The sequence below is a fragment of the Streptomyces gamaensis genome, from assembly GCF_042656465.1.
Lineage (GTDB): Bacteria > Actinomycetota > Actinomycetes > Streptomycetales > Streptomycetaceae > Streptomyces > Streptomyces gamaensis.
The window spans coordinates 112,148-169,623 of the sequence record NZ_JBHSPB010000008.1 but is presented as its reverse complement, the minus strand read 5'-3'; the positions used below and the strand labels follow the sequence as shown (position 1 = coordinate 169,623).

Below are 57,476 nucleotides of genomic sequence, written 5' to 3'. Positions count from 1 at the left end.
CGCCCTCGGCGGGCAGCTGCGCGCCGTGCTCCCCGCCGCCCTGCGCTCCGCGCTCGGTGTACGCCGCCTCGCGCTCGCGACGGACGCCGTGACCGCCTACGCGGGCGCCCTCGGTCAGCGCCCGGGAGCGGCCGTCGCCGCCGGGACCGGAGTGATCGCCCTCGGCACCGGCCCCGGCACCGGCGGATGGCGTCGCGCGGACGGCTGGGGGCACCTGCTGGGCGACTGCGGCAGTGGCGCGTGGATCGGCCGGGCGGGGCTGGAGGCGGCACTGCGCGCGTACGACGGCCGCGCCGGCGGGTCGGCCGCGCTGCTGGCCCGGCTGGAGGCCGTGTTCGGACCGGCGCCCGACCTGCCGGCGATGCTGTATCCCCGCACGGACCGCCCCGCGGTCCTCGCCTCGTTCGCCCCGGAGGTCGCACGGTGCGCGCCGGACGACCCGGTCGCCGCCGGCATCCTGCGCGAGGCGGCCCGGCACATCGTCTCGGCGGCCGCGGCCGTCTGCCCGCGACAGGAAGCCGTACCGGCCGCGTCCGGCAGGGATCCGGCATCGAACGCCCCGGCGGCCGACGCGCCCGGGACAGCGGAAGTGGCGTTCACCGGCGGCCTGTTCCGCGTGGGCGAGCCCCTGCTCGCCCCGCTGCGCCGGGAATTGCGCGAGCAACTGCCCTGGGCCCGGCTCGTCGCGGCCTCCGGCGAGCCGCTCGACGGGGCACTGCGCGTGGCGGCGGCGCTGGTGACGGACGCTCTATTACTGCCCGTGGACGGGACGCTGCTGAGCGTCGTGCGGTGACCGCCCGGGGTCCCGCCGTGTGGCATCGCGAATAAACCCGGACAGAGGGCGCCGGAGCGCCCCCACCCGAACGTCCGGCCCGTCGAACGACTAACATGCGGCGCCATGAGCTCCCCCAACGGGCCCGCGCCTGGCCTGCCTGTACGAATGCCGCGTCCCCGACAGCCCGGACGACACCGGCGGCCGGAGCCCGCTGCCGCACCGGCGGGCGCGCCCCCGCTGGTCCTCGCCGTGCCCGGGGAGGCCGACCCCGCGACCCGTGCCCTGGCGGAGGAGGTCCTGAGCATCGCCCGCTCCGAGCTGCCCGGGCTGGACGCGTACGTCGGCCGGCTCGACGGCGACGGCGACAGCGAGGAGGGCGGGGACCAGCAGTCGCTGGAGCTCGTCCTCTCCCGGGCGGCCGCACAGCACGACGCCCGTGTGAGCGAAGCCCGCGAGGCCGGGGAGGCCGCCTCGCCGGAGGAGGCCGCGCTCTGGGAGCGCTGGCCGTCGGCCGTCGTCGTGCCGCTGCTGGCCGGCCCCGACAACTCCGTGCTGCGCCGTATACGGCACTCCGTCATGAACAGCGGTTCCGCGGCCGAGCTGAGTGACACGCTCGGCCCGCACCCCCTGCTCGCCGAGGCCCTGCACGTGCGGCTGTCCGAGGCCGGGCTGGCCCGCGCCGACCGGGCCCGGCTGTTCACCGTCGCGACGTACGCGGACGGCATCATCCTGGCGACCGTGGGCGGCGACGACGCCGTCGCGGCCGCGGGCATCACCGGCATGCTGCTCTCCGCCCGGCTGGCCGTGCCGGTGCTGGCCGCCGCGCTCGACGAGGAGGGCGCCATCGCCCGGGCCGCCGACCAGCTGCGGGCCGCCGGTTCGCAGAGCCTGGCGCTCGCGCCGTATCTGATCGGCCCCGAGATCGCCGAGGGGCTGGCGGACGCCGCCGCCAAGGAGGCGGAGTGCGCGGCGGCCCGGCCGCTCGGCGCGTACCCGGCCGTGGGCAAGCTCGTCGTCGCCAAGTACACGGAGGTCCTGGGCATGGCGGCGCAGCCTTCGCCGCAGGGCGCGCCGACGCGCTGACGCACCGTTCTCCCATCGCACCGGTAAGGGGCTCCCGCCATTGCGGGAGCCCCTTACCGAGTTGCGGACCGGGCCGTGTGCCCGGCCGTGCGGCTCCCGTTCAGACGAAGACGACGCAGGACGCCGCGGGTACCGTGATCGCGCCCTCGCGTCGCGGCGTTCCGGTCTCGGCGTCGAGGGAGAACCATGTGACGTCCCCGGAGCGCTCGTTGGCCGCGTAGAGGTGACGGCCCGAAGGATGCAGCGTCAGGTCGCGGGGCCAGTGGCCGCCGCAGTCGACGGTCGTCCGCAGGGTGAGCCGGTCGCCGCTGTCGTCGAGGGCGAGCACCGCGATGCTGTCGTGGCCGCGGTTGGCCGCCCACAGGAACCGGCCGTCCGGGTCGGCCACGGGGGCCGAGGGGAAGTTGGGCACGGTCGTGCCCGGCGGCACCACGGCCGTCTCACCGAGCGGCTCCAGGTTCCCCTCCCCCGCGTGCCAGCGGCACACCGTGACGGTCGACTCCAGTTCGTTGAGGACGTACGCGCGGTCCCCGCGGGGGTGGAAGACGAGGTGCCGGGGGCCGGTCCCGGGGCGCAGCGGGGTCCGCGCGTGCGCCCGGGGCAGTCCGCTGACCGGGTCGAGGGCGTACGTCCACACCGCGTCCGTGCCGAGGTCGACGGCGAGCACCCAGCGCCCGGACGGGTCGGGGACCACGGCGTGCGCGTGCGGTCCTTCCTGGCGGCCCGTGACCGGCCCGCTGCCGCGGTGCGCGAGGACCGCCGTGGGCGCGCACAGGCGTCCGCCCGGGCGGACGGGCAGGGCGCTGACGCTGCCGGAGCCGTAGTTGGCGGTCAGCAGGTGGGAGCCCGCGAAGGCGAGGTGTGTCGGGGCGTCGCCGCGCACGGGGACCGGACCGGCGAGCGGTTCGGGACGGGCGGGGTCGGCCAGGGAGAAGGCGGCGGCCGCGCCCTCGTCGGTCTCGCTGACCGCGTAGAGCACGTCGCCGCCGGGCGAGAGCGCGAGGTAGGAGGGGTTGGCGACGGCGTCGGTCGCGTACACGGGGGTGAGGGCGCCCGTGTCGGGGTCGCTCGCCGCGACGACCAGGCCCGGGCCGCCGGCCTGGGTGAAGGAGCCGACGCAGGCGAACCGCCCCCGCCGCCCGTGCCCGCCCTGCTCTCCGGTGCCGTTCACCGCGTACCCCCTCGTGCCGGAGACCCTTCGGGGCCTCACCGAACCACTGTGCGGCCGACGCTACACGGCGGTGGCGGGGGAACGGACCTCAGGCTTCCGCGAAGATCCCGTGCGTCTTGCCGCGCAGCGGTGCGGCGAGCGAGGAGAGCGCACCCTCCAGGTCGCGCAGGTGGGCCAGGGCGGGCTCGGCACCCGGATGCTGCTCCGGGACGCGGTCGGCGGCCACGGCGACGGAACCGGCCGTGGGCAGCAGGGCGTGCAGCGCGGCCTCCACGCGCCGGCAGGCGGTGGTCAGGCGGGCGTCGTGCGAGGCCTCGGGGTCGGCCGCGACCGCCGCGAGACCGCGTGCCTGCTCGGCGCAGACGTCGAGGAGGGCCAGGACCTGGCGGGCCCGGTCCTTGCGGGCCCGCAGGGGACTGAGCGGGTGCAGCAGGGGCGCGAGGGAGACGCGCACCCGGCCGAGGAGGACTTCGAGCTCGGCGACGTGCGGGGCGGGGTCGGCCGCGGCCTCGCCCGCGAGCCGGCGGGCGGACTCCGCGGCGCAGTGCCGTACGGCCAGCAGGGCGCGCCGGATCCAGGCGTCGGTGGTGCCGTGCGTGGCGACGGGCAGGACGAGGGCCACGGCCAGGCCCGCGGCGAGGGCGCCCACGAGGGTCTGCTCCAGGCGCAGCCCGAGCAGCCCGGGGTGGAGGACGCCGAGGAGTCCGTAGAGCAGACCTGCCATGACGGTCACGAAGAACATCATCCAGCTGTAGGAGGGCGCCGCCGTGTAGAAGATCCCGAAGACGCAGGCGGCCACGAGGGCCGCCGTGGGGACGGGCGCGCCGTCCAGCGGGACGGCGACGAGCAGGCCGACGGCGATGCCGGCCAGCGTGCCGACGACGCGCCGGAAGCCGCGCACGAGGGTCTCGCCGCGGGACGCGGTGTTGACGAAGATCCACCAGGCGGTGCCGACGGCCCAGTACCAGCGGTCGTCGGAGACCACGCGGCCCACGGCGAGCGCGAGGGCGCAGGCGAAGGCGGCCTGGAAGGCCTGCCGGGTGGTGGGGCGGGCGAGTCCGCGGGCCGTGAGCGGGGCGGGGCCGGTGGGCGGCGGGGTGCGGCGCTCGATGCACCACATGCCGAGGCGGACGGTCGAGGAGCCCGCGAGGCCCGTGCCGACGGCGGCGGCCAGGTGCGGCAGCTGCGCGGGCAGGGCGTGCAGGAACTGGGTGGCGAAGAACATCATGAAGCCGAAGATCCCCAGCGCGTTGCCGCGCGGACCCCAGCGGCGGGCGTACACCCCGCAGAAGACGACCGCGATGAACACCGCGTCGCGCAGCAGCGGCGCCCCGTGCAGCCACGTGGCCAGCGCGAGCACCGGCAGGCCGACGGCGGGCAGCAGCGCGGTGGTGACGGCCTGGCGTCGGACGGTGGGGTCGGCGACGGTGAAGAGCGCGAGCAGCGCGGCGAGCCCGGCGACGATGACGGCGGGCAGCGGCAGTCCGGACAGAGCGGTGATCAGGACCGCGAGGCCCACGCCGGCGACGGCGCGCAGCCCGGTGCGCAGCCGCAGCCGTCCCGGATCCGGAACCACGAACATCCTCTTCAGAGCTGCCGCCCCCTACTGTCCCCGAGGCACGCGTGCGCGTGCGGCTGGTCTCCGGCATGACAAAGGCGCTGCGGGGGTTCGGAGACCGGCTTCCTCGCCGTCCGACGCAGCCCGACGCAACGCCGCGGATCGGTGGGGGCCGACACGGACGACGGCACCGGACACACCGAGGACACCAAGGAAAACACCACTCCTCCACTGGCTCAAGAGCCACGCATCCGGCTGGGCCATTGGTACAGTGACGGACCCGGACCGCCGACCACGAGGAGACCGTTGGCCCATGGCCGTGGACGCCCTGGACGCGAAGATCCTGCGGCTGCTGCTGGAGCAGCCGCGCACCTCGGCGCGCGAGTACGCGCGCATCCTGGGCATCGCGCGCGGCACGCTGCAGGCCCGGCTCGACCGGCTGGAGCGCGACGGCGTGATCACCGGCACGGGCCCGCGGCTGTCCCCCGCCGCGCTCGGCCACCCCGTTCTGGCGTTCGTCCACATCGAGGTCAGACAGGGCCAGTTGGAGCCCGTGGCCCAGGCGCTCGCCGACGTCCCCGAGATCATCGAGGCGTTCTCGATGACGGGCGGCGGCGACGTGCTCACGCGGGTGGTCGCGCGGGACGCCGCGCACCTGGAGGACGTGATCCAGGTCCTGGTGCGGCTGCCGGGGGTGGTGCGCACGCGCACGGAGATGGCGCTGCGCGAGCGGGTGCCCTACCGCATGCTGCCGCTGGTGGAGGCCGTGGGCCGGGCGGCCGGGCCGGGCCGCTGACCCCCGTCCCGCCCGCCCCGGAGGCCTGCAGCATGCTGGGCCCATGAGAACGTCCCGAGATCTCCCCTCCCCCGGACCCGGACCGCGGCGGACCGCGGTCGTCTTCGACCTGGACGGCACGCTGGTGGACAGCGAGCCGAACTACTACGAGGCCGGGCGGCGGGTGCTTCTGCGGTACGGCGTGCCCGGCTTCTCCTGGGAGGAGCACGAGCGGTTCATCGGGATCGGCACGCGGGAAACCCTGGAGGTCCTGCGCCGCGAGCACGGTATCGCCGCGCCCGTGGACGAACTGCTCGCCGCGAAGAACCGCGAGTACCTGGCCCTGGCCGGGGCGCACACCGAAGTCTTCCCGCGGATGCGCGCGTTCGTGGACCTGCTGCACGGGTCCGGGGTGCCGATGGCCGTCGCCTCGGGCTCCTCGCGCGCCGCGATCGACGCGGTGCTGGCCGCGACGGGGCTCGGCGGCCGGATCTCGGCGGTCGTCTCGGCCGAGGAGGTCGCGGGCGGCAAACCCGAACCGGACGTCTTCCTGGAGGCGGCCCGCAGACTGGGCGTCGCGCCGGAGCGGTGCGTGGTGGTGGAGGACTCGGCGCCCGGCGTGCAGGCCGCGCGGCGTGCCGGGATGCGGTGCATCGCCGTGCCGTACGTACCGGGCGCCGCCGACGATCCCGCGCTGGCGGGGGCGGACCTTCTCTTCCCCGGCGGGCAGGGCGAGTTCGACGCCCGGCGCGCCTGGCGGTGGCTGGCCGACTCGGACCGCACGCTCCGCCGCACGACCCGGTGACCGCCCCGCCGCGCGTCCGTCACCCGAGGAAGGTGAGCCGCACCGTGCGGTCCGGGTTGTCGCGGTTCGTATCCACCAGGCAGACCGACTGCCAGGTGCCGAGCTCCAGTCGGCCGCCCAGGACCGGGAGCGTGGCGTGCGGGGCCACGAACGCGGGCAGCACATGGTCGCGGCCGTGGCCGGGGCTGCCGTGCCGGTGGCGCCAGCGGTCGTCGGCGGGCAGCAGCTCGTGCAACGCGGCCAGCAGGTCGTCGTCGCTGCCCGCTCCGGTCTCCAGGACGGCGACGCCCGCCGTCGCGTGCGGGACAAAGACATTGAGCAGGCCGTCGCGGCCGCCGGCCACCTCCCGCAGGAATGCCTCGCACTCGTGCGTGAGGTCGTAGACCGTCTCGGTGGAACCGGTGGCGATGTCGAGCACGCGCGTACGGAAGGTGCCGGAGGGGATGCCGGGAGTCTCAGCCATGCCCCCATTTTCGTACGGGCGCGGACGCCTGGCCGCACGCCCCCGGCCGGGAAGCGGGAGCGGGCGCCGGCCGGGCGGGCGGGGAACGGGCGGGAAGAGAACACCACACCTCCTGGTTGGTAGAAACATGAACGATTCCGTGGTGCGTGAGGTCGAGGCCGTCGTCGTGGGTGCCGGACAGGCCGGGCTGTCCAGCGCGTACCACCTGCGCCGGCTGGGCTACCGGCCGGGCGTCGATTTCGTCGTCCTGGACCGCTCGCCGCGCCCGGGAGGCGCCTGGCAGTTCCGCTGGCCGTCACTGACCTACGGCAAGGTGCACGGGATGCACGCGCTGCCGGGCATGGAACTGACCGGGGCCGACGACGCGCGCCCGTCCTCCGAGGTGATCGGCGCCTATTTCGCGGAGTACGAGCGCGCCTTCGATCTGCGCGTTCAGCGCCCGGTGAAGGTCGACGCGGTGCGCGGGGGCGAGCGGGGCAGGCTGCGGGTCGAGACCTCGCGGGGCGGGTGGTCGGCACGGGCGCTGATCAACGCGACGGGCACCTGGGACCGGCCGTTCTGGCCCCGTTATCCCGGTCAGGCCGACTTCCGGGGCCGCCAGTTGCACACGGCGGACTATCCGGGCCCCCGGGAATTCGCGGGGATGCGCGTGGTGGTCGTCGGCGGCGGCACCTCCGGGGTGCAGCACCTGATGGAGCTCGCCGCCGCGGGAGCGCGGACGACCTGGGTGACGCGCAGGCCGCCGGCCTTCCGGGAGGGCCCGTTCGACGAACGGCACGGGCGCGCCGCCGTCGCCCTCGTCGAGGAACGGGTCCGGCAGGGGCTGCCCCCGCAGAGCGTGGTGTCCGTGACCGGGCTGCCGATGACGCAGGCGATGGAACGCGCCCGCGCGGCAGGGGTGTTGCGCCGGCTGCCGGCCTTCGACCGGATCACGCCCACCGGGGTCGCGTGGGCCGACGGCACGTCCGTCGAAGCCGACGTCATCCTCTGGGCCACCGGTTTCCGCCCGGTCGTCGACCACTTGGCCCCGCTCCGGCTGCGCGAGCCCGGCGGCGGGATCCGGATGGAGGGCACCCGGGCGGCCCGCGATCCCCGGGTCCAACTGGTCGGCTACGGACCGTCGGCGAGCACCATCGGCGCCAACCGGGCCGGGCGCAGCGCCGCTCTCGGGGTACAGGCTGTGCTGACCTCCCCTTCCGCGGCGGGAGTCGGGGCCTTCGACAGCGGTGACGGGTGGTCCGGGCCGGTGCGGGCACCCCTCGCGGTGGCCGTGTGAGATGCCGTGAGCCGCACGGCCCGGTTCACCAAGTCTCGTGCGTACAGCCGGTGATGGGCCCGGTGCACGGCTGATGCTTGCGGCGAAGTGCTCTGCTGCGATCTCCATGCCCGGAGCGTAGGCCGCCGACGACGGTGCGCGTCGGGCCCCGTCCACAGGGCCGGTCATATGATCTGACCCATGGGAGAAGCCGAGTTGCAGCCGCCGTTGCACGGGGTCACTGTCATCGCTCTCGAACAGGCCGTGGCGGCCCCGTTCGCCACCCGTCAGCTGGCCGATCTCGGCGCGCGCGTCATCAAGATCGAGCGCCCCGGGGGCGGCGACTTCGCCCGTGACTACGACCGGAGCGTCAAGGGGCTCTCCTCCTATTTCGTCTGGGTCAACCGGGGAAAGGAGAGCGTCGTCCTCGACCTCAAGGAAGAGACCGACCGTTCGCTGGTCGACCGGTTCCTGGCCCGTGCCGACGTGTTCGTCCAGAATCTCGGCCCCGGGGCCGCCGCCCGGCTCGGTCTGGGCAGCGATGTCCTGCGGGCCCGCCACCCCCGTCTGATCACCTGTGACATCACCGGCTACGGCCCGGACGGCCCGTACCGCGACAAGAAGGCGTACGACCTGCTGGTGCAGTGCGAGGCGGGTCTGCTCTCGGTCACCGGCAGCGCCGACTCCCCTGCCCGGCCCGGGATTTCCGTCGCCGACATCGCCGGCGGGATGTACGCGTACACGGGCATCCTGACCGCGCTGTACGAGCGTGAGCGCACCGGTGAGGGCAGCGCAGTGTCCGTCTCGCTCCTCGACGCGCTCGCGGAGTGGATGGGGCACCCGTACTTCGCGCAGGCCCACGGCGGCGAGCCGGTCGCGCGCAGTGGTGCCCGGCATCCCTCCATCTCCCCCTACGGGCACTACCGTTGCGGTGACGGCGCGCAGGTGTTCCTGAGCGTGCAGAGCGACCGGGAGTGGGTGGCACTGTGCGAACGGGTGCTGCGGCGGCCCGCGTTGGTCCGTGATCCCCGGTTCGCGGACAATCCGTCCCGCCGGACGCACGACGACGAACTGACGGCTCTCATGGAGGGGTGCTTCGCGCAGCACTCCGCGGAAGGGGTCACAGCTCTGCTCGACGGGGCGGGTATCGCCAACGCACGGCTGCGTACGATCGCCGAGTTCGCCGACCATCCCCAGCTGCGGGCGCGCGACCGGTGGCGTGATTTCGGTTCGCCCGCCGGGGTGTTGCGTGGTCTTCTCCCGCCGGTCGTGACGGCCGGACGGGAGGCGGCGATGGGAGCGGTGCCGGCGCTGGGGGAGCACACGGCCGCGATCCGGGCAGAGTTCACGGAGACCGGGGAAGGCTAGCGGTCGAGCGGACGTGTGGCGGTCTCGGGCAGTGTCAGGTAGACGCACGCGGACAGCAGGCAGAGTCCGGCGACGTACCAGGGGAAGGTGCCCGGGTGCCCGGACTCCTTGAACCAGGTGCCGAGGTAGGGGGCGGTCCCGCCGAAGAGGGCGACGGTGACCGAGTAGGGGAAGCCGATCCCCGCGGCCCTCACCCGGGCGGGGAAGATCTCGGTGTTGACCGCCGCGGCGACCGAGGTGTAGCCGGTGAGCAGCACCATGCCCGCGCACTGGACGATCAGCAGGGAGACGAAGTCGTCGCCGACGGCGTGCAGGAGGGGCACGGCCAGTGCCGCGAAGCCCACGGCGAAGCCGACCAGCAGGGGCTTGCGGCCGACGCGGTCCGAGAGCAGGCCGCCAAGAGGCTGGAGGGCCGCGAAGAAGGCGAGGGAGACCGTGCCCGCCAGGAGCGCGTCGCCCTTGTCGGTCCCGGAGGTGACCTGGGCGTAGGTCGGCAGGTAGGTGGTCCAGGTGTAGTAGGCGATGGTGCCGCCCGCCGTGATGCCGCAGATCAGCAGGGATTCGCGGGGATGGCGGCGCACCGCCTCGAACAGACCGGGCCTGGCGGCCTGTTGCGGAACGGACGAGCGGGTCTCCTGGGCGCCCCGGCGGATCCACAGCCCGGCGAGGCTGATGGCCGCGCCGATGAGGAAGGCCACGCGCCAGCCCCAGCTGTCCATCTGCCGGCCTGTCAGGGTGTGGACGAGGAGGACGGCGACGCCGGAGGCGAAGAGCTGGCCGATGGTGGTGGACACGTACTGGAAGCTGGAGAAGAGCCCGCGCCGGCCGGGACCGGCGGACTCCACCAGGAAGGTCGTGGAGGCGGCGAACTCGCCACCGACCGAGAGCCCTTGGACGAGACGGGCGACGACGAGGACGACGGGTGCGAGAAGTCCGGCGGAGGCGTAGGTGGGGGTCAGCGCGACGAGCAGGCTGCCGCCTCCCATGAGCAGGATGGTGGCGGTGAGCGCGGTGCGCCGTCCGTACCGGTCGGCGACCGCCCCCATCAGCAGACCGCCGACGGGCCGCATGAAGAACCCGACGGCGAAGACGGCGAATGTGGACAGCAGCGGGACGAGGGAATTGCCGGAGCCCTTGGGGAAGACCTGGTCGGCGAAGTACACCGCGAGGTAGGAGTAGGCGTACCAGTCGTACCACTCGGCGGCGTTGCCGACGGAGGCGGCGGCGATCTGGCGTACGGCGGAGCGGGGGGCCGGGGCGCGGCCCGGCCCCGTCGGCCGCTCACCGTCGACGGGCAGGGGCTCGGATTGCGTCATGATCCTGTGGATCCCCCCGGCAGCCGTCTCGCACACACGTTCCGCACTCGTTTTCCGCCACGAGCGCGCTCAGACGTGGACGGCGGACCGGGCATCGCGGCGCACCAGGGCGGCGTACTGTCCGTCGTCCGCGAGGAGTTGCTCGTGAGTGCCCTGTTCGGCGATACGGCCGGCGTCGAGGACGACGATCTGGTCGGCGTGCCGGACGGTGGAGAGGCGGTGGGCGATGGTGATCGTGGTGCGGCCTTCGGCGAGGGCGTCGATGGCCTGCTGGACGGCGTGTTCGGTGCGGGTGTCGAGGGCGCTGGTGGCCTCGTCCAGGATGAGCACGGGCGGGTCCCGCAGGATGGTCCGGGCGATGGCGAGCCGTTGTCTCTCGCCGCCGGAGAAGCGGTGTCCGCGCTCGCCGACGACGGTGTCGTAGCCGTCGGGCAGAGCCGCGATGCGGTCGTGGATCTGTGCCGCTCGCGCCGCCTGTTCCAACTCCTCGTCGCTCGCCCCGGGTTTGGCGAAGCGGAGGTTGTCGGCGACGGAGGCGTGGAAGAGGTAGGTCTCCTGGGAGACGACTCCGACGGCGTGCGCGAGGGTGGCGAAGTCGAGGTCGCGGACGTCGGTCCCGTCGATCAGGACACGGCCGGCGGTGACGTCGTAGAGCCGGGGGACGAGATGGCCGAGAGTGCTCTTGCCGGAGCCCGTCGGGCCGACGACGGCCAGGCTGCTCCCTGCGGGCACGGTCAGGTCGATGCCGCTGAGCGTGGGGCGGTCGGCGGCCTGGCCCTGCGGGTCGTAGTGGAAGGTGACCTGCTCGAAGCGGACTTCGCCGCGCACCTTCTCCAGCCGCACCGGGCGCTCGGGTTCCGTGATGTCGGCGGGCAGGTCGAGGTATTCGAAGATGCGCTGGAACAGGGCGACGGAGGTCTGCATCTGCACGCCGGTCGCGAGCAGGCTGACGGCGGGCCGGAACAGCCCTTGTTGCAGGGAGACGAAGGCCACGAGGGTGCCGAGGGAGATGCCGGGGCCGCCGTGCAGCGCGATGCCGGCGGCCCAGTAGATGACGGCGGGCATGGCGGCCATGACGACGCCGATGGTGGCCATGCGCCAGCGGCCGGCCATGTCGGCGCGGACCTCCAGCCCCACGAGCTGCTCGGACTCCTGGGCGAACGCCCGGGTCAGGGAGCCGGCCCGGCCCATGGTGCGGCCGAGGAGGATGCCGCTGACGGACAGCGACTCGGTGACCATGGCGGCCATCGTGGCCATCTGCTGCTGCCGCTGGGAGGTGATCTTCTTGCGCTCGCGGCCGACGCGGCGGCTGACCGCCACGAAGGCCGGCAGCAGAAGCAGCGAGAGAACGGTGAGCCGCCAGTCGAGGGCGAGCATCGCGACGACCGCGGCGACGACGCTGGTGATGTTGGAGACCAGGGAGGTGGCGGTGGAGGTCACGGTGGCCTGCATACCGCCGATGTCGTTGGCGATCCGGGACTGCACCTCACCGGTGCGGGTCCGGGTGAAGAAGGCGAGCGGCATGGCCTGGAGCCGCGCGTAGACGGCCGTGCGCAGATCGTGCATGACGCGCTGGCCCACGGTGGTGGACAGGAAGGTCTGCAGGACGCCGAAGACACCGTTGATCACGGCGGCGGCCAGCATGCCGAGCGCCAGGAGGCTCAGCAGGCCGGTGCGTCCCTGGGGCAGGGCGACATCGAGGACCTCGCGCAGCAGGAAGGGCGAGATGACCGAGACGAGCGACGAGGCGGCCACGAGCAGCCCGACGAGGGCGAGTCGGCCGCGATAGGGGCGGAAGAGCCGGAGGATGCGCCGCACTTGAGCGGGATGCTCCGCATCCGGGGCCGGGGGTGATTCGGGTTCGTCGTGGCGCATGGGCGGCTCCTGGGATCTGCGAAGGACACGGGCCCGCGCGGCGGCCGCCGCGCGGTGCTCGCGGAACAGGCGGGCCCGGAGTCGGCGTGCGCGCATGCGGCGACGCAGCGACACGCTGTCGGCCGAACCCATACCGAGCATAGCTCACTGTTACCTATGCTCACAATGGACGGTGTCCGGTATTCTGGGATCATGACCGCCCCCGACACCTCCGGACAGCTGGCCGAACAGCTGCTGCGCCTGACCCGCCGCCTCCACCGCGCCCAGAAGCTCTATCTGGACCCGGTCGGCATCACACCGGCCCAGGCCCGGCTGCTGCGCGCGGTGGCGCACTCCGAGGCCCCGCCACGGATGGCGGACCTCGCCCAGCGCCTGGAGGTGGTGCCGCGCGCGGTGACCACGCTGGTCGACGCCCTGGAGGCGAACGGCGTGGTGCGCCGGGTCCCGGACCCCGCCAACCGCCGTGTCATCCGGATCGAGTTGACCGACCGGGGCCGCACGACGCTGCGGGCCCTGCGGGACGCGCGGCGGGCCTCGGTCGAGGACGTCCTGGCGCCGCTGAGCGCCGAGCAGCGCGAAGTCCTCGGCGGACTGCTCGCCGAGCTGCTGCGGGCGTCCGACGGTCGCTGCTGACCCGGCCGACGGGGGCGGTCCGGGAGCCGCGTACGGGCCCCGGGCCGTCCCCGGTACGGCCGGCTCCGCCCGGCGGGCTCAGCAGCGCCGCCGGTCCTCGGTGAGCTCGCCCTGCGCCGTGGCCAGGGTCCGGTCGTAGCAACTGTCCGGGCCGTCAAGGCGGTACCGCTCGCGCGAGACCCCCGTCGCGTGCCGTTGCTCGCGCGGCACGTTCTGGTTGTAGGCGGCGTCACCGGTGTAGGTGTCGTCCAGGCGGGACCGGACCGGTGCGCTGCCGGCCCGCAGCGTGAGGGTGTCCGCGCGGTCCCCCATGGTCATCACGGTGCGCAGGCGGTCGCCCGTGCCGACGGTGGTTGCGCCGTCCATGGTGTACGCGCGGCGGAGGTGGGTCACGGTGGCCGGACCGCGACCGGTCACCGTGACCGTCTCGTCGTCGTTCCAGCGGGCCCGGAGCGCGTCCGTGGTCTCTCCCTCGGTCCAGCGGTGCACCGAGTGGGCGGCCAGTTCCCTGGTGACGGTCGTGCTCACGCGGCCGTGGGAGGTGTTCAGAGAGCCGGAGACCGTGAGGGAGTGTCCGCCTTCGGCGCGCAGCCGGTGTTCCGGACCCGGCTCGTGCGTGGTGGTGTTCGTCGGCTTCCCTTCCCGGTGGCCGGTCAGCGCGCCGGTGACCTGTCCGGCTTGCGCGTCCTGCCAGACCAGGAAGTTGACCGGGGTGCTCCAGCCTGTCTGCCCCTCGGGAACCCCGGCCACGGTGACGGTGACGCGGTGCGCCCGGCCGTCGTTCAGTATTCCGGCGAAGGGGGTGAGGTCGTACTCCACGGGCCGCACGTCGAAGGCGCGCGGGCCGGGGACGACGTACCACAGGAACGGATTCGACCAGCCGCCGGTCCACACGGTCGGGAAGGGCGCGGCGATGCCGGCGAGCCTGCCGTCCACGGCGATCCGCACCTCGCGGTACGGGCCGTCCTTGGCCTTGCAGGAGTACGGCGCCGCGTCCGGCACGGTGAGGTACCAGAACTCCTCGCAGCCGCCGCCCGAACCGGTCGCGTACACCTCGGCCACGATGCGCTCGGTGTTGCGCGGAGTGGTCAACTGCCCCTCGTACGCCGTTCCCTCACTGCGCGCACCGTCGAGGGTGAGGACCTTGTCCGGGGTGGAAGCGGGTTGTACGGGCCCCTCGGCCGCGTAGAACGTCAGCGTGGCCCTGACCTTGATGACGCCCGTGTAGGTGCTGTCGACGAAGTTCCCGATGAGCATCTCGACGGGTTGCCGCTCGCGCAGAGTCGCCGCGTAGCGGGTGACGTCCTTCTCCACGGCCCAGGTGATGCCCTTGGGCGAGGGTTCCGGCGTCGAGGTGCGCAGGAACTCGACGCCGCCGATGTGCAGATATCCCAGTCGGTCGAACTGCCGGCCCGCGACGGCCCCGTCGAGTCTGAGGACGACCTTGTTCCAGCGGTCGCCGCAGCGTCGGGGTGGTGCGTAACTGCCCTTGTAGGGGGTGTAGTCGCGGAATTCGGTGTCGGCGACGGTCACGGTGCACGAGGTGGTGTGCGGGGTGGCGACCGGCGGGGCGGCGGTGACCGGGTCGTGCCATTGGGTACCGAATTCCGCCGGCGGATCCGCCGCGGCGGCCGTGGGCACCGTCAGCGCGAGTCCCAGAGCCGTGGCGCACAGTGCGAGCAACAGTCGTCTCATGAGCCAGGAGTGAAGCGCTTCGCACAACCGTGCGCCAGAGCGGCTTCGCGTCGATCCGCCGCGCCGCGCGGAAAAACCGGTTGAACCGCACACGCCCGCGCGGCGAACCTTGCACAGCTCCCGCCCTCTCGCTCCGACGCTGGGAAGTCATGCAGATTCGCGATCTTCCATATACCGATCCCGGCCGTCCCGACGCCCGGTCCGGTCCACGGCTGCTGTTCTGGATCGGCCGGAACCAACTGGCCGGGCAGCTGCGGGCCATGGTGTGGGGCACGGTGCACATGGTGGCCGTGGCCCTGCTGCCGACGGCCCTGGGCATCGCCGTGCAGGCGGTGGTCGACCGGTCCGGTGCCCGTCTGGCGCTCGCGGGCGGGCTGATGGTGCTGCTCGGGGTTCTCATCGCGCTCGGCGACACGCTGCTGCACCGCGCGGCCATCACCAACTGGATCACCGCGGCGGCACGGCTGCAGCAGCTCCTGGCGCGCAGGACCGCCGAGTTGGGCTCGACACTGACCCGGCGGGTCGCGGCCGGAGAGGTCGTCGCGGTCTCGACGGCCGATGTCGAGAAGATCGGCTGGTTCGTCGAGGGGTTCTCCCGCTTCGCCTCGGCCGCCGTCGCCACACTCGCGGTGTGCGTGGCCCTGGTGGTCTACCAGCCGGCCCTGGGGGCCGTGGTGGCGCTCGGCGTGCCCCTGCTCGTCCTGGCCGTGCTGCCGTTGCTGCCGCACGCGACCAAGCGGGCCGACGAGCAGCGCGAGAAGGCGGGCCGGGCCACGGAGCTGGCCTCGGACACCGTGGCCGGGCTGCGCGTGCTGCGCGGCATCGGCGGCGAGGAGCTGTTCCTGTCGCGTTACCGCCGTGCTTCACAGGAGGTGCGCAGAGCCGCCGTGCACAGCGCGCGGATGTGGGCCCTGATCGCGGCGGTGCAAGTGCTGTTGCCGGGGCTGCTGTTGATCGCCGTGGTCTGGTACGGCGTGCGTCTGGTCCAGGAGGGCCGGATCGAGGTCGGTGAACTGGTCACGGTCTACGGCATGGTGAGCTTCCTGCTGTTCCCGCTGAGGGTGTTCGAGGAGATCGCCATGTCGTACGCCTTCTCCCGGCCTTCCGCCGAGCGTGCGGCCCGTGTCCTCGCGCTGGAGCGCGCGACGCCCGCGGCCGGCGGTCCGCGGGAGGCGGCGGGGCTGTCGGGCGATCTGTACGACCCGGCGAGCGGACTCCTCGCCCCTGCCGGGCAGTTGACCGCCGTCGTGTGCGGAGACCCGGACGCGGCGGGACGGCTGGCCGAGCGGCTCGGAGGGCACGCCGCCGCACCGGACGGCGCGCCGTCGGTGCTGCTCGGCGGGGTGGCGCTGGACGAGGTGCCGCTGGAGGCGGCCCGTACGGCGGTGCTCGTCCAGGACAAGGACCCGGTGCTGCTGTCGGGGACGCTGACGGAGCTTCTGGACGTGCCCGCCTCGGGCCTGGTGGACGTCGCGGCGGCACTGGCGGCGGCGCAGTGCGGCGACGTGCTGGACGCGCTCGCGCGGAGCATGCCGGACGGCCCGGGCGACCCCATGCGGGCGCGGATCACCGAACGCGGCCGCTCGCTGTCGGGCGGGCAGCGGCAGCGGCTGGCGCTCGCCAGGTCGCTGGTGACCGACCCCGAGGTGCTGGTGCTCGACGAGCCGACCTCGGCGGTCGACTCGCACACCGAGGCGCGGATCGCCCAGGGGCTCAAGGGGCTGCGGGAGGGCCGGACCACCGTGGTGTTCTCCTCCAGCCCGCTGCTGCTCGACCGCGCCGACCGCGTGGTGTTCGTGCAGCAGGACAAGGTCGCCGCCACAGGAGCACACCGCCTGCTGCTGCGGCAGGAAGCGGAGTACCGCGCGGTCGTGACCCGGGAGGCCGGCACGGAAGCGGCAGCCGTCGACACACACGGGCGTCCCCATGACGTGGGCGACAGGGAGCAGTTGGAGGGTTCGGCATGATCGGAGTGGCGCCACCGGCGTACGACCCGGCGGCACCCGAGTCGGCGACGACCCTGCCGGTCGCCGCTCCGGCCACCGTGCGGCGTTACGTACGCCGGTTGCTGCGCAGACATCGCGCGGCCTTCCTGCTCCTGGTGACGCTCAACGCGGTCGCCGTGGCCGCGTCCATGGTGGGCCCGACGCTGCTGGGCGGGCTGGTGGAGGATCTGTCCTCGGGCGTGCGGGAGCTGCATCCGGCGCGTACGGTCGCGCTGTTCGCGGTGGCCCTGGCCGTGCAGACAGTGTTCGTGCGCATGGTGCGGCTGCGCGGTGCGGTCCTCGGCGAGGAGATGCTCGCGGATCTGCGCGAGGACTTCCTCGTGCGCTCGGTGGCACTGCCGCCCGGGGTACTGGAGCGGGCGGGGACCGGGGATCTGCTCTCCCGGATCACCACGGACATCGACCGGCTGGCGGAGGCGATGCGCGAGGCCGTGCCGCAGCTGGCGATCGGCGTCGTGTGGGCGGGGCTGCTGCTGGGGGCGCTGACGGTGACCGCGCCGCCGCTGGCCCTGTGCGTGCTCATCGCGCTGCCCGTCCTGATCGCCGGCTGCCGCTGGTACTTCCGGCGAGCACCGGCCGCCTACCGGTCCGAGGCCGCCGGGTACGCGGCCGTCGCCGCCTCGCTCACGGAGACCGTCGACGCGGGACGGACGATCGAGGCGCACCGGCTCGGCCGGCACCGCGTCGAGCTCTCCGACCGGCGGATCCGGCAATGGACCCGATGGGAGCGCTACACGCTGTGGCTCCGCTCCGTGCTCTTCCCCGTGATCAACGCGACGCACGCGCTCGTCTTCGGCTCCGTGCTGACCCTCGGCGGTGTCTTCGTGCTGCAAGGGTGGATCTCGGTGGGACAGCTGACCACAGGCGCGCTCTTCGCGCAGATGCTCATCGACCCCGTGGACCTCATCCTGCGCTGGTACGACGAGCTCCAGATCGCCCAGGTGTCGCTGGCCCGTCTGGTGGGGGTCCGGGAGATCGAGCCCGAGGGCGCGGACGGCGGCACGGAGCCGAAGGGCCGGCACGTACGGGCGGACGAGGTGCGCTTCGGCTATCACGCGGGCAGCGACGTCCTGCACGGCGTCTGTCTGGATGTGCCGCCGGGGACCCGGGTCGCGCTGGTCGGCCCCTCGGGGGCGGGCAAGTCGACCCTGGGCCGGCTGCTGGCCGGTATCTACGCGCCGCGTTCGGGGGCGGTGACGCTGGGCGGTGCCGAGCTGGCGCGGATGCCCACCGAGCGGGTGCGCCGGCACGTGGCGCTGGTCAACCAGGAGCATCACGTCTTCGTCGGTTCGCTGCGCGACAATCTGCTGCTGGCCCGGACGTCGGCCGCAGACGGTGACCTGTGGGCGGCGCTGGGCGCGGTGGGTGCCGACGGCTGGGCGCGTGCGCTGGAGAGCGGTCTGGACACGGAGGTGGGATCCGGCGGGTTCGCGCTGACGCCCGCCCAGGCCCAGCAGGTGGCGCTCGCGCGGCTGGTGCTCGCGGACCCGCACACGCTGGTCCTCGACGAGGCGACGTCGCTGCTGGACCCGCGCGCCGCCCGCGATCTGGAACGGTCGCTGGCCCAGGTCCTCCGGGGGCGGACCGTCGTGGCGATCGCGCACCGGCTGCACACCGCCCACGACGCGGATCTCATCGCCGTGGCGGAGAACGGCAGGATCAGCGAGCTGGGCAGCCACCAGGAACTGGTCGCGGCGGACGGAGCGTACGCGGCGCTGTGGCGCTCCTGGCACCAGTGACCGCGCGCCGGTGCCCCTGCCGGGAAGCGTTCACGAGGCGCCGCCCCGCCGCGGCGGGGCGGCCGGCGCCCGAGGGTCAGATCAGTTCCAGGGCGCCGAGCCCGCTGATGCCGCCCAGGACGGCGAAGGCCGGCATGAGCACCTTCACCTCGATGCGGCTGCCCGCCTTGAACCGCATCGCCTTCGGCGGCCCCACCGGGTACCAGCGCTTGCGGGCGATGGGTATGGGCCACAGGATCGGGCAGCCGGAGACGGTGAGCGCGTCACCGATGTCGTGGACGAGGGCCCCGAGGACGATGGGCAGCCCCAGCCACAGATACTCCTGGCCCGGTTCGGTGAACAGCCAGCCCGCGCCGTTGCCCGGCTCGTCGAGGACGCCGGCCAGTATCCAGGCGCTGGTCGCGCCGAGCAGCCAGACCAGGACGTCGCTCGATGTGCGGGCCGCGCGCCACAGGAGTCCTTCGACGGCGAGGACCATGTGCACGAAGAGGATGCCGAGCACCGCCCAGCGTCCACCGGTGACCGCGAGCCCCGAGGCGCCCGCGCCGATCAGCAGGGCCCACAGCGCGGTGTGGGTCAGGGTGCGGTGCCCGCCGTTGCGGCGCGGATCGCCGTGTCCCCGGGTGGCTTTGTAGACGCTGTGCGAGAGCGCGTCGATGATGCCGCACAGGACGCGCGAGACGGGACCGAAGGCGCGCGATATCGTCGCCGACTTGTGGTCGAGGTCGGGGGCGAGCGCGGCCCCGGCGCAGATCAGGGCACCGACGACGAGCACCGGCCAGGGCATCGGGCGGTCGGCGGCGGCCGCCGCGGCCCCCAGTCCCAGCCAGGCGGCCGCCCCCGAGAGCGAGTGCGCCGGTCCCATCATGGTCGTTCCACCTCTTGTGCCGGTCGGCGTCCCGCTTTTCTGACGCCGGGTCGGCGACTCAGCGTAGCGCCCGGATGATCACTGTTCGACCGGCCGGGTCCCGGGCAGTGTCCGGGGCCAGGCAGTATGGAGGGGTGACCCTTATCGATCAGATGCCGAGCCATGCCGACCCCGATGCCCTCTTCGAGGCTTTCTCGACCTGGGTGCAGGAGCGGGGGATCTCGCTGTACCCCGCGCAGGAGGAGGCACTGATCGAGGTGGTCTCCGGCGCGAATGTGATCTTGTCGACACCGACCGGCTCCGGCAAGAGCCTGGTGGCCGCCGGGGCGCACTTCACCGCGCTCGCCAACGACCAGGTGACCTTCTACACCGCGCCCATCAAGGCGCTGGTGTCGGAGAAGTTCTTCGAGCTGTGCAAGATCTTCGGCACCGAGAACGTGGGCATGCTGACCGGTGACGCCTCCGTCAACGCCGATGCCCCGGTGATCTGCTGCACGGCCGAGGTGCTCGCCTCGATCGCGCTGCGGGACGGCAAGGACGCCGACATCGGGCAGGTCGTCATGGACGAGTTCCACTTCTACGCGGAGCCCGACCGGGGCTGGGCCTGGCAGATCCCGCTGCTGGAACTGCCGCAGGCGCAGTTCGTTCTGATGTCGGCAACTCTGGGCGATGTATCGCGGTTCGAGGAGGATCTGACCCGGCGCACGGGGCGGCCGACGGCCGTGGTCCGCTCGGCGACCCGGCCGGTGCCGCTGTCCTACGAGTACCGCACGACGCCGCTGACCGAGACGCTGACCGAGCTGCTGCAGACGCGTCAGGCGCCCGTGTACATCGTGCACTTCACCCAGGCGGCGGCGGTGGAGCGGGCGCAGGCGCTGATGAGCATCAACATGTGCTCGCGCGAGGAGAAGGACCGGATCGCGGAGCTGATCGGCAATTTCCGCTTCACCACGAAGTTCGGCCGGAACCTGTCGCGTTACGTGCGGCACGGCATCGGTGTGCACCACGCCGGGATGCTGCCCAAGTACCGGCGCCTGGTGGAACGGCTCGCGCAGGCCGGCCTGTTGAAGGTCATCTGCGGCACGGACACCCTGGGCGTCGGCGTCAACGTGCCGATCCGCACCGTGCTGTTCACGGCGCTGACCAAGTACGACGGGCAGCGGGTGCGTACGCTGCGGGCCCGGGAGTTCCACCAGATCGCGGGCCGGGCGGGCCGGGCCGGTTTCGACACGGCCGGCTTCGTCGTCGCGCAGGCGCCGGATCACGTCGTCGAGAACGAGAAGGCGCTGGCGAAGGCGGGCGACGACCCGAAGAAACGCCGCAAGGTGGTCCGGAAGAAGGCCCCGGAGGGCTTCGTCAACTGGACGGAGAACACCTTCCAGAAGCTCATCGCTTCCGAGCCGGAGCCGCTGACCTCCCGCTTCCAGGTCACGCACACGATGCTGCTGTCCGTCATCGCCCGGCCCGGCAACGCCTTCGAGGCGATGCGCAGGCTGCTGGAGGACAACCACGAGCCCCGCAGGGCGCAGCTGCGGCACATCCGCCGTGCCATCGCGATCTACCGTTCGCTGCTGGACGGCGGGGTCGTCGAGCGGCTCGCGGAGCCCGACGCCGAGGGCAGGATCGTCCGGCTGACGGTGGACCTGCAGTCGGACTTCGCCCTCAACCAGCCGCTGTCCACCTTCGCGCTGGCCTCCTTCGAGCTCCTCGACCCCGAGTCGCCCTCCTACGCCCTGGACATGGTCTCCGTCGTGGAGTCGACGCTGGACGACCCGCGGCCGATCCTGGCCGCGCAGCAGAACAAGGCGCGCGGCGAGGCGGTGGCCGCGATGAAGGCGGAGGGCGTCGAGTACGAGGAGCGCATGGAGCGGCTCATGGACGTCAGCCACCCCAAGCCGCTGGAGGAGCTGCTGTCCCACGCCTACGGCGTCTACCGCAAGAGCCACCCCTGGGTCGGCGACCATCCGCTGTCGCCGAAGTCGGTGATCCGGGACATGTACGAACGGGCCATGAGCTTCACGGAGTTCGTCTCGTTCTACGACCTCGCGCGGACCGAGGGCATCGTGCTGCGCTACCTGGCGAGCGCGTACAAGGCGCTCGACCACACGGTCCCCGACGATCTGAAGTCCGACGACCTGGAGGACCTGATCGCCTGGCTCGGCGAGATGGTGCGGCAGGTCGACTCCAGCCTGCTGGACGAGTGGGAGCAGCTGGCCAATCCCGAGCAGGAGACGGCCGAGGAGGCGCAGGACCGCGCCGACCAGGTCAAGCCCGTCACGGCCAACGCCCGCGCGTTCCGGGTGCTGGTGCGCAACGCGATGTTCCGCCGGGTCGAGCTGGCCGCGCTCGACAAGGTCGGCGAGCTCGGCGAGATGGACGCCGGCTCCGGCTGGGACGAGGACCGCTGGGCCACTGCCATGGACGCCTACTGGGACGACTACGAGGAGCTGGGCACCGGCCCGGACGCGCGCGGGCCGAGGCTGCTGCGGATCGAGGAGCGGCCGCAGGAGGGGCTGTGGCGGGTCCGGCAGACCTTCGCCGACCCGAACGGCGACCACGACTGGGGCATCTCCGCCGAGGTGGACCTGACGGCCTCCGACGAGGAGGGGCGCGCGGTGGTGCGGGTCACGGACGTCGGTCCGCTGTAACCTCCGAGGCCCCGCCCGCACGTCACGCCCCCGCAGCGAAGGAGTACCGATGGCCTCTCCCACGGACCGTCTGGTGGGTCTGCTCGATCTGGAGCAGATCGATCTCAACATCTTCCGGGGCCGCAGCCCGGACGAGTCGCTGCAGCGTGTCTTCGGCGGCCAGGTCGCCGGGCAGGCCCTGGTCGCCGCCGGGCGGACCACCGACGGCGACCGCCCGGTGCACTCGCTGCACGCGTACTTCCTGCGCCCGGGGAGACCGGGGGTGCCCATCGTGTACCAGGTGGAGCGGGTGCGGGACGGGCGGTCCTTCACCACGCGGCGCGTGGTGGCCGTCCAGCAGGGCCGTACGATCTTCAATCTCACCGCCTCCTTCCACGAGGCCGAGCCGGGTTTCGAGCATCAGGTGGACATGCCGCGGGTGCCGGCCCCGGAGGAACTGCCGAGGCTCGCGGACGAGATCCGCGCGCACCTGGGCGAACTGCCCAGTGCGCTGCGGCACATGGAGCGGCGCCTGGCGTTCGACATCCGTTATGTCGAGCGGTTGCGCTGGGATCCGCGGGAGCTCGTGGGGGCGCAGCCGCGCAGCGCGGTGTGGATGCGCGCGGTGGGGCCGCTCGGGGACGACCCGCTCGTGCACACCTGTGCGCTCACCTACGCCTCGGACATGACGCTGCTCGACGCGGTGCGCATCCCGGTCGAGCCCCTGTGGGGTCCGCGCGGGTTCGACATGGCGTCCCTCGACCACGCGATGTGGTTCCACCGGCCCTTCCGTGCCGACGAGTGGTTCCTGTACCAGCAGGAGTCGCCGATCGCGACCGGTGCGCGGGGTCTGGCCCGGGGTCAGATCTTCGACCGGGAGGGCCGGCTGCTGGTGTCCGTGATGCAGGAGGGGCTGTTCCGGAAGACGGGCTGAGCGGCGCTCGTCCCCCGGTGTCCCCGGGGCGGCTCAGCCCCGGCGCCGCACCCTCCCCCACAGTGCGCGCAGCCCCCACTTGGCCGCCCCGGCCGAAGTCCCCTGGCTCTTCGGGGAGTCCGGTGCGTGCGGCGGCGTCGGTACGGGCGGTGTCGCACGGGTGGTGTGCGGGCCCGGCAGCTCCGGACCGGCGAATCCCGGCAGCCGGGGTGCGGGGCGGTTCGCGCGCGCTCGCACCACCGCGTCGATCAGCAGGCTCCGGTACCGGGCGATCTCGTCGGGGTCCGAGGCCAGGACCACCGTGTCGATCACCTCGCGGACCGCGGGTGTGACCGGCCGGGCCTGGCTGAACTCCGGGCGCAGCGCGGTCACATACGCCCGTTCGCAGCGGTCGGGCACGGCGTCGGCGAGGGGTTCGGGGCCGAGCACCGAGGCGATGACCGCCGCCCGCTCCCACGGGTCGTCGGCCAGGGCCGTCAGCCGCTCGGTCCGCCGGTTCCGCCACCGCAGGGCCCGGTGGTCCTCACGGGCCTGGGCGGCCGCGCGCAGCGCGGGCGGGGTGCGTCCGGTGAGCAGGGCGGGCTGCGCGTCGGCGAACTCCGCGAGCTCGGAGGCCAGGTAGTGCCAGACCACGGCGCGGTACCGGTTGACGTAGAACCTGACCGGCGCGAAGCACCCGGCCTTGGCGAGGCGGGTGAACCGGGCCGGGCCGATGCCCAGGAGCTCGGCGCCCTCGGCCGTGCCCACGACCCACACCCGGGAGCGCAGCGCCTCCGGGAAACCCGTGCTGCCGCGGTGCCGCTCGATCTCCTCCGCCGCGACCCTGCGCCGCCCGCCGGAGCGGGACGGGAGGGTGCGTACGTGGCCGAGCTGGACGGCGAGTTCGAACTCGCGGGGCTTGAGCCCGAGTTCGCGCGCCGCCCTGCTGAACGGCACTCCGGGTGCCGCCGCGCCCCACGTCCGGCATGACTGAACCGCCATGATGTCCTCCCCCGTTGCTTGTCCATCACTGTCAGTGACGACTGTAGCGGTGAGGAGGGGCAGCCCGTCAGCCCTGTGGATAACTCTCCGCGGCCGCGATTCCGCCCTGGTCAGTGGTGCCTTCCGGGCTCCTCGCCCGCGTTCCGCCGCTGTCGTGCGGCGGCGTCCGGCTGTTGCCCGACGTGGTCGGCCCGGCCGACGCGGTTCACCACGAGCGCCATCTCGTAGCCGACCTGGCCGATGTCGGCGTCCTGGCCGCCGAGCACGCACAGGCAGCTGCCGTCGCCCGCCGCCGTCACGAACAGCACACCTCGGTCGAATTCGACCATGGTCTGCCGCACCTGGCCCGCCCGGAACTGCCGGCCGGTGCCCCTGGCGAGGCTGTGCAGGCCGGAGGCGACCGCCGCGAGGTGCTCGGCGTCCTCCCGCGACAGACCGGTGCTCGCGCCCGTCACCAGTCCGTCGTCGGAGAGCATCAGCGCGTGCCGTATGTGCTCGACGCGCTCGGTCAGGTCGTCCAGCATCCAGTCGAGTTCCTTGCCGCGCGCCATGTCCCGCCTCCCCGTTCCGCCGTTCCCCGTGACTGCCGTGCAAGCCTTGCTCACGTGCGCGCCGTCGGCAACCCGCCCGATCCGGCCCGCCCGTGTCGTGGACCGGTCGGCACCGGACCGGGACACGACACGGAAGATGTGCCGGGACACCGGGAATCGACGCCCGGCGCGGGAGCGTACGCTCCACTGACGCGGACCCGCCGCCGCCACGGGCCCGCGCCCGAAGGACGCACCATCGAAGGAGCTGCCAGGTGAGCAACGACCCCTCCCGGGTGAAGGACTTCTTCACGGCAAGGGCCGACGGCTGGGACGCCCGGTTCCCCGACGACGGGCCCGCGTACGAGGCCGCCGTCGCCGATCTGGGCCTGCGCCGGGGCGATGCGGTCCTGGACGCCGGCTGCGGGACCGGGCGGGCGCTGCCCGCGCTGCGGGGGGCGGTGGGCGGGAGCGGGGTCGTGCTGGGCGTCGACCTCACGCCCGCGATGCTGCGGGCCGCCGTGCGGGCCGGCCGCGACGCGCACGGCCTGCTGCTCCTGTCGGACGTGACCCGGCTGCCCCTGCGCGACCGTTCGCTCGACGCGGTCTTCGCCGCAGGGCTCATCTCGCATCTCGCGGACACGGTCGGCGGGTTCCGTGAGCTGGCCCGTGTGGTGCGGCCGGGGGGACGGCTCGCGCTCTTCCACCCGGTCGGGCGGGCGGCGCTGGCCGCCCGGCACGGCCGGGCGGTGACGCCCGACGACGAGCGCGCCGAGGAGAACCTGCGGCCCCTGCTGGCCCGTTCGGGCTGGCGCCTGGTCTCCTACACCGACGAGGACAAGCGGTTCCTCGCGCTCGCGGTGCGCGAGGAACCCCTCGGGCGCCGGGGGCCGGGACGGCCCTGAACCGCCCCACTGCTCCCGGTGGGACCGTGCGCCGAAACCCGCACGTCGGGTGACTTGTCCGAGCACGTCACCCCACTGCTCGCCCGCCGTTCGTCGGAGGTTCAACTCCACAGTGGGCGGGCACACTTGAACGACCGCAGGACGTACCGTTCACGGGGGCAGGTGATCCGCGTGTTCGACAGGTTCCGCAGGCACAAGGAGGAAGTCCGCAGGCCCTCGACCCCGCCCTCCCAGGGGCGGCAGCACAATCTCTTCGAAGCGGCCGCCACATATGTCGCGGCGTGCGCCGAGGGCGACGACGACGCGACAGCGGAGGCGGCCCACTGGGTGTCGCCCGAGGCCCTGTGTTTCGGTGTGAACGAGCTCGCGTGCCGTGCCGTCATCGCACTGGCGCGTGAGCACGACGAGACCCCGCAGCACGTCGCACGGTCCCTGCTCGGACTGCCCGCCGCCTGAGCCCCGGCGGCCGCACCGGCCCACGAGCGGCGATCGCCCGGCATACGCGGACACGGCCCTGCCGTGCTCGGCCACTGTTCCCCGACTTGTCACTTCCAAGGCATGTACATGTCATACACGCCGCCCTACGCTGCCAGCACACCCGCAGGCGCCGCTCACCCCACCGGCCCGCGCCCCGCCCCTCGTCCCGTACGGAGGACCCCGTGCCCGCCGACGCCAGCCGCCCCACAGGCCCCCGTCGACCGCGCCGCCGAACCGGTGCCCTCATCACGGCCTTCGGACTCACCGCGATATCGCTCGGCCTGTGGGCCGGCGACTCCTCCGCCGCCGTGGCGGCCGTACCCGCACCGGACCACGTCGTGGTCGTCGTCTTCGAGAACCGCGCCTACGACCAGGTCATCGGCGACTCCTCGGCGCCGTACATCAACTCCCTGGTGGCGGGCGGCGGCAACCTGACCGCCTCGTACGCCGAGACACACCCCAGCCAGCCGAACTACTACGCCCTGTTCTCCGGGGACACCCAGGGCGTCACCGACGACAGCTGTGTCACCCCCGGCTCCTTCCAGGCATCCAACCTCGCCTCCGAGCTCACCGACTCCGGCAAGAGCTGGGCGAGTTACAACGAGTCCCTCCCCGCGGAGGGCTCCACCGTCTGCCGCAGCGGCGACTACGCCCAGAAGCACAACCCCTGGTTCGGCTTCGCCAACGTCCCGGCCGGCACCGCGCACACCTTCGACGCCTTCCCCACCGACTACAGCACGCTGCCGACGGTTTCCTTCGTCATCCCGAACCTGTGCAGCGACATGCACGACTGCTCGGTGAGCACCGGCGACACCTGGCTCAAGGACCACCTCAAGGGCTACGCCGACTGGTCCAGGACCCACAACAGCCTGCTCCTGATCACCTTCGACGAGGACAACCGGCTCAGCGGGAACCGGATCCCGACCGTGCTGTACGGACAGCCCGTCAAACCCGGCTCCACCTCCGACACCACCTACAACCACTACGACGTCCTGCGCACGGTCGAGGACATGTACGGGACCGCGCACGCGGGCAACGCCGCGAACGGCAAGGACATTTCCGGTGTCTGGGCCGGCTGACCGTGTACCTCGCGGACGGCCGCACCGCGGACGGCTCTCCTGACTCCTCCGACGCCGCCGGCCGGGTTCCCCTCCCCGGCCGGCGGGCCGCCGTCCCCTCGGCCGTCCTCGCCCTGGGGACGGTGAGTCTGATCACCGACGTCTCCTCGGAGATGGTCAGCGCGGTCCTCCCGCTCTACCTCGTCGCCGAACTCGGCCTCTCTCCCCTGGGGTTCGGCCTGCTGGACGGCCTCTACAACGGGGTCAGCACTCTCGTACGGCTCGTGGGCGGCAGGCTCTCCGACCGCGGCGGCAGCCACAAGGCGGTGGCCGCGGTCGGGTACGGCCTCTCCGCCGCCTGCAAGCCGCTGCTGCTCCTGGTGCACAGCGTGCCGCTGATCGGCGCGGTCCTCGCGGCCGACCGCACCGGCAAGGGACTGCGCACCGCGCCACGGGACGCCATGATCTCACTGAACAGCGAACCCGCCGCCAGGGGACGGGCGTTCGGGGTGCACCGCGCCATGGACACGGCCGGTGCGCTGCTCGGCCCGCTCGCCGCGTTCGCGCTGCTGCGGGTGGCCGCCGGCGGCTACGACGCCGTGTTCACCGTCAGCGGCTGCGCGGCCGCCGCGGGCGTGCTCGTGCTGCTGCTGTTCGTCCCGGGGACGAGCCGAGCGCCTGCCGCGCGGGCGGACTCCCGCAGCGTGCCCCTGCGCGCGGTGGCGGGTCTGCCCGCAGTGCGCCGTCTGACAGGGTGCGCGGTCCTCCTGGGGCTGACCACGGTCAGCGACTCGTTCCTCTACCTCACACTGCAGCGCCGTCTGGAACTGCCGGAGTCCTGGTTCCCGCTGTTGCCGCTCGGCACTGCCTCGGTGTTCCTGCTGCTGGCCGTGCCGCTCGGCGCCGTCGCGGACCGCGTCGGCCGCGGACGGCTCTTCCTGTGCGGACATCTCGCGCTGCTCGCCGCCTACGGCACGCTCGTCGCCCCGCTCGGCGGGGAGACGGCCGTCACCTGTGCCGTACTGGCGCTGCACGGCGCCTTCTACGCGGCCACCGACGGTGTGCTGGCCGCCGCGACCGCCGACGCCGTGCCGGAGGCGCTGCGCGGCAGCGGTCTCGCGACGGTCCAGACCGGTCAGGCGGGTGCCCGCTTCGTCTGCTCGATCGCGTTCGGCGCGGCCTGGACCGCGTGGGGCGACCGTACGGCGCTGGCCGCCGCCGCGGCCGGTCTCGCCGTGTCGGCCGCGATCGGAGCCGTGCTGCTGCGACCGTGCCCCGCGTTCGCCGACGCCCCAGCGGAGAGCCCCCGTTGAGCCGCCGGAGCCGCATACTGATCCTGCTGGCAGCCGTCGTCCTGCTGGCCGGAGTCGCCGTCGGGGCCACGCTGCACGCCGTCGGCCGGGCGGCCGAGAAGGACCGTACGCAGCCGGGCGGCCCCCAAGTACGCTCCGGCGAGGTCTCCTTGACCGCCCCGGGGCGTGCCGTCTTCCGCAACATGTCCTGGGGGCCGCACCGCGACGAGATCTCCTCGGTCCCGGCGGACCGCCTCAGCGGCCCCCGTACGTCCTCCGGTGTGCGCTGTCTGCGTTTCCATACCGCAGGGGGCACCGGGATCTGTCTGCGGGCCGTGCACGGCCCGTTCCGCGACAGCTACCGCGCCGTGGTGCTCGACGCGCGGCTGCGCGAGACACGCGCCGACGACCTGGCCGGGATACCCTCACGGGCCCGGGTCTCCCCCAGCGGCCGCAGCGCCGCCTGGACGGTGTTCGTCAGCGGTGACTCGTACGCGGGGTCGTCGTTCTCCACCCGCACCTCGCTGCTCGACGTCCGGACCGGCCGCCTGGACCGCAATCTGGAGGAGGACTACACGTTCGTGCTGGACGGCTCCCCGTACCGGGCGGCGGACCTCAATGTCTGGGGGGTCACCTTCGCCGACGACACCCGCTTCTACGCCACCGTCGCGACCGGCGGCCGGACCTATCTGGTACGCGGTGACCGCGAGACCCGGACACTGCGGGCCGTGCACGGCAACGTGGAGTGTCCCTCCTTGTCACCGGACGGAACGCGTATCGCGTACAAGAAGCGCGTCGAGGGAGCGTCTCCCGACGCGCCCTGGCTGCTGTACGTGCTCGACCTGCGCACGTCGCGCGAGACCCCCACGGCCGAGCGGCGGAGCATCGACGACCAGGCCGTCTGGCGGGACGGCCACTCCCTGGTCTACGCGCTGCCGGGCAACCACGGCTCCGACCTGTGGACCGTGCCGGCGGACGGATCGGGCCGCCCTGTCAGGACGCTGGCCGCGGCGCTCGCCCCCGCGTTCACCGGCGGCCCCGAGGGCTAGGCCCGGCCTAGCGCCCCAGCTCCTTGCGGCCGACCCTGCGCAGACGCTTGCGCTGCGAGGGGTCGAGCAGCAGATAGGCACCGACCGGTACGCCGACCATCACCAGCACCGCCGCCCAGAAGGGCAGCAGCCACAGCAGGATCACTCCGACCGCCACACCGCCGACGGCGACCTTGGCCCTGGTGCTCATCTTCTCCGCCTCCTTCGCGGCGTCCGCCGCTTCATCGGGGGAAACGTCCCCCGGCCCGTGCCGGTTCCCTCGTCCGCCTCCGGCGCCGTGCGCGGCATGCCGTGGATCACAGGTCCAGTCTCTCCCCCGGGCCCACGGTTCGTGTACCCTCGGCGACCCCGACGCCACTAGTCAAATTTGAGGAATGCCGAGCGCTGTGACTCCGCTCCCTGCCGCAAGCCCTTCCGGGATCTCCCTTCTGGCCCGCTGTTCCGCACTCTTCCTCCCCGGCGACCCGCCCCGCACCGGACGCGTGGCGTTCTGGCGGCCCGACGGCGAGCCTCCCGCCGCCCCGGGCCCCGTCGAGGACCTCACCCTCGCCGTCCCGGACGGCGCGGACGTGGCGCTCACGACCGTGCGGGCCGCCGTGCTGCCCGTACGCGAGGCGCTGCCCGCGCTCACCCGCGCCCGTGCCGCACGGTCCGACGAGGCCGCCTCCTTCTGGGGCGCCGCCGCGGTGCTCGCGCTGCAACTGGCCGCCCGGGGCCGCCTGTTGCCGGGGCTGAGCGCGACCGACCACGACGCCTGGCGCGTCGGCCCCCTCTCCCCCGACGACGTGCTGCGCGTACGCGAGCTGGCCGAGGCGATGCCGCCGGCCGCGCACGCCGTACCGCTCGCGAACGGAGACCCGCTGCTGCTGCCCGAACCGGAGCGGCTGCTGCGCGCGTTCCTGGATGCCGTGGCCGACGGTCTGCCGCGCTCCCCCGCCGCGGCGCTCGCCGCGGGCGGGCCCGCCTTCGCTGCCGACGCACCGCAGCGGCTGCCCGAGCAGCGCGCCTGGGCCGCGGGGGTGGCCGCCGGGCGGGACGCGGGCGTACGGCTGTCGCTGCGCGTCGAGACCCTGTGGCTGCCGGGGACGACAGAGAGCGACAGCCCCGTACCGCCGCGCTTTCGTGCCGTGCTCCAGCTGCACAGTCTCGGCGATCCGGCGCTCGTCGCGGACGCCGCGGAGGTATGGTCCGGCACCACGCCCGCGGCGCGTGCCCTGGGCGGCTCCGGGGCCCGGATGAACGCGTTGCTCGCGCTGCGCCGCGCCGCGCACGCCTGGCCGGCGCTCTCCCCGCTGCTGTCCTCGGCGCTCCCCGACGCCCTCGATCTGGCCGACGAGGAAGTCGGCGAGCTGCTCGGTTCCGCGTCAACGGCGTTGCGGGCCACCGGAGTCGAGGTGCACTGGCCCAAGGACCTCGTCCGCGAGCTCACCGCGCGGGCCGTCGTCGGCCCGCCGGAGGGACACCGGGAACCCGCCGCCGCCTCGGGACTGCCTTCCCTGCTGTCGGCGGACGCGCTGCTCGCCTTCAGGTGGCGGTTCGCCGTGGGCGGGCAGGAGTTGACCAGGGAGGAGCTGGACCGGCTCGCGGAGGCGGCACGCCCGGTGGTGCGGCTGCGCGGCCAGTGGATGCTCGTCGACCCGGAGGCACTGCGCCGGGCACGCGGCCGGCGCGACCGCGAGGTCACCCCCGTCGAGGCACTCGGCGCCGCCCTGACCGGCCGCGCGCACACCGGCCAGGAGGGCGAGGAGAGCGTCGAGGTCCGCGTCACCGGCCGGCTGGCGGCCCTGCGGGACCGCCTTACGGACCCCACCGCCCACGAGCCCGTCGGGCAGCCCGCCGCGCTCGCCGCCACCTTGCGCGACTACCAGCTGCGCGGCCTGGACCGGCTCGCGACGACGACCTCACTGGGGCTCGGCGGTTGCCTCGCCGACGACATGGGCCTCGGCAAGACCATCACCCTCATCGCCCTCCATCTGCACCGCCAGGAGCTGCCCGGCGCGGCAGGGCCCACCCTGGTCGTCTGCCCGACCTCGCTGATGGGCAACTGGCAGCGGGAGATCGCGCGTTTCGCCCCCGGGACCCGCGTCCGCCGCTTCCACGGCCCGGCGCGCGATCTCGACGGGGTCGAGGACGGGGAGTTCGTCCTGACCACGTACGGCACCATGCGGCTGGACGCGCCGCGACTGGCCGGAATCGGCTGGGGCATGGTCGTCGCCGACGAGGCGCAGCACGTGAAGAACCCGTCCTCCGGGACCGCGCGGGCGCTGCGCACGATCGGCGCGAAGGCACGTGTCGCGCTCACCGGTACTCCGGTGGAGAACAAGCTCTCCGAACTGTGGGCGATTCTCGACTGGACCACCCCCGGTCTCCTGGGGTCGTCGAGTGCCTTCCACAGGCGCTACGCGCAGGCGGTCGAGGGCGGCACCGATCCGGCGGCCGCCGAGCGGCTCGCGGCGCTCGTCCGCCCGTTCCTGCTGCGCCGCCGCAAGTCCGATCCGGGCATCGCGCCCGAACTGCCGCCGAAGACCGAGACGGACCACGCGGTCGCGCTCACGGCGGAACAGGCGGCGCTGTACGAGGCGGTGGTGCGCGAGCTGCTGGCCGAGGTCGCGGAAGCGGACGGTTTCGAGCGACGGGGCCTGATCGTGAAGCTCCTCACTGGTCTGAAGCAGATCTGCAACCATCCCGCGCAGTTCCTCGACGAGAGCGCCGGTTCCGCCCGGATCGAGGGCCGCTCGGGAAAGGTGGAACTGCTCGACGAGCTCCTGGCGACGATCCTGGCCGAGGAAGCGGGCGTCCTGGTCTTCACGCAGTACGTGCGCATGGGCAGGCTGCTGCAACGGCATCTGCAACAGCGCGGCATACCCGTGCAGTTCCTGCACGGCGGCACGTCGGTGCGGCAGCGCGAGGAGATGGTCCGGCGTTTCCAGGACGGCGAAGTGCCCGTCTTCCTGCTGTCGTTGAAGGCGGCGGGGACGGGGCTGAACCTCACCCGTGCCGAGCACGTCGTCCACTTCGACCGCTGGTGGAACCCGGCCGTGGAGGCCCAGGCCACCGACCGCGCCCACCGCATCGGCCAGACCCGGCCCGTGCAGGTGCACCGGCTGATCGCGGAGGGCACGGTGGAGGACCGCATCGCGGAGATGCTCGCGCGCAAGCAGGCGCTCGCCGACGCCGTCCTCGGCTCCGCGCAGGACGCCGTGACCGAACTGACCGATGCCGAGCTGGCGGAGCTCGTCGCCCTGAGGGAGGCCGGACGGTGACGGACCTGACGACGCGTGGACACGATGGGGCGGAGCGCACCTTCGAAGCCTGTCCCCCGGCGCCCGGGCGGGGCTTCGCGCGGACGTGGTGGGGCCGGGCCTGGCTCAAGGCACTGGAGGACACCGCGCTCGACGGCGCGCAGGTGCGCGCCGGGCGCAGGCACGCACGCGCCGGTGCCGTGGGCGCGGTCACCGTGCGCCCGGGCCGGATCACCGCGCTGGTACGGGACCGTGACGGCACACCGCACCGTTCCGATGTAGTGCTGCAGGAGCTTCCGGCAGGCGACTGGGAGCAGTTGCTGGAGCTGATGGCCGGCCGTTCCGGCCACATCGCGGCGCTGCTCGACCGCGAGCTGCCGCCGCACCTGGCCGAGGACGCGCTGGCGGCGGGTGTGGAACTGCTCCCCGGGATCGGCGACTTGGAGCCGCGGTGCGACTGCGGGGCGTGGGACCACTGTCCGCACACGGCGGCGCTGTGCCACCAGGTCGCCCGGCTGCTCGACCAGGATCCCTTCGTCCTGCTGCTGATGCGCGGGCGCGGCGAGGGCGAGCTGCTGGAGGAACTGCGCTCCCGCAGCGCCGCCCACGCCCCGGCGTCCCCTGGCGCCGGGGCACTCGGCGGTCTGCCGGCCCGGGAGGTGTTCGCCGCACAGGGCGCGCCGCGGGCGCTGCCGGAGCCGCCGCCCCCGGTGGAGAAGCCCGGCCGTCCTGCTGAGTTCACGGGTGAGACGGAACCGGCGCCGGGCCTCGACGTCGAGGCCCTGTGGTTCCTCGCCTCGGCCGCGGCCCGCCAGGCCCAGCGGTTGCTGGCCGAGGCGCTGACGCCCGGTCACGAGCGCTCGGTGCCGGATCCCGCACTCACGGTGCGGCAGGACGCGGTGCGGCTCGCCGCGAGTGGTCCCTGCGGGCGGGTCGCGGCCCGGCTCGCTGCCGCGGAGGACGACAGCCGCACCAACACGGAAGGCGACGAATGAATCGAAGGAGGAAGCAGTCAACACGGGTCGTTTTCGAAGAGGTGCAACCATTTTTGCCTTTCAGTGTCCGGATGTGATGGTCTAGACCTCTCTTCACCTCACTTCGTCTTCTGGTCACGGAAAGGGCCCTCAGGGATGGCTTTCGCGCTGTTGCGTCGTTTCAAGCGCTCTCCTGGTGAGGAGAGCGCGCCGATGCCGTACGGCGCGGGAGCACTCGACTGTCTCGTTCTCGACCCGGTGCAACTTCCCTTCCACAAGGCGGACGTGTCGGTGCGTGACGAGAACGGGGCCGAGGTGGTCCGCGGACAGACCGATCCGCACGGCCGGTTCGCGGCGACGGTGACGCCCGGGAGGTACACCGCCGCCGTGACCGCCGAGGGCTACCAGCCGGTCCACCGCGCCGTCGAGTGCGCGCAGGGTGTACGGACCTCGCTCGGCCCGGTCGGCATGGAGCCCGCGCCCGGCCCCTCCCTGCCGAAGCCGGGCACGTGGCGCATCGACCCGGACCACACGGCGGTGCGTTTCATCGCCCGGCACATCGGACTCGCCGAGGTGCACGGGCGGTTCAACCGCTTCGAGGGCACCCTGTGGATCGCCGACAGCCCGGAGCACTCGCGCATCGACGTGGTCATCGACACCTCCAGCATCGACACCGGCGTCCGGCAGCGCGACGAGCACCTGCGGTCCCCGGAGTTCCTGGACGTCGCCACGTACCCGTACATGCAGTTCACCAGTGAGCGCTTCGTGCACCGCGGCGGCTCGCGCTGGTCGGTCCAGGGCGTGCTCAACCTGCACGGCGTCAGCCGCACCGTCTCCTTGGACACCCGCTATCTGGGGGTGGGGACCGGCATCATGGGCGAGACCCGCACGGCCTGCTCGGCCTCGACCGAGCTGCACCGCGAGGACTTCACGCTGGACTGGAAGTCCATGCTCCAGCGCGGCATCGCCATGATCGGCGCGACGATCCGGATCGAACTCGACATCCAGGCCGTCCCGGCGGACTGAGCACGCCCGCCGTCCGCGGCCCGGCGACGGGTCACGGCAGCAGTTCCGTCGGGAACCCGGGCGGCAGCCCCGTGGGCAGGCCGGTCGGAAAGCCCGAGGGCAGCCCCGTGGGTGGCCCGGCCGTGGTCCGGGGCGAGGGCGAAGCAGCGCCCGGCGAGGCCCCGTTGCCGCCCGTGGCGGCCCCGCCGTGACCCTTGCCCCGGACCAGCAGCACCGCCACGACCGCCAGCGCGACGACAGCCGTCAGCACGCACACCACCAGCAGCGCCCGTCGGCCGCCGCCCCCGCCGCCCCCGGGAGGCTCCCCGGGCGACCAGGGCGGTCCGGGAGGCCCGAAGCCACCGGGCGGCGGAGCCGGTGGCGGCCCGTACGGGCCCGGGGGACCGAAGGGTCCTGGTCCGGCAGGTCCGGGCGGACCGGGAGGAGACGCCATACGGTCCAGCGTCCCCTTCCGCCCGCCGCTGCCGCCGTGCGGTGACGGTACTGCCACACCTTCCGCGCCGGACCGCGACATTCCCCCGGCACACACCGCCGGCACCGGGCCCGCCCGCGATGCCGCACGGGCGAAATCGCCGCACGGCGGCCGCGTGGCGCCGACGGCCGGACGAGCCGCCGACCCTACGCTTTGCCGGTGTCCGCCCAGATCGCCCCGGCGCGCTCAGCCCGCCGCGCGGAGAAACGCCTCAAGCCCGTCCAGGTCATCGGTGTTGAGGAAGTCGACACCGGCAGCGTGCAGTTCCCGCCAGACCGCCTCCCGGGCGGGGCCCGGCCGGTCCGGTGTCGCCCAGAACCGTACGCGCTGCCCGGCGGCGTGGGCGGTGCTGAGGATCCGCGCCAGCGCGGCCCGTTCCCGGGCGGGCATCGGCCCGACGCCCTGCCAGGTGAAGTGCTGGTTCCAGTCGTCGCTGACGAGCGGCGCGAAGGACGCGGGGAGCCCGTGGCCCAGATCGCCGAGCCGGCCGTCGTAGAAGGCGCGGCGCACGCGCTCGCGTTCCATCGGGGCCCGGGCGCCCCGGTCGCCGGAGACGACGGCGGTCACAGCCCCCCGGTACACCCGCCCGTCCACGCAGTGGCTGAGCATCGGCCGGTAGCGCTCCAGGTGCCGGGAGAGCTCGCGATAGGTGGCGGCCCCCGGGGTCTTGATGTCGATGAGCAGTTGCAGCGGGGCGTCGTAGCCGGGGTACACCCGGCCGTGGCCGGCTCTGACCCGGCGCAGCAGCGGTTCGAGATACAGCGATTCGAGGGTGCGCCGGGGGTCGAGGCCCGAGGCGTCGTGCGCGACGAGGAGCCGGTGGCCGACGAGCCAGATGTCGGCCTCGACACTGTCGAAGCCGTGCGCGAGCGCGTCCGCGAGCGGGTGCCGGTGCTCGTAGTCGTTGTGCGCGTGGGCGCCGCGCAGCGGGGGCCTGCCGTGGCGGCCGTCCGGGTGCCGGTCCGTCGTCGCCGACTGTGCCCGGGCCGGTGCCGCGGCAGTTGCGGTGACGACGCCGGCGAACGCGGCTCCGAGGGTGGTCACGACCGCGCGGCGCGAACGAGGGGTCATGCGTCCTCCTGTGTCGGTGGGCGCCGGTGCGCGGCGCGGCATCCGGCGGGCGGGCTGACGCCTGCGAGTATCCGGGCCCGGCGGGCCAATGGGCAGGCATGCGCGAGGTGTTGTCCGGTGCGACGTGTGCGCGTCGCCTGCCGTTCTTTCGGGGCATGGTGAACGCTCCTGCACCGTGCCAGAGTTGACGAGGGCTCCGGGGAGACTGTGATGGGACACGTACGACGCGCAGAAAGCGCAGGACGCGCAGGACGGACAAGACCGGGCGGGCGGGTCCGCGTGGTGCTGGCGGTGCTCGCGGCATGGGCGTCGCTCGTAGGCGGGGGTACGGCGTGGGCGCACGCGGGGCCGCGGCCGGCGCTGCTGTGGGGGGCGGTCGAGCCCGTCGCGTCCGGCGTCTCCTACCGGGAGTTCTCGCTGACGGCCTCGCACGGTCCGGTGCGCGGCCATCTGCTGACGGCCGATCTGCGCAGTCCCCGGGTGTCCTTGGACCTGCTGTACCCGGGGTCGGTCGCGGCGCGGTCGACCGTGTCCAGGATGGCCGAGGCCCGGGGCGCGGTGGGCGGGGTCAACGGGGACTTCTTCGACATCTCCGAGGCGCAGCACCCGGGCGTGGAGGCCACCGGCGCGCCGGTCGGGCCGTCCGTCGCGAGCGGCCGGGGGATCGGCGCGGCGGTGCCCGACGGCCAGCGTTTCGGCCCGCCGATGCCCAGGGGCGGCTCGACCCGCGACGTGATCGGGGTCGGTACGGACCGCACGGGCCGTCTGGACCGGCTGACGCTGCGGGGTACGGTGACCGCCAAGGGCCGCAGGCTGCCGTTGCGCGGCTTCAACCAGTACGCGCTTCCCGTCGGCGGCATCGGCGCGTACACCCCGGACTGGGGGGCGGCCTCGCGACGGCGGGCGACGTGCGGTACGGACACGCGGCGGTCCGCCCCGTGCAGTGACGAGACCTACGAACTGACCGTGCAGCACGGCAAAGTGGCGTCCGAGTCACGCGCTCCCGGGCGGGGCAGGATCGCGGCGGGCACAGTGGTGCTGGTGGGCCGGGAGTCCGGGGCGCGGGAGCTGCGCAGGCTGCGGGTCGGCGACCGGGTGCGCGTGGAGCGGAAGTTGACCGGGGACGGGGAAGGGGCGCTGCGTTTCGCGATCGGCGGCTTCCCGGTGCTGCGCGACGGGCGGCCGGTGGCGGGCCTGGACGGCAGGACGCCGGCGGTGCGGACGTCGGTGGGCATGGCGGAGCAGGGGCGGCTCTTCCACCTGCTCGCCCTGGACGGCGGCCCCGAGTACCGCTCGGGGCTCACGGTCGCCGAACTGGCCGACGTCATGCGGGACATCGGCGCCGACGACGCGGTGAACCTCGACGGCGGGGGCTCCTCGACGCTGGTCACCCGCGAGCGCGGCGGACACGCGAGCGTGCGCAACCATCCGTCGGGGGGCGCGGAACGGCCCGTTGCCAACGGCGTCGGGGTATTTGTGCAAACGTAGCACGGTCGGTCGATCCACCCATTCGAGTGAGTGCACGGGGCGAATGCCCGCTGCTAGCGTCGTGACGGGAAGCGGAAATTCCGGCAGGTCCCGCTGCGGGCCGTTCGCGATGGATGGGTGGGCATTCGCATATGACGACATCCGTGGAGACCGACACCAACCCCCCGGAAGATTCCGGCCGGTTGAGTCTGAGCACCGCCGCGGCGCGCAATCTCGCGACGACGACGAAGTCCGTGCCGCAAATGCAGGGCATCACCTCGCGGTGGCTGCTGCGGATGCTGCCGTGGGTGAATGTGCCGGGTGGTTCGTACCGGGTGAACCGGCGGCTCATGCACACGCTGGGGGACGGCAGGGTGGAGTTCGTCTCCACCGGGGCGGAGGTGCGGGTCATCCCGGCGGAGCTCGGTGAGCTGCCCCTGCTGCGCGGTTTCGCCGACTCCTCGGTGCTGGAGGCCCTCGCGGGCCGTTTCGCGCAGCACGAGTACCAGCCGGGGGATGTGCTGGTGGAGGCGGGGCAGCCGGCCGACCGGGTGGTGCTCATCGCCCACGGCAAGCTGGAGCAGGTGCGTGAGGGCGAGTACGGCGACCTCGCGGTCGTCGGAGTCCTCGCCGACGGCGGGTATTTCGGGGACGATGCGCTGGCCTCGCCCGAGGAGGTGGCCTGGGACGCGACGGTCCGGGCCCTGACCCCCTGCACGGTGCTGTCGCTCCCCCGCCAGGACTTCCTGCGGGCCGTGGACGGCTCGCCGCAACTGCGCGCCCACATCGAGGCGTTCCGGGACCGGTCCCTGCGGCCCACCAACGAGCACGGGGAGTCGTCCATCGACATCGCGTCCGGCCATACGGGAGAGCCGGCGCTGCCCGGGGTCTTCGCCGACTACGAGCTCTCGCCCCGTGAGTTCGAGCTGAGCGTCGCGCAGACCGTGCTGCGGGTGCACACGCGCGTGGCCGATCTCTACAACGAGCCGATGAACCAGGTCGAGCAGCAACTGCGGCTGACTGTCGAGGCCTTGCGCGAGCGCCAGGAGCACGAGATGGTCAACAACCGCGAGTTCGGCCTGCTGCACAATGCCGACCTCGGCCAGCGCATCCACACCCGCAGCGGCCCGCCCACCCCGGACGACCTCGACGAGCTGCTGGCGACGGTGTGGAAGGACCCGGCGTTCCTCCTCGCCCACCCGAGGACGATCGCGGCGGTGGGCCGGGAGTTCAACCGCCAGGGCGTCTACCCGGACAGCGTGCAGATCGGTGAGCATCATGTCCCCGCCTGGCGGGGCATTCCGCTCTTCCCGTGCAACAAGATCCCGGTCAGCGACCGGGGCACCAGCTCCATTCTGCTGATGCGCACGGGAGAGGATTCCCAGGGTGTGATCGGTCTGCACCGCACCGGAATTCCCGATGAATTCCAGCCGAGCCTCTCCGTGCGTTTCATGGGCATCAGCGAACAGGCCGTCATCTCCTATCTGGTGAGCGCCTACTATTCCGCCGCCGTTCTCGTTCCCGACGCGCTGGGCATCCTGGAGAACGTGGAAATCGGCCACTGACCGACGCAGGACCGTACAACAGAACGGGTGAGGACCAATCATGACCACGTCGGTGGAGTCCGAGAACACGACGGAGCCGGACGGGCAGCAGCTGAGCCTGAGCACGGCGGCTGCCCGGCAGCTCGCCACGACCACCAAGTCCGTCCCGCAGATGCAGGGGATCTCCTCCCGCTGGCTGCTGCGGGTCCTGCCCTGGGTCCAGGTGTCCGCGGGCACCTACCGGGTCAACCGGCGGCTGACCTACACGCTCGGCGACGGCCGGGTGGAGTTCATCTCGACCGGCACGGAGGTGCGGGTCATCCCCCCAGAGCTCGGTGAGCTGCCGATGCTGCGCGACTTCGGGGACAGCGCGGTGCTGGAGGCGCTGGCCGCGGCCTTCGAGCAGCGGCAGTACGCGCCGGGCGAGGCCCTGGTCGAGGCGGGCGGCCCCGCGGACGAGATCTTCCTTGTCGCCCACGGCAAGCTCAACAAGATCGGTCGCGGCAAGTACGGGGACGAGACCGTGCTGAAGGTCCTCGCCGACGGGGACTATTTCGGCGAGCGGGTGCCGCTGGAGCCGGATGCCACCTGGGAGTTCACGGTACGGGCGGTGTCGCGCTGCACGGTCCTCGCGCTGCCGCTGCAAACCTTCCAGGAGATCGCGGGACGCTCCGAGGCGCTGCGCGGCCACCTTGAGGACTTCGCGTCCCGCCCGGAGCGCGCGCAGAACAAGAAGGGCGAGGCCGATATCGCGGTGGCCTCCGGGCACTCGGGCGAGCCGGTCATCCCCGGTACGTTCGTCGACTACGAGCTCGCCCCGCGCGAGTACGAACTGAGCGTGGCCCAGACGGTGCTGCGCGTGCACACGCGCGTGGCCGACCTCTACAACGATCCGATGAGTCAGCTGGAGCAGCAGCTGCGGCTGACCGTGGAGGCGCTGCGCGAGCGCCAGGAGCACGAGATCGTCAACAACCCCGAGTTCGGTCTGCTGCACAACGCCGACCTCGGCCAGCGCATCCACACCCGCGGCGGCCCGCCCACTCCGGACGACCTCGACGAGCTGCTGTCACGCCGGCGCAAGACCCAGTATCTGCTGGCGCATCCACGGACGATCGCCGCCTTCGGCCGCGAGTGCAACAGCCGGGGGCTGTATCCGAAGAACATCGAGGTGCTGGGGTCGGCGGTGCGGTCCTGGCGCGGTGTGCCGCTGCTGCCGTGCAACAAGATCCCGATCAGTGCGTCGGGGACGACGTCGGTCCTCGCGATGCGTACCGGGGAGGAGAACCAGGGGGTCATCGGCCTGCATCAGACGGGGATCCCGGACGAGTACCAGCCGAGCCTGAACGTACGGTTCATGGGCATCAGCGAGCAGGCGGTCTCGTCGTATCTGGTGAGTGCCTACTTCTCGGCGGCGATCCTGGTGCCGGACGCCTGCGGGGTCCTGGAGGACGTGGAGCTCGGCCGCGGCTAGCGCGGCCGTGGCCCTGACCCCGTGGCACGGGCGGGGTCAGGGCCGTACGCCGCTGACGATGCGGGCGGCGCCGGAGAGCCCGTTGTGGATGCTGGGCGCGACGCTGGTGCTCGCGAGGAGGAAGCCCAGCAGGACGCAGACCAGCGCGTGCGACAGGCGCAGCGCCCCACTGCGCATGAAGACCACCGCCATGATCACAAGCATCAGGACCACGGAGATCGAAACGGCCACGGTGAACCTCCTCGGCGGAGCGGATGTGCGCCAGTGTGGTCCATGATCCGTCGCGGCCCGGTGCGACGCTGTCCGCCATTCGGGTAGGGCTTCACCGGTTCGGGGCCCCGGGGGCGGGAACGCGTCGGGAGGTGGCGAGGGCCGGTGCCGCCTGCGGCCGCGCTTCGGCGGGCACGGGCGCGGCGGCGACCCTAGGCTGACGGAATGAGCCGTACAGCCCCGGACAGCAAGCCTCGCGCGGCCGGGCCCGCCGCGGCCGGGGAGGCGGGAGCACCGGCCGGCCGGCGCGGTGCGCTCGTGCTGGCCCGGCAGGCGGTGCTGCACAGGGTGCCGGGCGCGTTCGCGGGCTTCTTCGCTCTGCTCGGTGTCTTCTGCGCGCTCACCTCGCTGATCCCGGCGCTGCGGCGGGCGGCGCGTCCGGTGGCCGCCGCGCTGGAGGCCGTCACCATTCCCACGGCCCCCAACCTCGCCTACGCGGTCTTCCTGATGCTGCTGTCCATGGCGATGGCCGCGCGCAAACGGGTCGCGCTGTGGTTCGTCCTCGGATATCTGACGCTGCTGCTGCTCGCGGACGTGCTGCTGCTGGCGGTGGGGTACTGGGACACGGTGCCGTCGCTGGTGATGTGCGCGGCCGCGATGGCGCTGCTGGTGACGGCCCGGCGGGAGTTCTGGGCGGCGTCGCGGCGCGGGGCGTTCCTGCGGGCGCTGCTGGTGCTCGTGGCCGGGCTGGCCCTGGGCACGCTGGTCGGCTGGGGGCTGGTGTCGCTGTTCCCGGGCTCGCTGGAGCGCGGCGGCGGCAACCGGCTGCTGTTCGTCGCGAACAAGGTGTGCGGCGGTCTGGTGAGCGGCCGGCACTTCACCGGCCATCCGCCGCACTGGCTGTACTTCCTCCTCGGCCTCTTCGGCGCGCTGGCGCTGCTCAACGCGGCCATGACGCTGTTCCGTTCGCAGCGGCTGGAGGCGGCGCTGCACGACGACGAGGAGCCGCGTATCCGCGCGCTGCTCGGCCGCTACGGCGGGCAGGACTCGCTCGGTTACTTCGCGACCCGCCGTGACAAGGCGGTGGTCTTCTCCCCCAGCGGCAGGGCGGCGGTGACCTACCGGGTCGAGTTCGGGGTGTGTCTGGCCTCCGCGGATCCCCTGGGCGACCCGGAGACGTGGACACCGGCGATCGACGCGTGGCTGGAGCTCGCGGGCCGCTACGGCTGGCAGCCGGCGGTGATGGGCGCGAGCGAGGCGGGGGCGAAGGCGTACGCGCGCTCGGGGCTGGGCGCGCTGCAGCTGGGCGACGAGGCGATCCTGCAGGTGGCGAACTTCGATCTGGACGGCCGGGAGATGCGGGTGACCCGGCAGGCGGTGCACCGGGTGGAGCGTACGGGCGCGACGACGCGGATCCGGCGCCACGCGGCGGTCTCCGACGAGGAGATGCAGGAGGTGATCCGGCGCGCGGACGCCTGGCGGGACACCGAGACCGAGCGCGGCTTCTCGATGGCGCTGGGGCGGCTGGGGGATCCGGCGGACGGCGAGTGCCTGCTGGTGGAGGCGTTCGACGCCGGCGGGAAGATGATCGCGCTGCTGTCGTTCGTGCCGTGGGGGCGTGACGGGGTCTCGCTGGATGTGATGCGGCGGGACCGTGAGGCGCCCAACGGTGTCATGGAGTTCATGGTGGCCCGACTGTGCGCGCAGGCCGGGCAGTTCGGGATCAAGCGGATCTCGCTGAACTTCGCGGTGTTCCGCTCGGCCTTCGAGGAGGGCGCGCGCATCGGGGCGGGGCCGGTGCTGCGGCTGTGGCGGAAACTGCTGCTGTTCTTCTCCCGGTGGTGGCAGCTGGAGGCGCTGTACCGCTCGAACGTGAAGTACAACCCCGAGTGGCACCCGCGCTTCCTGTGCTACGCGGACGCCGGCGCGCTCGCCCGGATCGGGCTGGCCTCGGGCATCGCGGAGGGCTTCGTCGCGGTGCCGAGCCTGGGGAAGATGTGGGGCCGCGGGCGGGCGCGGGCCGCGACCCGCCCGGCGTCCACGGCGGGGCTGCCCTCACTGTCGGAGCTGGGGTTCGCCCCGTCCGAGGAGACGTCCGCGGCCGAGGACGAGCTCGCGGGCCTGCCCGAGCAGGTGCGGGTGCGGCGGCGGAAGCTGGAGCGGCTGCGGGAGGCGGGCGTGGATCCGTACCCGGTGGACGCGTACCGTACGCACTCGCTCGACGGGATCCGCTCCGCTCTCGCGGGTCTCGCGCCCGGCAGGCGCACCGGCGAGCGGGTGACCGTCGCGGGCCGGGTGCTGCTGGTGCGCAACCACGGCGGGGTCGCCTTCGCGGTGCTGCGGGACTGGTCGGGCGATCTGCAGCTGACGCTCACCCGGCGGGACGCGGGGCCGGAGACCCTGCGCCGTTTCGCCGCCCAGGTCGACCTCGGTGACCACATCGAGGCCGAGGGCGAAACGGGCATCACCGACCGGGGCGAACCGACCGTCTTCGCCGAGCGGTTCCGGATGATCGCCAAGTGTCTGCGGCCGCTGCCCGACAAGCGGCACGGTCTGGCCGACCCGGAGGCGCGGGTGCGGATGCGCTACGTGGACCTCGCGGTCTCGCCGGAGGCCCGCAGGACGCTGCGGGCCCGCAGCGCCGTGGTGCAGGCGCTGCGCCGGGGGCTGCTGGAGCGGGGTTTTCTGGAGGTGGAGACGCCGATGCTCCAGCAGGTGCACGGCGGCGCGAACGCCCGCCCGTTCACCACCCACATCAACGCCTACGACCTGGACCTGTACTTGCGGATCGCGCCGGAGCTGTATCTGAAGCGGCTGTGCGTGGGCGGGCTGGAGAAGGTCTTCGAACTGGGCCGGACGTTCCGCAACGAGGGCGTCTCCTACAAGCACAACCCCGAGTTCACGATGCTGGAGGCGTACCAGGCGTTCGCGGACTACGACGTGATGCTGGACCTGACGCGCGAGCTGATCCAGGGCGCGGCCGTGGCCGCGCACGGCTCGGCGGTCGCGCTGCGCCCGGACGCGGCGGGACGGCTCGTGGAGCACGACATCTCGGGCCTCTGGCCGGTGAAGACGGTGTACGGGGCGATCTCGGAGGTGCTCGGCGAGGAGATCGGCGCGGACACGCCCGCCTCGGAGCTGCTGCGGCACTGCGCCGCCGCGAAGGTGCCGCACAAACCGGACTGCGGGCGCGGCGATCTCGTGCTGGAGATGTACGAGCGGCTGGTGGAGGAGCGGACCGAACTCCCGGTCTTCTACAAGGACTTCCCCACCGACGTCTCGCCGCTGACCCGGCCCCACCGAGCCGATCCGCGGCTGGCGGAGCGCTGGGACCTGGTGGCGTTCGGCACGGAGCTGGGGACGGCGTACTCGGAGCTGATCGACCCGGTCGAGCAGCGCCGCCGGCTCACCGAGCAGTCGCTGCTGGCGGCGGGCGGCGATCCGGAGGCGATGGAGCTGGACGAGGACTTCCTGCGGGCCCTGGAGTACGCGATGCCGCCGACGGGAGGGCTGGGGGTGGGGGTGGACCGGCTGGTGATGTTCCTGACGGGGCTGTCGATCCGGGAGACGCTGCCGTTCCCGCTGGTCCGCAGACTCTGAAAGAATTCCTTTGGCTTAGAAATAGAAACAATTATTTGCCTTATAGATCGCGCCTTGTTAGCTTGGCTGCACCATCCCGGTAAAGGTGATTCATCCCTTCTGTACCGGGTTCCGAGCGAGCTGGTGGGGTGTGTGATGACGGCGGCACCGCGTACGGCGACCGCGACTCCGTGGGTTGCGATGGCCGCGACCGCACTGCTGTGGGGGTCGGCGTTCACCGCGATCCAGGTCGCGCTGCCCGACTTCTCCCCGGCCTCGATCGCCCTGCTGCGCATCACGATCACCGTGGTGCTGCTCGTACCGTTCCTGTTGCTCGGCCGGATAGGCCGGCTGCGGCGGCAGGACGCCGTGCGCATGGCGGCCTTCGGGCTCACCGGAATGACCGGCTATCAACTCCTGCTGTGCGCGGGCGAGCAGAGCGTGGACGCGGGGACCGCCGCCATGCTCATCGCCGCCTCGCCGGTGTTCACCACCGCTCTGGGGATGCTGTTCCTGGGCGAACGTCCGGGAAAGCGCGGGCTGTCGGGGCTGGGGGTCGCTCTGGGCGGCGCGCTGATGGTCGCGTTCACCGCGGGCGGCGGCAGCGGTTCGCTCGCGGGCGCGCTCATGGTGCTGGCCGCGGCGGCGACGCAGGCGACGTCCTTCGCGCTGCAGAAGCCTCTGCTCAAGACGTACTCCGGAGCGGAATGCGTCTTCTACGGCTCGCTGTTCGGCCTCGTGCCGCTGCTGCCGCTCTCTCCGCAGGCGCTGGGACAGCTGGCGGCCGCCGAGGGGCACCGCACTGTGGCGGTGGTCTGGCTGGGGCTGGGCTGCACCGCGCTGGCCTTCTGGACCTGGTCGCGCACGCTGCGGGTGACGACGGCCTCGACCGCTTCGCTCGTGCTGTACGCCGTGCCCGTCGCCGCACTCGCGGTGGACGCCGTGCTGCTGGGCAATCTGCCCGCGCCCGCCGCCGTGTTCGGGGGGCTGCTGGTCCTGTCCGGGGTGGCCGTCGCCACTGTGCGCAGGCCCGCTCCGGTACGTACGCCGGAGCCGCCCCGCACCGGCGGACGGGAACTGGTCGGCGCCGCCGACCGGGCCCGCTGACCGTCAGGCAACCGCCGTCGCCGTCAGCTCCCGCCAGCGCACCGTGCGGTCGCACCAGCGCTCCAGCAGGACGCGGTCGTGGGAGACGGCCAGCAGACCCGCGCCGGTCTCGGCGCGGTAGCGCTCGACCACGGCGACGAGCGCGGCCGTCGTGGACGCGTCCAGCATCGCGGTCATCTCGTCGCAGATCAGCCAGCGCGGCCGCAGGGCCAGGGCCCGGGCCAGGCAGGCGCGTTGCAGCTGGCCGTCGCTGACCTCGTGCGGGCGGCGGCGCAGCAGTTCCTCCGACAGCCCCACGCGGTCGGCCAGTTCGGCCACCCGCTCCGGGGCGCTGTCCTTGCGGCCGGTGGCCCGCAGGGGTTCCGCGACGAGATCGGCAAGGCTCAGCCGCGGGTCGGCGGAGAGCCTCGGCTGCTGGAAGACCACGCCGAACGCGGTGCGCAGGGCGCGTGGCGCGCGGTGCCGCCAGCCCGTGACCGTTTCGCCGTCCACGACGACGTGCCCGCCTTCGGGGCGGTGCAGCAGTGCGGCGACGCGCGCGAGCGTGGACTTGCCGCAGCCGCTGGGGCCGAGCAGTCCGACGGCCTCACCGGGCGCGACCGTGAGCGTCACGTCGCGGACGACGGGGGCACGCCGGTCGTACCCGGCGGTGATCCGGTTCAGTTCAAGCACGCGGTTCCTCCTGCGGATGGTGACAGGCCACGCCGTCGGTGAGGGCCGGAACGCTGCCGCAGGCGCCGCGCGCGTGCGGGCAGCGGGGGGCGAAGGCGCATCCGGGGGGCAGGGCGCCGAGTTCGGGCGGCATGCCGGGGATCGGGGTGAAGGCACGCGCGGGCAGGGCGTCGAGCAGGCCGCGGGCGTAGGGGTGGCGGGGGCCGGGCCCGCCGAAGAAGGCCCCGGCGTCGGCGAGTTCGACGATACGGCCCGCGTACATCACGGCGACGCGGTCCGCGACGCGTTCGGCGGCCGCGAGGTCGTGCGTGATCATCAGCAGGGCGCGGCCCTGGTCGGCGTGGCGGCGCAGTTCGTCGACGGTCTTCTCGACGAGGTCGCGGTCGAGGCCGGTGGTGGGTTCGTCGGCGAGCAGCAGCGGGGCGTCGCCGACGAGGGCGAGCGCGGTGGCGGCACGCTGGGCGAGGCCGCCGGAGAGCTGGTGCGGGTGACGGTCGAGGTGGTCGGCGGGGAACGCGGCGCGCTCGGCGGCCGCCTCGGCGGCGGGCCGCAGCCCGGCCCCGCGGACCCCGGTCAGTTGGCGCACGGTCTCCTCCAGTTGGGAGCGGACGGTGCGGACGGGCGTCAGGTGCGCGGAGGGGCTCTGCGGGACGAGGCCGACGCGGCGGCCGCGGACGGTGCGGGCGAGGGTGCGTTCGTCGGCGGTGAGCAGGTCGAGGTCGCCGAGGAGCGCCGTTCCGGCGGTCTGCGCGTTGCCGGGCAGCAGTCCGAGGAGCGCGGAGGCGAGGACGGACTTGCCGCAGCCGCTCTCGCCGATGAGCGCCAGGCACTCCCCCGGCCACAGGGTGAACGAGGCGTCGGTGACGGCGGCGACGTGACCGCCGTCGCGCATGCGGAACCGTACGGACAGGCCGCGGACGTCCAGCACGGGTGTGGGGGTTCCCGCTGCCCGGGCGGTTTCGGGGGCTTGGGGGCGTCCGGTCACAGCGTGAGCTCCGATCGGCGGCGGGGGTTCAGCCGGTCGCGCCAGACACCGGCGAGGCCCGCGACGGCCAGGGTGGGGACGATGATGAACAGGCCGGGGAAGAGCGTCGGCCACCAGTCCCCGGCGAGGAGCGAACCGCGCGCGGACTGCACCATGGTGCCGAGGCTGGCCCGGTGGGAGGGCAGTCCCAGGCCGAGGAAGGACAGCGCGGACTCGTGCCAGACGGCGTGCGGGACCATGAGCACGGCCGCGAGCCCGGCCTGGGGAAGGACTCCGGGCAGCAGGTGCCGTACGGTGATCCGCCGGCGGGTCGAGCCTCCTGAGACGGCCGCGTCGATGTACGGGCGGGAGCGCAGGGAGAGCACCTCGGCGCGCACGATGCGCGCGGTCGACAGCCAGTGGGTGACGGCGACCGAGGCGATCACCGGCCAGATCCCGGGCCGGAACATGGCGACGACGAAGATGCCGAGCAGCAGGTGCGGCACGGAGGAGAACAGGTCCACCACGCGCATCACGAGGCGGTCGGCCCGGCCGCCGAGGGCACCCGCCAGCGCGCCGACGGCCGTGCCGACGACGGTCGCGACGAGGGCCGCGACGACGCCGACGAGCAGGGAGACGCGCAGCCCGTACACGCAGCGCAGCAGCAGGTCGCGGCCGACCTCGTCGGTGCCGAACGGGTGGGACCAGGACGGCGGCCGCAGCTTGGCCGCGAGGTCGACGGCCTGCTCGTCGAGGGGGACGAGGAGGGGCACGGTGAGCACGGCCAGGACGACGGCGGTCAGGACGGCGGCGCAGGTGTACAGGCGCAGGCCGCGTCGTGCGCCGGCCCGGTCCGTGCCGGGGGTGCGCCAGGCGGGTTCGGTCATCGCGGCTGGAGTTCCTTCGCTTCGGCCGTGGGGCTACATCCCGTCATGGGCCACCCTCGGGTCGGCGAGTCCGTAGAGCAGGTCGGAGATCAGGTTGCCGAGCAGCACGGCGGCGGTGGCGAGCACGGTCAGTGCCGCGAGCAGCGGGAAGTCGACGGAGGTGGCGGCCTCGACGGTCGCGGAGGCGATGCCGGGCCAGCTGAAGACGGTTTCCACCAGCAGCGCGCCGGTGATCAGTTCGGGGACGCGGGAGCCGATGAGGGTCAGGACGGGCAGCAGCCCGCAGCGCAGGGCGTGGCCGAGGAGCACGGTGCGCTCGCGCAGTCCGCGGGCGCGGGCGCCGCGTACGGGGTCCTCCTCCAGCGCGTCGCCGACGCCCTGGCGCACGTACAGCACGAACCAGGGCAGCTGGGAGACGGCGAGGACCGCGGCGGGCAGGATCAGGTGCGAGGTGACGGCCGCGGCGGTGACGGTGTCGCTGCCGGTGCCGGTGAGTCCGCCGGCGGGCAGTGCGCCCGCCTTGAGGGCGAACAGCCAGATCGCGAGGAGGCCGAGCCAGAACGGCGGGGCCGCCTCCAGGGTGTAGGCGAGCGAGGTGACGGTCCGGTCGAGCGGGCCGCCGCGGCGGCGGGCGGCCAGGACGCCGAGCGCGGTGCCCGCGGCGACGGCCAGGGCGAAGGCGACCGAGCACAGCAGCAGCGACCAGCCGATGCGTTCGCCGATGACCTCGGCGACGGGCTGGCGCATCACGGCCGAGTCGCCGAGGTCCCCGGTGACGGCGGCGCTCAGCCACTCCCACCAGCGGGACACGAACGGCCGGTCGGCGCCCAGGTTGTCGCGGAGCTGGTCGAGGACGCCCTGGCGGGCGCCGAGTCCGGCCGTGCCCGCGTACGCCTTGGCGGGGTCGAAGGGCGAGGCCGCGGCGATCGCGAAGACCAGGAAGGTCACGGCGGCCAGTACGGGGACGGCGGCCAGCAGCCGCCGTCCCGCCAGGCGTGCCATCGGCCCCCAGGGGATGCCGGTGCTCACTTCGCGGGCTGCCAGTCCTCGACGTTCCACCACGGTCCGGCGCCCAGGCCGTGGTCGTGGGGCTCGATCTGGGTGGTGAGGTCCTGCCGGCCGTTCTTCATGACGTAGAGGTGGTCGACGTGGGTGAGGAAGGTGTAGCCGGGGTCGTCGGCGAGGGCCTGCTGGACCTTGTCGTAGGCGGCCTTGCGGGCGGTCCGCTCGCCGCTGCGGCGGCCTTCCTCCAGGGCGGCGTCGACGGCGGGGTTCTTGTAGTTCGCCATGTTGTTGAAGCCGTCGAGGGCGAGCGAGGAGTGCAGCAGGTTGTACAGGTCGAAGTCCGGGTCGGCGGGGTTGCCGCCGCCGGCGAGGACGGCGTCGTCCTTCATGCGCGGCTCGATGACCTCCCAGGTGCCGCTCTGCACCTCGGCCTTGATGCCGGCCTTCTTGATGTCGGAGGCGAAGGCGAGGGCGTGCTCCTGGCGCAGCTTGTCGCCGGCGGGGAACCAGAGGGTGAAGGTGGCGCTGACTCCGTCCTTGACGCGGATGCCGTCGTCACCGGGCTTCCAGCCCGCCTCGTCGAGGATCCTGTTGGCGGCGGCGAGGTCGTACGGGCGCTCGGTGCCCTTGGCGAACCACTCGCTGTCGGTGGGGACCGGCCCATAGCCGGCCTTGCCCGCGCCCTCCAGCAGCTTGTCGACCATGGCCTTGCGGTCGACGGCCAGATCGAGGGCGCGGCGCACGGCCCGGTCGCCGGTGACCTTGTTCGCGCTCGGCAGGGTCACGCCCCGGAAGTCGGTGGTGCGGGCGGTGAGCGTCACCTTGGACGCGTCGCCCTTGAAGCCCTTGGCCAGGTTCGGCGGGAGGATGGCGCCGTCGAGGTCGCCGGAGCGCAGCCGGGTGGCGCGCACGTCGTCGTCCTTGACGATGGCCATGGTGAGCTTCTTGATCTTCGGCTCGCCGCCCCAGTAGCCGGGGTTGGCCTTGAAGGTGAGCTTCTCGCCCTTGCTCCAGCCGGTCAGGACGTAGGGGCCGGTGCCGATGGGGGCGGTGTTGAAGGAGCCGGTGTTGACGTCCTGTCCCTTGGCGGCGTGCTCGGGGACGACCGGCAGGACGGTGCGCTCGGCGAAGGGCGCGTAGGGGTACTTGAGGGAGAAGACGACGGTGTCGTCGCCCTCGGCGGTGACGCGGTCGATGGCGTCGAGTTCGCCCTTGGCGGCGTTGTTGGTCTTCTCGTCGAGGATGGTGCGGTAGGTGAAGACGACGTCGGCGGAGGTGAAGGGCTTGCCGTCGCTGAACTTCACGCCCTGGCGCAGCTTGTAGGTGTACGTGCGCCCGTCGTCGGAGACCGTGGGCAGGGCGGCGGCGAGCGCGGGCCGCAGCGCCATCGAGGCGTCGCGGCGCAACAGCCCGTCGAAGATCTTGGAGTTGCCGTCCTTGCCGTAGCCGAGGAGGGGGCTGAGGGTCTCGGGCTCGTTGGCGAGCCCGACGACGAGGGAGTCGCCGGCTCCCCCGGCGCTTCCGCCGCCGGGGGCGCCGCACGCCGTCGCGCCCAGCGCCAGGGCGCCTGCCATGGCCGTGGCGGCCGCTCCTCGTATGGACCTGGCCGACATGCCGGCACACCTCTTACTCATGATCAACCGTTCTTGCGAATCCCTCGCAATTAAACAGGAGGTCAAGGAGTGGCCATGAGCGGGGGTGGGGACGGGCCCGGGGGCCGACGGCGAGGCGGGGGTGCCGTGGAGCCGCAGGCGACCAGGTGCGAGGCGTATGGCGCACCCGGCGGGCGGGCCGCCGTCGAGGAGGGCGACGAGTTCCTCGGCGGCCCGCCTGCCGAAAAGCGGCTGTGTCACGGACGAGCACGGTGAGGCCGGGGCTGGGCCACAGAGTTGTGAGCGCTGACCGGTGCATACTCCTCGTCGCCGTCGAAGGTGGCGTCGTACCCCTTGAGCAAGAACTGCGCGAGGGGCAGCGGTGCGGGCAGTAGGGAGTTCTTGCACTCGGCGTAGCCGTTGGTGTCGACGGTGGCTTCGCAGAAGTAGGACCTGTCTCCGGTGACGGTGAACTTCGAGCCAGCGACCCAACCACCATCACGTCACGTGGCCCAACTGCTGTAGTACTAGCGAGGAACTACGGGCGTCCACATCCGGGAGGAATCGCTTCTCTCGATTGCTCTGACCCGCACGGGCACACGGGCGTACGGGGCTGCGCTGTCTTCCTCAGCCAGGGCGTTTCTGACTCTCGATGTACTCCTTGACGATCGCCGGTAGCGCGCCGCCACAGGATCCGGGGAAGTGGGACGGGGGCCAGAAGTGTTCGCCCCACAGGTACCGGCTGATGTGGTCGGGGAACCCCTGGCGCAAGCGCCGGGCGAAGACCCCTTTGAGGCTGCCGACAAGCCGAGACAGCGCAACAGCGGGCGGGTAGTGCACGAGTGGGTGGACGTAGCCGGTCTCGCTGTTGAACTCCCGTAGTTCTGCGCCGAAGTCCTCGCACACCTTGGGTGCGACCTCTTCGCGGCGGGTGAAGATGGCGTCGGCGAAGACCTTCCGCCGGTATTGCGGGACGGAGACCACGTGCGCGTGGAGGGTGCGGACGACGCTACGGCCCCTGCGTACAGCGGGAGTTGATTCCCATCGCGGTGACATGAATCGATGGTACGGTGATCGCTGTGAAGCTGGTCGTTCAGGTCAAACTCACACCGGATGCCGTGCAGTTGCCGGCGCTCGAGTCGACCCTGCGTGCTGCCAACGAGGCCGCGAACCGCGTGTCCGCCGTAGCCTTTGGACGCTTCGGGCTGCGGGGGTCGGTGCGTGACCTGCGGAAGCTGTGTTACGGCGAGTTGAAGGCCTGCGGGTTCGGCGCCCAGGCCGCGCAGCACATCATCAAGCGCGTGGTGGATGCGTACGCGACGCTGCGGGCCAACATACGCAACGGATGCCTCGGTCCCGAGGGGGCGAAGCGCCGCCGGAAAGCCGAGTCGAAGCCGGTCGTGTTCCGCCGGGACGCGGCGCACACGTATGACGATCGCTGCTTGTCGTGGAACTACGACGCTCGGACCGTGAGTATTTGGACCATGGACGGCCGTCTGAAGAACGTCCGCTTCGCATGCTCCCCCACGGCTCTGAAACAGCTCACCGGTCACCGCAAGGGCGAATCCGACCTGGTGTTCCGGGACGGGAAGTGGTTCCTGGTCGCCACGGTCGACATTCCCGAGCCGGAGGTGTTCGAGCCGAAGGGCTTCATCGGCATGGACCGGGGCATCAACAACCTCGCAACCACCTCCGACGGCGATAACCACTCCGGGCGTCGTCTTGACCGGTACCGGCGCTGGCAGGCCCGCAAGAAGGCCGAACTCCAGGCCAGGCAGACCCGTTCCGCCAAACAGTTGCTGAAGAAGCGTGCGCGCCGGGAAGCCCGGCACGCCACGCACATCAACCACAAGATCGCCAAGACTGTCGTTGCTGTCGCCGCACGCACCGAGCGCGGTGTCGCCCTGGAAGAACTGGGTGGCATCCGCGAGCGGGTCACGGTTTCCCGCGACCAGCGAGCACGCCAGTCCACGTGGCCGTTCCACCAGCTCGGCGCGTTCATCGCCTACAAGGCCAAGCGCACTGGGGTCCCCGTGATCAAGGTGGACCCGGCCTACACCTCGCAGCGCTGCCCGCGCTGCGGCCACACCGAGCGCGCCAACCGGCCCGCCCGGGATCACTTTCACTGTCGTCGGTGCGGCCTCGCTGGGCCGGCCGACCACGTCGCCGGGGTCAATATCGCGCAGCGAGGGGCCACGGCGTGGGTATTCGTCAACATGCCCGACCCGGCCCCCGCATAGCGGGAACCGGTGGATGTGACCCGTGACCGTCCTGTCGTAGGGGCAGTCGGGAGCATAAGCGGAGCCTTATCGAACCGAGTCAACAAGCTCGCGTTCACAGCCAAGCAGTTGACCAGAATCCCCGGCTGGTCGCGGCCGGGACCGTCATCGCGGTCGCCCCGCTCCTGGTGATGTTCGCCTGCCTGCAGCGGTACTTCTTCCGCGGGGTCGGCGAGGGCGCCGTCAAGGGCTGACCGCCTCCGAGGGAGAAGGAGGGCACGACTGTGCGCTTCGGTGTCAACTACACGCCCACGCACGGCTGGTTCCACCACTGGCTCGACTTCGGCCTCGACGACGTCCGCGCCGATCTGGACTCGATCGCCGCTCTCGGCCTGGACCACATCCGTGTCTTCCCGCTGTGGCCCGTCTTCCAGCCCAACCGCACGCTGATCCGGCCGCGCGCCGTGGCCCAGCTCGTGAGCCTCGTGGACGCGGCTCACGAGCGCGGCCTCGACGTCGCCGTGGACGGGCTCCAGGGCCATCTGTCCAGCTTCGACTTCCTTCCCTCCTGGATCACGACCTGGCACCGGCGCAACATGTTCACCGACCCCGAGGTCGTCGAGGCGCAGGGCGCCTACCTGACGGCGCTCGCGGGGGCGCTCGCCGGGCGGCCGGGGTTCCTGGGCATGACCGTCGGCAACGAGGTCAACCAGTTCGCGGGCGATCCGCACCCCGACCCCGACCGGATCACGGTGGAGCAGGCGGAGCGCTGGCTGCGCCGGATGCTCGCGGCCTGCGAGCGGGGCGCGCCGGGCGCGCTGCACGCGCACGCTTCCTACGACCGTGCCTTCCACGACGGCGCGCACCCTTTCACGCCTGCGCACTCGGCGCGGCTGGGGGCTGTGACGGCTGTGCACTCCTGGGTGTTCAACGGCACCGCTCGGCGTCACGGCCCCGCCGGTACCGCCACCGAGGCGCACGCCGCGTATCTGGTGGAGCTGTCCAAGGCGTGGGCGCGGGATCCGCACCGGCCCGTGTGGCTCCAGGAGGTGGGGGCCCCGGCCCCGTCCGTGCCGGCGGAGCACGCGCCCGCGTTCACACGGGCGACGCTCGGGTACGTGCTGGACTGCCCGGATCTGTGGGGCGTGACGTGGTGGTGCTCGCACGACGTGGACCGGGCGCTCGCCGACTTTCCCGAACTGGAATACAGCCTGGGGCTGTTGACCCATGACCGCGAGGTGAAGCCGGTGGGCCGGGAACTGGCCCGCTGCGTGCGCGAGTGGCGTGCGGGCGCACCGGCACCCGAGCCGCGCCGGACGGCGCTGCTGCTGGACGCGGGGGACGAGGAGAGCGCGCCGCTGCGGGCGGTGTGCGCTCCGGGCGGCGCGTTCTTCGAGGCGTGGGCGCGGCTCGCGGCGCGGGGACTGCGGCCGGCGGCCGTGCTGGCCCAACGGGCCGGTGACGCGGAGCATTTGGCGGCCCGGGGGATCACGGAGGTGGTGACGGTCGACGAGGCCGTCTGACGGCGTTGCCGAGCGCGGTCCACCACTACGGGACATATCAGGGTCCGCCCGGGGGTCGGCGCCGCTTCCTGGGCGGTACCCGCGGGCATGCCTACTACGTCGCCGGACCGGCCCGGAAGCCGCACCGAAAACCAACCGCACCCGAAAACCGCACCCGAAAACCGCAGCAGAGCGAAGCAGAGCCCAGCAGAGCGAGGAACAGGAGTCCGACCGATGCACCACGACCGCGCCCTCGTCGAAGCCCGTCTCAAGCGTGTCCTGGACGAACGTATCCGTCCCGCCGTCCACCCCGAGTCGGTGCCGCTGTCCGTCGGCGTCTGGCACGCGCCGGGCGAGCCCGTGCCGGTGGAGCAGGGGGTGGCGGCGCCGCGTGAGCCCACGGCCGTGGGCGAGGCGTGGGGTCCGCCGTGGAGCACGAGCTGGTTCACCGTCTCCGGGACGGTTCCCCGCGCCTGGGCGGGCAGAACGGTCGAGGCCCTGCTGGATCTGGGCTTCGACGAGAACATGCCGGGCTTCCAGTGCGAGGGCCTGGTCTACCGGGAGGACGGCTCGCCGGTGAAGGGGCTCAGTCCGCGCAACCAGTGGGTGCGCGTGGGTGATCCGGTGGCGGGCGGCGAGGAGGTGCGGCTGCACATCGAGGCGGCGGCCAACCCGGTGATCCTCGACTACCACCCCTTCCTGCCGACCGAGCAGGGCGACCGGCTGACCGCCGACACCGTGCCGCGCTACCGGCTGGCGCGCATGGACCTGGCCGTCCTGGACCGCACCGTGTGGGAGCTGGTGCAGGACCTGGACGTGCTGGGCCAGTTGATGGCCGAGCTCCCGGTGCAGGCGCCGCGCCGCTGGGAGATCCTGCGGGCGGTCGAGCGGGCCCTGGACGCCGTGGACCTCCAGGACGTGGGCGGTACGGCGGAGCGCGCCCGGGAGCGGCTCGCGGGGGTGCTGGCCGCGCCCGCGCACGCCTCGGCGCACCGGATCAGCGCGGTCGGGCACGCGCACATCGACTCGGCCTGGCTGTGGCCGCTGCGCGAGACGGTGCGCAAGGTGGCCCGTACGACGGCCAGCATGACCGCCCTGCTGGAGGACGAGCCGGAGTTCGTCTACGCCATGTCGCAGGCGCAGCAGTTCGCATGGCTCAAGGAGCACCGTCCCGAGGTGTACGCGCGGGTGAAGAAGGCCGTCGCGGAGGGCCGGTTCGTGCCGGTGGGCGGCATGTGGGTGGAGTCGGACACGAACATGCCCGGTTCGGAGGCGCTGGCCCGCCAGTTCGTGCACGGTAAGCGGTTCTTCCTGGAGGAGTTCGGCATCGAGACGGAGGAGGTGTGGCTGCCCGACAGTTTCGGCTACTCGGCGGCGCTGCCGCAGCTGGTGCGGCTGGCGGGGGCGAAGTGGTTCCTGACCCAGAAGATCTCGTGGAGCCGGACGAACAAGTTCCCGCACCACACGTTCTGGTGGGAGGGCCTGGACGGCACCCGTGTCTTCACGCACTTCCCGCCGATCGACACCTACAACGCCCAGCTGTCCGGCCAGGAACTCGCGCACGCCGTCGGCAACTTCCAGGAGAAGGGCGCCGCGACGCGCTCGCTCGCGCCGACCGGCTGGGGCGACGGCGGGGGCGGTACGACGCGCGAGATGCTGGCGCGCGCCCGGCGGCTGGCGGATCTGGAGGGTTCGGCGCGGGTGGTCTTCGACAAGCCGGCCGCGTTCTTCGAGAAGGCGCACGCGGAGTACGCCGACGCCCCGGTGTGGGTGGGTGAGCTGTATCTGGAGCTGCACCGGGCGACCCTGACCAGCCAGGCCCGCACCAAGCAGGGCAACCGCCGCTGCGAACACCTGCTGCACGAGGCGGAGTTGTGGGCGGCGACGGCCGCCGTGCGTACGGGCGCGCCGTATCCGTACGAGGCGCTGGACCGGCTGTGGAAGACGGTGCTGCTGCACCAGTTCCACGACATCCTGCCGGGGACGTCGATCGCCTGGGTGCACCGGGAGGCGGCGGCGACGTACGCGGCGGTGGCCGAGGAGCTGGAGGGGATCGTCGCCCAGGCACTGGCGACGCTCGCCGGGGACGGCTCCGCGGGCAGCACGGTCGTCTTCAACGCGGCCCCGCACGCCCGGGGCGGGGTGCCCGCGCACGGCGCACTGCCCGAGGCACCGCCGCAGGCCGCGCCGGTGCCGCCGGTGACGTCGGTGCCGCGTGAGGGCGGCGGATTCCTGCTGGACAACGGGCTGTTGACGGTCGCCGTCGACGGGCGCGGCCTGGTGGTCTCGGTGTACGACCGCGCGGCGGGGCGCGAGGTCCTCGCGCCGGGCGGGGCCGCGAACCTGCTGCAGTTGCACCCGGACTTCCCGGCCATGTGGGACGCCTGGGACGTGGATTCCTTCTACCGCAACACGGTCACGGACCTGGCGGACGCCGAGGTGGTGGTGCTCGACGGTGACGGGACGGTGCGTGTGGAGCGGGCCTTCGGCGGCTCGCGGGCCGTGCAGCGGATCACCGTGCCGGCGGGTGAGCGGCGGGTGGAGTTCGCCACGGAGGTGGACTGGCGCGAGACGGAGAAGTTCCTCAAGGCCGCTTTCCCGCTGGACGTGCACACGGAACGGATCGCCGCCGAGACGCAGTTCGGTCACCTGTACCGGCCCACGCACACCAACACCAGTTGGGACGCGGCCAGGTTCGAGGCGTGCGCGCACCGTTTCGTGCACGTGGAGGAGCCCGGCTGGGGTGTGGCCCTGGTGAACGACTCGACCTACGGCTACGACGTGACCCGGAGCGGTGGGGCGGATCCGGGGCGCCCGGGGACGCCGCCCGCGACAGGCACCACGGCCACGGTGCGGTTGTCGCTGCTGCGCGCGCCGCGTTTCCCCGATCCCCGCACGGACCAGGGGACGCACCGTTTCCGGTACGCGCTGGTGCCGGGGGCGTCGGTGGGGGACGCGGTGCGCGAGGGGTACCGGATCAATCTGCCGGAGCGGCGGGTGCCGGGCTCGGCCGCCGTGGCCCCGCTCGTGCGGGTCACGGGCGAGGCGGTGGTGGTCTCGGCGGTCAAGCTCGCCGACGACGGCAGCGGCGATGTGGTGGTGCGCCTGTACGAGTCGCGGGGCGGGCGGGCCCGCGCCCGGCTGACGGCGGACTTCCCCGTCTCGTCGGCGGCGGTGTGCGATCTGCTGGAGCGGCGCACGGGCGAGGCGACGGTGGATCCGGAAGGAGGAGGCCTC

General features: G+C 73.0%; 45 protein-coding genes and 2 pseudogenes (2 of these 47 running past the window's edge). 28 read left to right on the top strand and 19 right to left on the bottom strand.

Translation table 11 applies throughout. The annotated features are described in order from the left end of the window. On the top strand, positions 1-793 hold the 3' portion of the coding sequence (locus ACFP1Z_RS15395) for an N-acetylglucosamine kinase (RefSeq protein WP_390316854.1). 272 nt of this gene lie to the left of the window's left edge; the window shows 793 of its 1,065 coding nt (coding positions 273-1,065); its start codon lies off the left edge, out of view; it ends in the stop codon at positions 791-793. A 105-nt stretch (positions 794-898) separates the two neighbouring features. Further along, positions 899-1,858 carry a sirohydrochlorin chelatase gene (locus ACFP1Z_RS15390; protein ID WP_390316853.1) on the top strand — a complete coding sequence of 320 codons (960 nt, stop codon included), beginning with the start codon at positions 899-901 and terminating at the stop codon, positions 1,856-1,858. Positions 1,859-1,958: 100 nt separating this feature from the next. Here the strand turns inward: ACFP1Z_RS15390 and ACFP1Z_RS15385 are convergent, their stop codons facing one another. Next, positions 1,959-3,029, bottom strand: coding sequence for a lactonase family protein (locus ACFP1Z_RS15385; RefSeq protein WP_390316852.1), 1,071 nt, complete (start codon positions 3,027-3,029; stop codon positions 1,959-1,961). A gap of 88 nt (positions 3,030-3,117) precedes the next feature. Then, positions 3,118-4,611, bottom strand: a complete 1,494-nt coding sequence (locus ACFP1Z_RS15380) for an FUSC family protein (RefSeq protein ID WP_390316851.1) — start codon at positions 4,609-4,611, stop codon at positions 3,118-3,120. A 289-nt stretch (positions 4,612-4,900) separates the two neighbouring features. Here ACFP1Z_RS15380 and ACFP1Z_RS15375 point away from each other — a divergent pair, with 289 nt between their 5' ends. Together ACFP1Z_RS15375 and ACFP1Z_RS15370 are read left to right on the top strand one after the other, a co-directional pair. Beyond that, positions 4,901-5,383, top strand: a complete 483-nt coding sequence (locus ACFP1Z_RS15375) for an Lrp/AsnC family transcriptional regulator (RefSeq protein ID WP_390316850.1) — start codon at positions 4,901-4,903, stop codon at positions 5,381-5,383. Positions 5,384-5,426: 43 nt separating this feature from the next. Then, complete coding sequence (locus tag ACFP1Z_RS15370) at positions 5,427-6,167, top strand: HAD family hydrolase (protein ID WP_390316849.1); 741 nt, start codon at positions 5,427-5,429, stop codon at positions 6,165-6,167. A 19-nt stretch (positions 6,168-6,186) separates the two neighbouring features. On the opposite strand, the gene ACFP1Z_RS15365 is transcribed toward ACFP1Z_RS15370, so the two are convergent. Beyond that, positions 6,187-6,630 carry a YjbQ family protein gene (locus ACFP1Z_RS15365; RefSeq protein WP_390316848.1) on the bottom strand — a complete coding sequence of 148 codons (444 nt, stop codon included), beginning with the start codon at positions 6,628-6,630 and terminating at the stop codon, positions 6,187-6,189. A 127-nt stretch (positions 6,631-6,757) separates the two neighbouring features. Between ACFP1Z_RS15365 and ACFP1Z_RS15360 the strand changes: the two genes are divergently transcribed. Continuing rightward, positions 6,758-7,906, top strand: coding sequence for an NAD(P)-binding domain-containing protein (locus ACFP1Z_RS15360; protein ID WP_390316847.1), 1,149 nt, complete (start codon positions 6,758-6,760; stop codon positions 7,904-7,906). Between the two features lie 180 nt (positions 7,907-8,086). Further along, on the top strand, positions 8,087-9,253 hold the full coding sequence (locus tag ACFP1Z_RS15355; RefSeq protein ID WP_390316846.1) for a CaiB/BaiF CoA transferase family protein: 1,167 nt from the start codon (positions 8,087-8,089) through the stop codon (positions 9,251-9,253). Here ACFP1Z_RS15355 and ACFP1Z_RS15350 read toward each other — a convergent pair. After that, complete coding sequence (locus ACFP1Z_RS15350) at positions 9,250-10,569, bottom strand: MFS transporter (protein WP_390316845.1); 1,320 nt, start codon at positions 10,567-10,569, stop codon at positions 9,250-9,252. The genes ACFP1Z_RS15355 and ACFP1Z_RS15350 overlap by 4 nt on opposite strands. Before the next feature lie 69 nt (positions 10,570-10,638). After that, complete coding sequence (locus ACFP1Z_RS15345; RefSeq protein WP_390316844.1) at positions 10,639-12,444, bottom strand: ABC transporter ATP-binding protein; 1,806 nt, start codon at positions 12,442-12,444, stop codon at positions 10,639-10,641. A gap of 192 nt (positions 12,445-12,636) precedes the next feature. On the opposite strand from ACFP1Z_RS15345, the gene ACFP1Z_RS15340 reads away from it, so the two are divergent. Next, entirely contained in the window at positions 12,637-13,077 is a 441-nt protein-coding gene (locus ACFP1Z_RS15340) for a MarR family winged helix-turn-helix transcriptional regulator (RefSeq protein ID WP_390316842.1), read from the top strand. A gap of 78 nt (positions 13,078-13,155) precedes the next feature. Here the strand turns inward: ACFP1Z_RS15340 and ACFP1Z_RS15335 are convergent, their stop codons facing one another. Then, positions 13,156-14,772 carry a peptide-N4-asparagine amidase gene (locus ACFP1Z_RS15335; protein WP_390316839.1) on the bottom strand — a complete coding sequence of 539 codons (1,617 nt, stop codon included), beginning with the start codon at positions 14,770-14,772 and terminating at the stop codon, positions 13,156-13,158. A gap of 149 nt (positions 14,773-14,921) precedes the next feature. On the opposite strand from ACFP1Z_RS15335, the gene ACFP1Z_RS15330 reads away from it, so the two are divergent. Both ACFP1Z_RS15330 and ACFP1Z_RS15325 read left to right on the top strand, forming a co-directional pair. After that, positions 14,922-16,739, top strand: a complete 1,818-nt coding sequence (locus ACFP1Z_RS15330; RefSeq protein ID WP_390316837.1) for an ABC transporter transmembrane domain-containing protein — start codon at positions 14,922-14,924, stop codon at positions 16,737-16,739. After that, positions 16,736-18,517 (top strand): ABC transporter ATP-binding protein, encoded by a 1,782-nt coding sequence (locus ACFP1Z_RS15325; RefSeq protein WP_390316836.1) that lies wholly within the window; start codon positions 16,736-16,738, stop codon positions 18,515-18,517. Before ACFP1Z_RS15330 ends, ACFP1Z_RS15325 begins: the two co-directional genes overlap by 4 nt. Positions 18,518-18,593: 76 nt before the next feature. On the opposite strand, the gene ACFP1Z_RS15320 is transcribed toward ACFP1Z_RS15325, so the two are convergent. Then, the gene (locus tag ACFP1Z_RS15320; RefSeq protein WP_390316834.1) at positions 18,594-19,385 is read right to left on the bottom strand and encodes a metal-dependent hydrolase; all 792 of its coding nucleotides are present in this window, start codon (positions 19,383-19,385) and stop codon (positions 18,594-18,596) included. 134 nt (positions 19,386-19,519) lie between these two features. On the opposite strand from ACFP1Z_RS15320, the gene ACFP1Z_RS15315 reads away from it, so the two are divergent. Together ACFP1Z_RS15315 and ACFP1Z_RS15310 are read left to right on the top strand one after the other, a co-directional pair. Further along, on the top strand, positions 19,520-22,033 hold the full coding sequence (locus ACFP1Z_RS15315; RefSeq protein WP_390316833.1) for a DEAD/DEAH box helicase: 2,514 nt from the start codon (positions 19,520-19,522) through the stop codon (positions 22,031-22,033). Positions 22,034-22,082: 49 nt separating this feature from the next. Beyond that, positions 22,083-22,946, top strand: a complete 864-nt coding sequence (locus ACFP1Z_RS15310; protein ID WP_390316832.1) for an acyl-CoA thioesterase — start codon at positions 22,083-22,085, stop codon at positions 22,944-22,946. Between the two features lie 33 nt (positions 22,947-22,979). Here the strand turns inward: ACFP1Z_RS15310 and ACFP1Z_RS15305 are convergent, their stop codons facing one another. Together ACFP1Z_RS15305 and ACFP1Z_RS15300 are read right to left on the bottom strand one after the other, a co-directional pair. After that, entirely contained in the window at positions 22,980-23,927 is a 948-nt protein-coding gene (locus ACFP1Z_RS15305) for a DUF6397 family protein (RefSeq protein ID WP_390316831.1), read from the bottom strand. Positions 23,928-24,037: 110 nt separating this feature from the next. Further along, positions 24,038-24,478 carry a roadblock/LC7 domain-containing protein gene (locus tag ACFP1Z_RS15300; RefSeq protein ID WP_390316830.1) on the bottom strand — a complete coding sequence of 147 codons (441 nt, stop codon included), beginning with the start codon at positions 24,476-24,478 and terminating at the stop codon, positions 24,038-24,040. Positions 24,479-24,729: 251 nt separating this feature from the next. Between ACFP1Z_RS15300 and ACFP1Z_RS15295 the strand changes: the two genes are divergently transcribed. The 5 genes from ACFP1Z_RS15295 (at position 24,730) to ACFP1Z_RS15275 (ending at position 29,235) form a co-directional block, all read left to right on the top strand. After that, positions 24,730-25,359 carry a class I SAM-dependent methyltransferase gene (locus tag ACFP1Z_RS15295; RefSeq protein WP_390316829.1) on the top strand — a complete coding sequence of 210 codons (630 nt, stop codon included), beginning with the start codon at positions 24,730-24,732 and terminating at the stop codon, positions 25,357-25,359. A 171-nt stretch (positions 25,360-25,530) separates the two neighbouring features. Then, positions 25,531-25,815, top strand: coding sequence for a hypothetical protein (locus ACFP1Z_RS15290; RefSeq protein ID WP_390316827.1), 285 nt, complete (start codon positions 25,531-25,533; stop codon positions 25,813-25,815). A gap of 203 nt (positions 25,816-26,018) precedes the next feature. After that, a complete protein-coding gene (locus ACFP1Z_RS15285; protein WP_390316826.1) occupies positions 26,019-26,915 on the top strand; it encodes an alkaline phosphatase family protein in 897 nt (298 codons plus the stop codon). Between the two features lie 2 nt (positions 26,916-26,917). Then, positions 26,918-28,207 (top strand): MFS transporter, encoded by a 1,290-nt coding sequence (locus tag ACFP1Z_RS15280; protein WP_390316825.1) that lies wholly within the window; start codon positions 26,918-26,920, stop codon positions 28,205-28,207. Next, positions 28,204-29,235 carry a TolB family protein gene (locus ACFP1Z_RS15275; RefSeq protein WP_390316823.1) on the top strand — a complete coding sequence of 344 codons (1,032 nt, stop codon included), beginning with the start codon at positions 28,204-28,206 and terminating at the stop codon, positions 29,233-29,235. Before ACFP1Z_RS15280 ends, ACFP1Z_RS15275 begins: the two co-directional genes overlap by 4 nt. Positions 29,236-29,242: 7 nt before the next feature. On the opposite strand, the gene ACFP1Z_RS15270 is transcribed toward ACFP1Z_RS15275, so the two are convergent. Next, complete coding sequence (locus ACFP1Z_RS15270; protein WP_390316822.1) at positions 29,243-29,425, bottom strand: hypothetical protein; 183 nt, start codon at positions 29,423-29,425, stop codon at positions 29,243-29,245. 196 nt (positions 29,426-29,621) lie between these two features. Here ACFP1Z_RS15270 and ACFP1Z_RS15265 point away from each other — a divergent pair, with 196 nt between their 5' ends. The 3 genes and pseudogenes from ACFP1Z_RS15265 to ACFP1Z_RS15255 all read left to right on the top strand — a co-directional run bounded on the left by ACFP1Z_RS15265 (position 29,622) and on the right by ACFP1Z_RS15255 (position 34,477). Beyond that, positions 29,622-32,498: a DEAD/DEAH box helicase gene (locus ACFP1Z_RS15265; protein ID WP_390316821.1), complete on the top strand. Its 2,877-nt coding sequence runs from the start codon at positions 29,622-29,624 to the stop codon at positions 32,496-32,498. A 5-nt stretch (positions 32,499-32,503) separates the two neighbouring features. Then, positions 32,504-33,430: pseudogene (locus ACFP1Z_RS15260) on the top strand (SWIM zinc finger family protein); the annotation flags it as partial. Positions 33,431-33,607: 177 nt separating this feature from the next. Further along, positions 33,608-34,477, top strand: a complete 870-nt coding sequence (locus ACFP1Z_RS15255; protein ID WP_390316820.1) for a YceI family protein — start codon at positions 33,608-33,610, stop codon at positions 34,475-34,477. A 31-nt stretch (positions 34,478-34,508) separates the two neighbouring features. Here ACFP1Z_RS15255 and ACFP1Z_RS15250 read toward each other — a convergent pair whose 3' ends face one another. Together ACFP1Z_RS15250 and ACFP1Z_RS15245 are read right to left on the bottom strand one after the other, a co-directional pair. Beyond that, on the bottom strand, positions 34,509-34,727 hold the full coding sequence (locus ACFP1Z_RS15250) for a hypothetical protein (protein ID WP_390316819.1): 219 nt from the start codon (positions 34,725-34,727) through the stop codon (positions 34,509-34,511). 408 nt (positions 34,728-35,135) lie between these two features. Next, a complete protein-coding gene (locus ACFP1Z_RS15245) occupies positions 35,136-36,020 on the bottom strand; it encodes a phosphatidylinositol-specific phospholipase C/glycerophosphodiester phosphodiesterase family protein (protein WP_390316818.1) in 885 nt (294 codons plus the stop codon). 279 nt (positions 36,021-36,299) lie between these two features. On the opposite strand from ACFP1Z_RS15245, the gene ACFP1Z_RS15240 reads away from it, so the two are divergent. The 3 genes from ACFP1Z_RS15240 to ACFP1Z_RS15230 all read left to right on the top strand — a co-directional run bounded on the left by ACFP1Z_RS15240 (position 36,300) and on the right by ACFP1Z_RS15230 (position 40,502). Continuing rightward, positions 36,300-37,508 carry a phosphodiester glycosidase family protein gene (locus ACFP1Z_RS15240; RefSeq protein ID WP_390316817.1) on the top strand — a complete coding sequence of 403 codons (1,209 nt, stop codon included), beginning with the start codon at positions 36,300-36,302 and terminating at the stop codon, positions 37,506-37,508. Between the two features lie 131 nt (positions 37,509-37,639). Next, entirely contained in the window at positions 37,640-39,052 is a 1,413-nt protein-coding gene (locus ACFP1Z_RS15235; RefSeq protein ID WP_390316816.1) for a family 2B encapsulin nanocompartment shell protein, read from the top strand. Positions 39,053-39,092: 40 nt separating this feature from the next. Beyond that, positions 39,093-40,502 (top strand): family 2B encapsulin nanocompartment shell protein, encoded by a 1,410-nt coding sequence (locus ACFP1Z_RS15230; RefSeq protein ID WP_390316815.1) that lies wholly within the window; start codon positions 39,093-39,095, stop codon positions 40,500-40,502. Positions 40,503-40,538: 36 nt separating this feature from the next. On the opposite strand, the gene ACFP1Z_RS15225 is transcribed toward ACFP1Z_RS15230, so the two are convergent. Next, positions 40,539-40,733 carry a hypothetical protein gene (locus ACFP1Z_RS15225; RefSeq protein ID WP_390316814.1) on the bottom strand — a complete coding sequence of 65 codons (195 nt, stop codon included), beginning with the start codon at positions 40,731-40,733 and terminating at the stop codon, positions 40,539-40,541. A gap of 204 nt (positions 40,734-40,937) precedes the next feature. On the opposite strand from ACFP1Z_RS15225, the gene lysX reads away from it, so the two are divergent. Further along, positions 40,938-44,312, top strand: a complete 3,375-nt coding sequence (gene lysX / locus ACFP1Z_RS15220) for a bifunctional lysylphosphatidylglycerol synthetase/lysine--tRNA ligase LysX (protein ID WP_390316812.1) — start codon at positions 40,938-40,940, stop codon at positions 44,310-44,312. Positions 44,313-44,492: 180 nt separating this feature from the next. Then, positions 44,493-45,398: a DMT family transporter gene (locus ACFP1Z_RS15215; RefSeq protein ID WP_390316811.1), complete on the top strand. Its 906-nt coding sequence runs from the start codon at positions 44,493-44,495 to the stop codon at positions 45,396-45,398. A gap of 3 nt (positions 45,399-45,401) precedes the next feature. On the opposite strand, the gene ACFP1Z_RS15210 is transcribed toward ACFP1Z_RS15215, so the two are convergent. From ACFP1Z_RS15210 to tnpA, 6 genes are all read right to left on the bottom strand, one after another. Then, positions 45,402-46,070 (bottom strand): ABC transporter ATP-binding protein, encoded by a 669-nt coding sequence (locus tag ACFP1Z_RS15210; protein WP_390316810.1) that lies wholly within the window; start codon positions 46,068-46,070, stop codon positions 45,402-45,404. Further along, positions 46,063-46,962: an ABC transporter ATP-binding protein gene (locus ACFP1Z_RS15205; RefSeq protein ID WP_390317032.1), complete on the bottom strand. Its 900-nt coding sequence runs from the start codon at positions 46,960-46,962 to the stop codon at positions 46,063-46,065. Before ACFP1Z_RS15205 ends, ACFP1Z_RS15210 begins: the two co-directional genes overlap by 8 nt. A gap of 89 nt (positions 46,963-47,051) precedes the next feature. Continuing rightward, positions 47,052-47,921 carry an ABC transporter permease gene (locus tag ACFP1Z_RS15200; RefSeq protein ID WP_390316809.1) on the bottom strand — a complete coding sequence of 290 codons (870 nt, stop codon included), beginning with the start codon at positions 47,919-47,921 and terminating at the stop codon, positions 47,052-47,054. Positions 47,922-47,954: 33 nt separating this feature from the next. Next, the gene (locus tag ACFP1Z_RS15195) at positions 47,955-48,923 is read right to left on the bottom strand and encodes an ABC transporter permease (protein WP_390317031.1); all 969 of its coding nucleotides are present in this window, start codon (positions 48,921-48,923) and stop codon (positions 47,955-47,957) included. Between the two features lie 23 nt (positions 48,924-48,946). Beyond that, complete coding sequence (locus ACFP1Z_RS15190) at positions 48,947-50,539, bottom strand: ABC transporter substrate-binding protein (protein WP_390316808.1); 1,593 nt, start codon at positions 50,537-50,539, stop codon at positions 48,947-48,949. Between the two features lie 606 nt (positions 50,540-51,145). Further along, complete coding sequence (tnpA, locus tag ACFP1Z_RS15185; protein ID WP_390316807.1) at positions 51,146-51,574, bottom strand: IS200/IS605 family transposase; 429 nt, start codon at positions 51,572-51,574, stop codon at positions 51,146-51,148. Positions 51,575-51,597: 23 nt separating this feature from the next. Here tnpA and ACFP1Z_RS15180 point away from each other — a divergent pair, with 23 nt between their 5' ends. From ACFP1Z_RS15180 to ACFP1Z_RS15165, 4 genes and pseudogenes are all read left to right on the top strand, one after another. Continuing rightward, positions 51,598-52,758, top strand: coding sequence for an RNA-guided endonuclease InsQ/TnpB family protein (locus ACFP1Z_RS15180; RefSeq protein ID WP_390316806.1), 1,161 nt, complete (start codon positions 51,598-51,600; stop codon positions 52,756-52,758). A gap of 122 nt (positions 52,759-52,880) precedes the next feature. Next, positions 52,881-52,991, top strand: a pseudogene (locus ACFP1Z_RS15175) (carbohydrate ABC transporter permease); the annotation flags it as partial. A gap of 30 nt (positions 52,992-53,021) precedes the next feature. Then, complete coding sequence (locus tag ACFP1Z_RS15170; protein ID WP_390316805.1) at positions 53,022-54,260, top strand: glycoside hydrolase 5 family protein; 1,239 nt, start codon at positions 53,022-53,024, stop codon at positions 54,258-54,260. Between the two features lie 213 nt (positions 54,261-54,473). Further along, a protein-coding gene (locus tag ACFP1Z_RS15165) for an alpha-mannosidase (protein ID WP_390316804.1) crosses the window boundary here: on the top strand, positions 54,474-57,476 show its 5' portion. Its footprint extends 54 nt past the window's final position; the window shows 3,003 of its 3,057 coding nt (coding positions 1-3,003); it begins with the start codon at positions 54,474-54,476; its stop codon lies beyond the right edge, outside the window.

Bases quoted from the DNA above. Each gene is read 5' to 3' on its own strand.
- ACFP1Z_RS15390 (WP_390316853.1), top strand. From the start codon at position 899: ATGAGCTCCCCCAACGGGCCCGCGCCTGGCCTGCCTGTACGAATGCCG.
- ACFP1Z_RS15380 (WP_390316851.1), bottom strand. From the start codon at position 4,611: ATGTTCGTGGTTCCGGATCCGGGACGGCTGCGGCTGCGCACCGGGCTG.
- ACFP1Z_RS15375 (WP_390316850.1), top strand. From the start codon at position 4,901: ATGGCCGTGGACGCCCTGGACGCGAAGATCCTGCGGCTGCTGCTGGAG.
- ACFP1Z_RS15370 (WP_390316849.1), top strand. From the start codon at position 5,427: ATGAGAACGTCCCGAGATCTCCCCTCCCCCGGACCCGGACCGCGGCGG.
- ACFP1Z_RS15365 (WP_390316848.1), bottom strand. From the start codon at position 6,630: ATGGCTGAGACTCCCGGCATCCCCTCCGGCACCTTCCGTACGCGCGTG.
- ACFP1Z_RS15360 (WP_390316847.1), top strand. From the start codon at position 6,758: ATGAACGATTCCGTGGTGCGTGAGGTCGAGGCCGTCGTCGTGGGTGCC.
- ACFP1Z_RS15355 (WP_390316846.1), top strand. From the start codon at position 8,087: ATGGGAGAAGCCGAGTTGCAGCCGCCGTTGCACGGGGTCACTGTCATC.
- ACFP1Z_RS15350 (WP_390316845.1), bottom strand. From the start codon at position 10,569: ATGACGCAATCCGAGCCCCTGCCCGTCGACGGTGAGCGGCCGACGGGG.
- ACFP1Z_RS15345 (WP_390316844.1), bottom strand. From the start codon at position 12,444: ATGCGCCACGACGAACCCGAATCACCCCCGGCCCCGGATGCGGAGCAT.
- ACFP1Z_RS15340 (WP_390316842.1), top strand. From the start codon at position 12,637: ATGACCGCCCCCGACACCTCCGGACAGCTGGCCGAACAGCTGCTGCGC.
- ACFP1Z_RS15335 (WP_390316839.1), bottom strand. From the start codon at position 14,772: ATGAGACGACTGTTGCTCGCACTGTGCGCCACGGCTCTGGGACTCGCG.
- ACFP1Z_RS15330 (WP_390316837.1), top strand. From the start codon at position 14,922: ATGCAGATTCGCGATCTTCCATATACCGATCCCGGCCGTCCCGACGCC.
- ACFP1Z_RS15325 (WP_390316836.1), top strand. From the start codon at position 16,736: ATGATCGGAGTGGCGCCACCGGCGTACGACCCGGCGGCACCCGAGTCG.
- ACFP1Z_RS15320 (WP_390316834.1), bottom strand. From the start codon at position 19,385: ATGATGGGACCGGCGCACTCGCTCTCGGGGGCGGCCGCCTGGCTGGGA.
- ACFP1Z_RS15310 (WP_390316832.1), top strand. From the start codon at position 22,083: ATGGCCTCTCCCACGGACCGTCTGGTGGGTCTGCTCGATCTGGAGCAG.
- ACFP1Z_RS15305 (WP_390316831.1), bottom strand. From the start codon at position 23,927: ATGGCGGTTCAGTCATGCCGGACGTGGGGCGCGGCGGCACCCGGAGTG.
- ACFP1Z_RS15300 (WP_390316830.1), bottom strand. From the start codon at position 24,478: ATGGCGCGCGGCAAGGAACTCGACTGGATGCTGGACGACCTGACCGAG.
- ACFP1Z_RS15270 (WP_390316822.1), bottom strand. From the start codon at position 29,425: ATGAGCACCAGGGCCAAGGTCGCCGTCGGCGGTGTGGCGGTCGGAGTG.
- ACFP1Z_RS15255 (WP_390316820.1), top strand. From the start codon at position 33,608: ATGGCTTTCGCGCTGTTGCGTCGTTTCAAGCGCTCTCCTGGTGAGGAG.
- ACFP1Z_RS15245 (WP_390316818.1), bottom strand. From the start codon at position 36,020: ATGACCCCTCGTTCGCGCCGCGCGGTCGTGACCACCCTCGGAGCCGCG.
- ACFP1Z_RS15235 (WP_390316816.1), top strand. From the start codon at position 37,640: ATGACGACATCCGTGGAGACCGACACCAACCCCCCGGAAGATTCCGGC.
- ACFP1Z_RS15230 (WP_390316815.1), top strand. From the start codon at position 39,093: ATGACCACGTCGGTGGAGTCCGAGAACACGACGGAGCCGGACGGGCAG.
- lysX (WP_390316812.1), top strand. From the start codon at position 40,938: ATGAGCCGTACAGCCCCGGACAGCAAGCCTCGCGCGGCCGGGCCCGCC.
- ACFP1Z_RS15215 (WP_390316811.1), top strand. From the start codon at position 44,493: ATGGCCGCGACCGCACTGCTGTGGGGGTCGGCGTTCACCGCGATCCAG.
- ACFP1Z_RS15205 (WP_390317032.1), bottom strand. From the start codon at position 46,962: ATGCGCGACGGCGGTCACGTCGCCGCCGTCACCGACGCCTCGTTCACC.
- ACFP1Z_RS15200 (WP_390316809.1), bottom strand. From the start codon at position 47,921: ATGACCGAACCCGCCTGGCGCACCCCCGGCACGGACCGGGCCGGCGCA.
- ACFP1Z_RS15195 (WP_390317031.1), bottom strand. From the start codon at position 48,923: ATGGCACGCCTGGCGGGACGGCGGCTGCTGGCCGCCGTCCCCGTACTG.
- ACFP1Z_RS15190 (WP_390316808.1), bottom strand. From the start codon at position 50,539: ATGTCGGCCAGGTCCATACGAGGAGCGGCCGCCACGGCCATGGCAGGC.
- tnpA (WP_390316807.1), bottom strand. From the start codon at position 51,574: ATGTCACCGCGATGGGAATCAACTCCCGCTGTACGCAGGGGCCGTAGC.